Annotated in this window: 51 protein-coding genes (1 of these 51 only partly in view); 30 read left to right on the forward strand and 21 right to left on the reverse strand. The window is 72.8% G+C overall.

Going from position 1 to position 56,427, the window contains the following annotated elements; translation table 11 throughout:
- The 4 genes from ACZ7L0_RS40790 to ACZ7L0_RS40805 form a co-directional block, all read left to right on the forward strand.
- A partial coding sequence (locus ACZ7L0_RS40790; RefSeq protein WP_471247730.1) for an alpha-glucosidase C-terminal domain-containing protein occupies positions 1-131 on the forward strand: 131 nt, incomplete at its 5' end.
- A gap of 29 nt (positions 132-160) precedes the next feature.
- A complete protein-coding gene (locus ACZ7L0_RS40795) occupies positions 161-1,525 on the forward strand; it encodes a maltokinase N-terminal cap-like domain-containing protein (protein WP_471247649.1) in 1,365 nt (454 codons plus the stop codon).
- Between the two features lie 3 nt (positions 1,526-1,528).
- Positions 1,529-3,724: a 1,4-alpha-glucan branching enzyme gene (gene glgB / locus ACZ7L0_RS40800; protein WP_471247650.1), complete on the forward strand. Its 2,196-nt coding sequence runs from the start codon at positions 1,529-1,531 to the stop codon at positions 3,722-3,724.
- Positions 3,725-3,847: 123 nt separating this feature from the next.
- Positions 3,848-4,936: a glutamate--cysteine ligase 2 gene (locus ACZ7L0_RS40805; RefSeq protein ID WP_471247651.1), complete on the forward strand. Its 1,089-nt coding sequence runs from the start codon at positions 3,848-3,850 to the stop codon at positions 4,934-4,936.
- Between the two features lie 21 nt (positions 4,937-4,957).
- Here the strand turns inward: ACZ7L0_RS40805 and ACZ7L0_RS40810 are convergent, their stop codons facing one another.
- Positions 4,958-5,191 carry a DUF6480 family protein gene (locus tag ACZ7L0_RS40810; protein ID WP_471247652.1) on the reverse strand — a complete coding sequence of 78 codons (234 nt, stop codon included), beginning with the start codon at positions 5,189-5,191 and terminating at the stop codon, positions 4,958-4,960.
- Positions 5,192-5,342: 151 nt separating this feature from the next.
- On the opposite strand from ACZ7L0_RS40810, the gene ACZ7L0_RS40815 reads away from it, so the two are divergent.
- From ACZ7L0_RS40815 to ACZ7L0_RS40830, 4 genes are all read left to right on the forward strand, one after another.
- Positions 5,343-7,247, forward strand: coding sequence for an AMP-dependent synthetase/ligase (locus ACZ7L0_RS40815; protein WP_471247653.1), 1,905 nt, complete (start codon positions 5,343-5,345; stop codon positions 7,245-7,247).
- Positions 7,248-7,375: 128 nt separating this feature from the next.
- Positions 7,376-7,810, forward strand: a complete 435-nt coding sequence (locus ACZ7L0_RS40820) for an ATP-binding protein (protein WP_471247654.1) — start codon at positions 7,376-7,378, stop codon at positions 7,808-7,810.
- A gap of 231 nt (positions 7,811-8,041) precedes the next feature.
- Positions 8,042-9,427, forward strand: a complete 1,386-nt coding sequence (locus ACZ7L0_RS40825) for an NAD(P)/FAD-dependent oxidoreductase (RefSeq protein WP_471247731.1) — start codon at positions 8,042-8,044, stop codon at positions 9,425-9,427.
- 35 nt (positions 9,428-9,462) lie between these two features.
- Positions 9,463-11,757 (forward strand): FUSC family protein, encoded by a 2,295-nt coding sequence (locus tag ACZ7L0_RS40830; protein WP_471247655.1) that lies wholly within the window; start codon positions 9,463-9,465, stop codon positions 11,755-11,757.
- Between the two features lie 7 nt (positions 11,758-11,764).
- On the opposite strand, the gene ACZ7L0_RS40835 is transcribed toward ACZ7L0_RS40830, so the two are convergent.
- From ACZ7L0_RS40835 to ACZ7L0_RS40850, 4 genes are all read right to left on the reverse strand, one after another.
- Complete coding sequence (locus ACZ7L0_RS40835) at positions 11,765-12,598, reverse strand: DUF1206 domain-containing protein (RefSeq protein WP_471247656.1); 834 nt, start codon at positions 12,596-12,598, stop codon at positions 11,765-11,767.
- Positions 12,599-12,728: 130 nt separating this feature from the next.
- The gene (locus ACZ7L0_RS40840) at positions 12,729-13,028 is read right to left on the reverse strand and encodes a DUF5133 domain-containing protein (protein ID WP_471247657.1); all 300 of its coding nucleotides are present in this window, start codon (positions 13,026-13,028) and stop codon (positions 12,729-12,731) included.
- 70 nt (positions 13,029-13,098) lie between these two features.
- Positions 13,099-13,989, reverse strand: coding sequence for a SigB/SigF/SigG family RNA polymerase sigma factor (locus tag ACZ7L0_RS40845; RefSeq protein ID WP_471247658.1), 891 nt, complete (start codon positions 13,987-13,989; stop codon positions 13,099-13,101).
- Positions 13,990-14,203: 214 nt separating this feature from the next.
- Positions 14,204-14,638 carry an ATP-binding protein gene (locus ACZ7L0_RS40850; protein WP_471247659.1) on the reverse strand — a complete coding sequence of 145 codons (435 nt, stop codon included), beginning with the start codon at positions 14,636-14,638 and terminating at the stop codon, positions 14,204-14,206.
- 174 nt (positions 14,639-14,812) lie between these two features.
- Between ACZ7L0_RS40850 and ACZ7L0_RS40855 the strand changes: the two genes are divergently transcribed.
- The 3 genes from ACZ7L0_RS40855 to ACZ7L0_RS40865 all read left to right on the forward strand — a co-directional run bounded on the left by ACZ7L0_RS40855 (position 14,813) and on the right by ACZ7L0_RS40865 (position 17,306).
- Entirely contained in the window at positions 14,813-15,034 is a 222-nt protein-coding gene (locus tag ACZ7L0_RS40855) for a hypothetical protein (RefSeq protein ID WP_471247660.1), read from the forward strand.
- Positions 15,035-15,088: 54 nt separating this feature from the next.
- Positions 15,089-16,567: an aminotransferase class I/II-fold pyridoxal phosphate-dependent enzyme gene (locus ACZ7L0_RS40860; protein ID WP_471247661.1), complete on the forward strand. Its 1,479-nt coding sequence runs from the start codon at positions 15,089-15,091 to the stop codon at positions 16,565-16,567.
- A 283-nt stretch (positions 16,568-16,850) separates the two neighbouring features.
- A complete protein-coding gene (locus ACZ7L0_RS40865) occupies positions 16,851-17,306 on the forward strand; it encodes a cyclic nucleotide-binding domain-containing protein (protein ID WP_471247662.1) in 456 nt (151 codons plus the stop codon).
- Between the two features lie 7 nt (positions 17,307-17,313).
- Here the strand turns inward: ACZ7L0_RS40865 and ACZ7L0_RS40870 are convergent, their stop codons facing one another.
- Both ACZ7L0_RS40870 and ACZ7L0_RS40875 read right to left on the reverse strand, forming a co-directional pair.
- Positions 17,314-18,618 carry an MFS transporter gene (locus ACZ7L0_RS40870; RefSeq protein WP_471247663.1) on the reverse strand — a complete coding sequence of 435 codons (1,305 nt, stop codon included), beginning with the start codon at positions 18,616-18,618 and terminating at the stop codon, positions 17,314-17,316.
- A gap of 95 nt (positions 18,619-18,713) precedes the next feature.
- Entirely contained in the window at positions 18,714-19,328 is a 615-nt protein-coding gene (locus ACZ7L0_RS40875; RefSeq protein WP_471247664.1) for a LysE/ArgO family amino acid transporter, read from the reverse strand.
- A 105-nt stretch (positions 19,329-19,433) separates the two neighbouring features.
- On the opposite strand from ACZ7L0_RS40875, the gene ACZ7L0_RS40880 reads away from it, so the two are divergent.
- Positions 19,434-20,339, forward strand: coding sequence for a LysR family transcriptional regulator ArgP (locus tag ACZ7L0_RS40880; RefSeq protein ID WP_471247665.1), 906 nt, complete (start codon positions 19,434-19,436; stop codon positions 20,337-20,339).
- A gap of 28 nt (positions 20,340-20,367) precedes the next feature.
- Here ACZ7L0_RS40880 and ACZ7L0_RS40885 read toward each other — a convergent pair whose 3' ends face one another.
- Positions 20,368-21,306 carry an alpha/beta fold hydrolase domain-containing protein gene (locus ACZ7L0_RS40885; RefSeq protein WP_471247666.1) on the reverse strand — a complete coding sequence of 313 codons (939 nt, stop codon included), beginning with the start codon at positions 21,304-21,306 and terminating at the stop codon, positions 20,368-20,370.
- Positions 21,307-21,573: 267 nt separating this feature from the next.
- On the opposite strand from ACZ7L0_RS40885, the gene ACZ7L0_RS40890 reads away from it, so the two are divergent.
- Positions 21,574-21,825 carry a WhiB family transcriptional regulator gene (locus ACZ7L0_RS40890; RefSeq protein ID WP_471247667.1) on the forward strand — a complete coding sequence of 84 codons (252 nt, stop codon included), beginning with the start codon at positions 21,574-21,576 and terminating at the stop codon, positions 21,823-21,825.
- Positions 21,826-21,927: 102 nt separating this feature from the next.
- Here the strand turns inward: ACZ7L0_RS40890 and ACZ7L0_RS40895 are convergent, their stop codons facing one another.
- The 4 genes from ACZ7L0_RS40895 to ACZ7L0_RS40910 form a co-directional block, all read right to left on the reverse strand.
- A complete protein-coding gene (locus tag ACZ7L0_RS40895) occupies positions 21,928-23,748 on the reverse strand; it encodes a sensor histidine kinase (protein ID WP_471247668.1) in 1,821 nt (606 codons plus the stop codon).
- 50 nt (positions 23,749-23,798) lie between these two features.
- Positions 23,799-24,506 carry a response regulator transcription factor gene (locus ACZ7L0_RS40900; RefSeq protein WP_471247669.1) on the reverse strand — a complete coding sequence of 236 codons (708 nt, stop codon included), beginning with the start codon at positions 24,504-24,506 and terminating at the stop codon, positions 23,799-23,801.
- 19 nt (positions 24,507-24,525) lie between these two features.
- Complete coding sequence (locus tag ACZ7L0_RS40905) at positions 24,526-25,260, reverse strand: L,D-transpeptidase family protein (RefSeq protein ID WP_471247670.1); 735 nt, start codon at positions 25,258-25,260, stop codon at positions 24,526-24,528.
- 299 nt (positions 25,261-25,559) lie between these two features.
- On the reverse strand, positions 25,560-26,984 hold the full coding sequence (locus ACZ7L0_RS40910; protein ID WP_471247671.1) for a M1 family metallopeptidase: 1,425 nt from the start codon (positions 26,982-26,984) through the stop codon (positions 25,560-25,562).
- Positions 26,985-27,148: 164 nt separating this feature from the next.
- Between ACZ7L0_RS40910 and ACZ7L0_RS40915 the strand changes: the two genes are divergently transcribed.
- Entirely contained in the window at positions 27,149-27,499 is a 351-nt protein-coding gene (locus ACZ7L0_RS40915) for a DUF488 domain-containing protein (protein ID WP_471247672.1), read from the forward strand.
- Positions 27,500-27,553: 54 nt separating this feature from the next.
- Here ACZ7L0_RS40915 and ACZ7L0_RS40920 read toward each other — a convergent pair whose 3' ends face one another.
- Positions 27,554-29,227, reverse strand: coding sequence for an FAD-binding dehydrogenase (locus ACZ7L0_RS40920; protein WP_471247673.1), 1,674 nt, complete (start codon positions 29,225-29,227; stop codon positions 27,554-27,556).
- 16 nt (positions 29,228-29,243) lie between these two features.
- Positions 29,244-29,882 (reverse strand): TetR/AcrR family transcriptional regulator, encoded by a 639-nt coding sequence (locus tag ACZ7L0_RS40925; RefSeq protein WP_471247674.1) that lies wholly within the window; start codon positions 29,880-29,882, stop codon positions 29,244-29,246.
- 113 nt (positions 29,883-29,995) lie between these two features.
- On the opposite strand from ACZ7L0_RS40925, the gene ACZ7L0_RS40930 reads away from it, so the two are divergent.
- The 3 genes from ACZ7L0_RS40930 (at position 29,996) to ACZ7L0_RS40940 (ending at position 33,131) form a co-directional block, all read left to right on the forward strand.
- Positions 29,996-30,628, forward strand: coding sequence for an alpha-ketoglutarate-dependent dioxygenase AlkB (locus tag ACZ7L0_RS40930; RefSeq protein ID WP_471247675.1), 633 nt, complete (start codon positions 29,996-29,998; stop codon positions 30,626-30,628).
- A 70-nt stretch (positions 30,629-30,698) separates the two neighbouring features.
- Positions 30,699-31,877 carry an acyltransferase family protein gene (locus ACZ7L0_RS40935; protein ID WP_471247676.1) on the forward strand — a complete coding sequence of 393 codons (1,179 nt, stop codon included), beginning with the start codon at positions 30,699-30,701 and terminating at the stop codon, positions 31,875-31,877.
- A gap of 18 nt (positions 31,878-31,895) precedes the next feature.
- Entirely contained in the window at positions 31,896-33,131 is a 1,236-nt protein-coding gene (locus ACZ7L0_RS40940) for a DUF4032 domain-containing protein (RefSeq protein ID WP_471247677.1), read from the forward strand.
- Positions 33,132-33,135: 4 nt separating this feature from the next.
- Here the strand turns inward: ACZ7L0_RS40940 and ACZ7L0_RS40945 are convergent, their stop codons facing one another.
- Positions 33,136-33,999: a universal stress protein gene (locus ACZ7L0_RS40945; RefSeq protein ID WP_471247678.1), complete on the reverse strand. Its 864-nt coding sequence runs from the start codon at positions 33,997-33,999 to the stop codon at positions 33,136-33,138.
- A 58-nt stretch (positions 34,000-34,057) separates the two neighbouring features.
- Here ACZ7L0_RS40945 and ACZ7L0_RS40950 point away from each other — a divergent pair, with 58 nt between their 5' ends.
- The 4 genes from ACZ7L0_RS40950 (at position 34,058) to ACZ7L0_RS40965 (ending at position 38,007) form a co-directional block, all read left to right on the forward strand.
- Positions 34,058-34,414 (forward strand): VOC family protein, encoded by a 357-nt coding sequence (locus tag ACZ7L0_RS40950; protein WP_471247679.1) that lies wholly within the window; start codon positions 34,058-34,060, stop codon positions 34,412-34,414.
- A gap of 124 nt (positions 34,415-34,538) precedes the next feature.
- The gene (locus ACZ7L0_RS40955; RefSeq protein ID WP_471247680.1) at positions 34,539-36,215 is read left to right on the forward strand and encodes an NAD(P)/FAD-dependent oxidoreductase; all 1,677 of its coding nucleotides are present in this window, start codon (positions 34,539-34,541) and stop codon (positions 36,213-36,215) included.
- The gene (locus ACZ7L0_RS40960; protein ID WP_471247681.1) at positions 36,212-37,660 is read left to right on the forward strand and encodes an ATP-binding protein; all 1,449 of its coding nucleotides are present in this window, start codon (positions 36,212-36,214) and stop codon (positions 37,658-37,660) included. Before ACZ7L0_RS40955 ends, ACZ7L0_RS40960 begins: the two co-directional genes overlap by 4 nt.
- On the forward strand, positions 37,657-38,007 hold the full coding sequence (locus ACZ7L0_RS40965; protein ID WP_471247682.1) for a UBP-type zinc finger domain-containing protein: 351 nt from the start codon (positions 37,657-37,659) through the stop codon (positions 38,005-38,007). Before ACZ7L0_RS40960 ends, ACZ7L0_RS40965 begins: the two co-directional genes overlap by 4 nt.
- Here the strand turns inward: ACZ7L0_RS40965 and ACZ7L0_RS40970 are convergent.
- The 5 genes from ACZ7L0_RS40970 to ACZ7L0_RS40990 all read right to left on the reverse strand — a co-directional run bounded on the left by ACZ7L0_RS40970 (position 38,004) and on the right by ACZ7L0_RS40990 (position 46,526).
- Positions 38,004-39,215, reverse strand: coding sequence for an SGNH/GDSL hydrolase family protein (locus tag ACZ7L0_RS40970; RefSeq protein WP_471247683.1), 1,212 nt, complete (start codon positions 39,213-39,215; stop codon positions 38,004-38,006). The two genes, ACZ7L0_RS40965 and ACZ7L0_RS40970, sit on opposite strands and share 4 nt — an antisense overlap.
- Positions 39,212-41,569 (reverse strand): glycosyl hydrolase family 95 catalytic domain-containing protein, encoded by a 2,358-nt coding sequence (locus tag ACZ7L0_RS40975; RefSeq protein ID WP_471247684.1) that lies wholly within the window; start codon positions 41,567-41,569, stop codon positions 39,212-39,214. The genes ACZ7L0_RS40970 and ACZ7L0_RS40975 overlap by 4 nt, the downstream gene beginning before the upstream one ends.
- 17 nt (positions 41,570-41,586) lie before the next feature.
- Positions 41,587-43,389 carry an alpha-galactosidase D gene (locus ACZ7L0_RS40980; protein ID WP_471247685.1) on the reverse strand — a complete coding sequence of 601 codons (1,803 nt, stop codon included), beginning with the start codon at positions 43,387-43,389 and terminating at the stop codon, positions 41,587-41,589.
- Positions 43,390-43,415: 26 nt separating this feature from the next.
- Positions 43,416-44,603 (reverse strand): ROK family transcriptional regulator, encoded by a 1,188-nt coding sequence (locus tag ACZ7L0_RS40985; RefSeq protein WP_471247686.1) that lies wholly within the window; start codon positions 44,601-44,603, stop codon positions 43,416-43,418.
- Between the two features lie 138 nt (positions 44,604-44,741).
- Positions 44,742-46,526 (reverse strand): M4 family metallopeptidase, encoded by a 1,785-nt coding sequence (locus ACZ7L0_RS40990; RefSeq protein WP_471247687.1) that lies wholly within the window; start codon positions 46,524-46,526, stop codon positions 44,742-44,744.
- A 309-nt stretch (positions 46,527-46,835) separates the two neighbouring features.
- Here ACZ7L0_RS40990 and ACZ7L0_RS40995 point away from each other — a divergent pair, with 309 nt between their 5' ends.
- The 9 genes from ACZ7L0_RS40995 (at position 46,836) to ACZ7L0_RS41035 (ending at position 56,152) form a co-directional block, all read left to right on the forward strand.
- Positions 46,836-48,041 carry a serine hydrolase domain-containing protein gene (locus ACZ7L0_RS40995; RefSeq protein ID WP_471247688.1) on the forward strand — a complete coding sequence of 402 codons (1,206 nt, stop codon included), beginning with the start codon at positions 46,836-46,838 and terminating at the stop codon, positions 48,039-48,041.
- Positions 48,042-48,065: 24 nt separating this feature from the next.
- Positions 48,066-48,743, forward strand: coding sequence for an AIM24 family protein (locus tag ACZ7L0_RS41000; RefSeq protein WP_471247689.1), 678 nt, complete (start codon positions 48,066-48,068; stop codon positions 48,741-48,743).
- Positions 48,744-48,902: 159 nt separating this feature from the next.
- Positions 48,903-49,943, forward strand: a complete 1,041-nt coding sequence (locus tag ACZ7L0_RS41005; protein ID WP_471247690.1) for a tetratricopeptide repeat protein — start codon at positions 48,903-48,905, stop codon at positions 49,941-49,943.
- Positions 49,940-50,974 carry a polyprenyl synthetase family protein gene (locus tag ACZ7L0_RS41010; protein WP_471247691.1) on the forward strand — a complete coding sequence of 345 codons (1,035 nt, stop codon included), beginning with the start codon at positions 49,940-49,942 and terminating at the stop codon, positions 50,972-50,974. Before ACZ7L0_RS41005 ends, ACZ7L0_RS41010 begins: the two co-directional genes overlap by 4 nt.
- A gap of 84 nt (positions 50,975-51,058) precedes the next feature.
- Entirely contained in the window at positions 51,059-52,018 is a 960-nt protein-coding gene (locus ACZ7L0_RS41015) for a threonine/serine dehydratase (protein ID WP_471247692.1), read from the forward strand.
- A 198-nt stretch (positions 52,019-52,216) separates the two neighbouring features.
- Positions 52,217-53,851, forward strand: coding sequence for a serine/threonine protein kinase (locus ACZ7L0_RS41020; RefSeq protein ID WP_471247693.1), 1,635 nt, complete (start codon positions 52,217-52,219; stop codon positions 53,849-53,851).
- A 56-nt stretch (positions 53,852-53,907) separates the two neighbouring features.
- Positions 53,908-54,879: an LLM class F420-dependent oxidoreductase gene (locus ACZ7L0_RS41025; protein WP_471247694.1), complete on the forward strand. Its 972-nt coding sequence runs from the start codon at positions 53,908-53,910 to the stop codon at positions 54,877-54,879.
- A 93-nt stretch (positions 54,880-54,972) separates the two neighbouring features.
- A complete protein-coding gene (locus ACZ7L0_RS41030; protein WP_471247695.1) occupies positions 54,973-55,398 on the forward strand; it encodes an SsgA family sporulation/cell division regulator in 426 nt (141 codons plus the stop codon).
- Positions 55,399-55,489: 91 nt separating this feature from the next.
- A complete protein-coding gene (locus ACZ7L0_RS41035) occupies positions 55,490-56,152 on the forward strand; it encodes a DUF2238 domain-containing protein (RefSeq protein WP_471247696.1) in 663 nt (220 codons plus the stop codon).
- Here the strand turns inward: ACZ7L0_RS41035 and ACZ7L0_RS41040 are convergent.
- Positions 56,137-56,427 carry the 3' portion of a DUF6328 family protein gene (locus tag ACZ7L0_RS41040; RefSeq protein ID WP_471247732.1) on the reverse strand. It continues 135 nt past the right edge of the window, so 291 of the gene's 426 nt are visible here — the last part of the coding sequence; its start codon lies beyond the right edge, outside the window; its stop codon occupies positions 56,137-56,139. The genes ACZ7L0_RS41035 and ACZ7L0_RS41040 overlap by 16 nt on opposite strands.

A 56,427-nucleotide genomic window follows, 5' to 3' on the forward strand; every position in this document is an offset into this window, starting at 1 on the left:
CCGTCGAACTCATCGGCGGAGTCCGCTTCCCCGCCATCGGCGAACTGCCCTACCTCCTCACCCTCGCGGGCCACGGCTTCTACTGGTTCCGGCTCTCCCGAGTCGCATCCCGCATCGGCCGACGACGCTGAGCGCGCCGCCGAGGAAAGGACGCGTCACCATGGCGAAGACCGTAATCCTCCAGCCGAGAAGCACGGGCACCGAGCAGCCCCTGGCCTCGCTCTGCGAGCTGCTGCGCGAGTGGCTGCCGAGGCAGCGCTGGTTCGCGGGCAAGGACCGGCCCGTCACGGACCTGACCGTGCTGTCCGCGACGGAGCTGTTCCCGGACTGTCTGCACATGCTGGTCCACGCCGGGCACTTGCCGGTCCCGGCCCCCAGCGGGGGCGCTCCCCCGCCCGGCGACTGCTACCAGCTGCTGCTGGGCGTGCGCGAGCACCTCTCGCCGCGGCTCGGCCGGGCCCTCATCGGCCGGGTGCAGGACGGTCCGCTGGCCGGCCTCACCGTCTACGACGCGCTGCACGACCCACGCTCGGCCGCGCTGCTCCTGGAGCGGCTCAGACGGCCGGGCACGGCGGGCCCGCTGCGCTTCGAGGCCGACCCGTCCACGGAGGTCCCGGCCGGACTCGCGCCCCGTCTGCTGGACGCCGAGCAGTCCAACTCCTCGCTGGTGTACGGCGACGCGTTCATCCTCAAGGTCTTCCGGCGCATCCAGCCCGGCGTCAACCCGGACCTGGAGGTGCCGGGCGCGCTGGCCGCGCAGGGCTGCACCCGCGTCCCCGCCCCCGTGGCATGGCTGCGCACGACCGAACCGTGGGCGGCGACGCTCGGGGTGCTCCAGCCCTATCTGCGCGACGCCTCCGACGGCTGGACGCTGGCCCTGAGGGCGCTCGCCGCCGGTGAGCACTTCACCCAGGAGGCCTACGAACTGGGGCAGGCCACCGCCGACGTGCACCTCGCCCTGGCGTCCGCCTTCCCCTCCGGGGCCCACGGCGAGAACGGGCACACCGCGGCGGCGATGACCGCCCGGCTGGAGGCCGCCGCGACCTGCGTACCGGCGCTCAGGCCGTTCGTCCCCGGACTGCTCACCGCCTTCGGCGCGCTCACCGGCTGCGACGCCGGGCCGCCGGCCCAGCGCGTCCACGGCGACCTGCATCTGGGGCAGGTGCTGCGGGCGGGCCGCGAGTGGTTCGTCATCGACTTCGAGGGCGAGCCGTCCCGCCCGCTCGCCGAACGGCGTGGCGCCCAGTCCCCGGTGCGGGACGTCGCGGGCATGCTGCGCTCCTTCGACTACGCGGCCCGGCAGCGCCGCCCCTGGCGCCCGGAGTGGGCCCGCCGCTGCCGGGAGGCGTACTGCGCGGGCTACGCGGCCCGGGCCGGGTGGGACCCGCGCAAGAAGCACGCGCTGCTGCGCGCGTACGAGACCGACCGCGCGGTGTACGAAGTGCTCTACGAGGCCAGACACCGTCCGGCCTGGCTTCCCGTGCCCATGGCGGCGATCGAACGTCTGGCCGTCCGAGGAGGATGAACCGTGGCGCTGCGCGACACCCCCCTGCCCGAGCCGGCCGGCCCCCGGCCGGCCCCCGCCCTGGACCCGGCCGACCGGGAACGCCTGTTGGCGGGCGCCCACCACGATCCGCACGCGCTGCTCGGCGCCCACCCGGTGCCGGGCGGGATCGCCTTCCGGGCGCTGCGGCCGTTCGCCCGTGCGGTGAGCGTCGTGCTGGACGGCGAGCGCCACCGGCTCGTCTCCGAGGGGGACGGCCTGTTCTGCGCCGTACTGCCCCTGGCCGCGATCCCCGCGTACACGCTGCTGGTGGAGTACGCGGAGGGCACTCAGGAGACGCACGACCCCTACCGCTTCCTGCCCGCGCTCGGCGAGCTCGATCTGCACCTGATCGGCGAGGGCCGCCACGAGCAGCTGTGGAAGGCGCTGGGCGCCGAGCCGATGACCCACCAGGACGTGAAGGGCACCCGGTTCACCGTGTGGGCGCCGAACGCGCGCGGGGTCCGGGTCGCCGGGGACTTCACCTTCTGGGACGGGACGGCGTTCCCGATGCGGTCGCTGGGCTCCTGCGGCGTCTGGGAGCTGTTCCTGCCGGGCATAGGGGAAGGCGCACGGTACAAGTTCGAGATCACCTCCCAGTACGGGCACCGGTTCCTCAAGGCCGACCCGATGGCCCGCCGCACCGAGACGCCGCCCGCGACGGCCTCGGTGGTGACGGCCTCGCACCACGCGTGGGGCGACGAGGAGTGGCTCGCGCGTCGCGCCCAGACCCCGGTGCACGAGGCGCCGTTCTCGGTGTACGAGGTCCACCTGCCCTCCTGGCGCCCGGGCCGTACGTACCGCGAGCTCGCCGAGGAACTGCCCGCGTACGTCAAGGACCTGGGCTTCACCCACGTCGAGCTGATGCCGGTCGCCGAGCACCCCTTCGGCCCCTCCTGGGGCTACCAGGTCACCTCGTACTACGCGCCGACCGCGCGGCTCGGCTCGCCCGACGACTTCCGGTACTTCGTGGACGCCTGCCACCGGGCCGGCCTCGGCGTGATCATGGACTGGGTGCCCGCCCACTTCCCGAAGGACGACTGGGCGCTGGCCCGCTTCGACGGGGACCCGCTCTACGAACCCGGGGACGACCGGCGGGCGGAGCATCCGGACTGGGGGACGTACGAGTTCGACTACGCCCGCACCGAGGTGCGCAACTTCCTGGTCGCCAACGCCGTGTACTGGTGCGAGGAGTTCCACATCGACGGCCTGCGGGTGGACGCCGTCGCCTCGATGCTGTACCTCGACTACTCGCGGGACTCCGGGCAGTGGACGCCCAATGTGTACGGGGGCCGGGAGGACCTGGCCGCGATGGCGTTCCTGCAGGAGATGAACGCGACCCTCTACCGCCGGGTGCCCGGGGTGGTGACCATCGCGGAGGAGTCCACCGCGTGGGGCGGGGTGACCCGGCCCACCGACACCGGCGGGCTCGGTTTCGGCCTGAAGTGGAACATGGGCTGGATGCACGACTCACTGGAGTACGTCGCCCACGAGCCCGTGCACCGCAAGTACCACCACCACGAGATGACCTTCTCGATGGTGTACGCCTACAGCGAGAACTACGTCCTGCCCATCTCCCACGACGAGGTGGTGCACGGCAAGCAGGCGCTGGTGTCCAAGATGCCCGGCGACTGGTGGCAGCGGCGCGCCGACCTCCGCGCCTACCTGGGCTTCATGTGGGCCCACCCCGGCAAGCAACTGCTGTTCATGGGGCAGGAGTTCGCGCAGGGCGCCGAGTGGTCCGCGGAGCACGGACCGGAGTGGTGGCTGCTGGACCCCGGCTACTGCGCCGCCGCGGACCACCGGGGCGTGCAGGACCTGGTCCGGGACCTCAACACGGTCTATCGCGCCACCCCCGCCCTGTGGCAGCGCGACACCGAGCCCGGCGGTTTCCGCTGGGTCGCCGTGGACGCGGCCGACGACAACGTCTTCGCGTTCCTGCGCTTCGACGCGCAGGGCACCCCGCTGCTCGCGGTGTCGAACTTCTCCCCCGTGGTCCGCCACGACTACCGCCTCGACGTCGGCGACGAGGTCGCCGCCTGGCACGAGACCCTCAACACCGACGCCGCCCGCTACGGCGGCAGCGACGTCACCAGCCCCGACCCGGTCAAACCGGAGGACGGGACCGTCCGGCTCACGCTGCCCCCGCTCGCCACGGTCTGGCTGACGCCCGCCCTGTGACCGTGCGCCCGCGGACGTGACCGTTCGCGCCGTGCCGCCCAGGTGTCGACAGCCGTGCGCGGGGCAGTCGGGGTCTACTACTCGCGACGCCCCGTCGCGGTACGTGAGAAAGGCGGCTCCCACGTGCGCACTGTCGGTGTGGAGGAGGAACTCCTCCTGGTCGACCCGGAGAGCGGTGACCCGAAGGCACTGTCGGCCGCGGTGCTAGCCCGCGCCTCCCTGCTCGATCCCGGACAGGACGTGTTCGAGAAGGAGCTGTACGGACAGATGCTGGAGTTCGCCACCCATCCGCAGACGGACATGGCGGACCTCGGCGCGGAGATCGTCCGCTGCCGCAAGGAGGCGGCCCGGCACGCCGGGGAGATAGGCTGCGCGGTCGCCGCGCTGGCCGCCTCCCCGCTCCCGGTCAGCCCTTCCATCAGCGTCAACGACCGCTATCAGTGGATGGCGGAGCAGTACGGCATCGCCACCCGCGAGCAGCTCGTCTGCGGCTGCCATGTGCATGTGGCCGTCGAGTCCGACGAGGAGGGCGTCGCGGTCGTCGACCGCATCCGGCCCTGGCTGCCCGTGCTGGTGGCGATCAGCGCCAACTCCCCGTTCTGGCAGGGCCGCGACTCCGGCTACCACAGCTACCGCAGCCGGGTCTGGGGCCGCTGGCCGTCGGCCGGCCCGACGGAGCTGTTCGGGTCGGCGGAGCGCTACCACCGCCGGGTGGCGGACATGGTGGCCACCGGCGTCATCCTGGACGAGGCGATGGTCTACTTCGACGCGCGCCTGTCCGAGCGCTACCCGACGGTGGAGGTCCGGGTCTCGGACGTGTGCCTGCACGCGGACACCGCCGTCCTGATCGCCCTGCTCGTCCGGGGGCTGGTGGAGACCGCGGCGCGCGAGTGGCGGGCCGGGCGGGAGCCGGCCGACCACAGCGTGAGCCTGCTGCGGCTGGCCGCCTGGCAGGCCGCCCGGTCGGGCCTGGACGGGGAGCTGCTGCATCCCGCGACCATGCGGCCCCAGCCGGCCGAGGACGTGGTGCGGTCGCTGCTGGAGCACACTGGCGACGCCCTCGCCGACACCGGCGACCAGGCCCGGGCCGAGGAGGCCGTCACCGAACTGTTCCGGCGCGGCAACGGCGCCCGGGTGCAGCGCGAGCTGATGGAGCAGACCGGGAGCCTGCGGGACGTCGTCACCGAGTGCGTGCGCCGCACCCAGTCCTGAGGCGCCCCGCCGGCGCCGGTCTCACAGGATCATGACCAGGGCGTACACCAGGAAGAAGGCCGCGACCAGCACGACGAGGATCAGGATCAGGGTGAGCGGGGCCTTGGCCCAGCCCTTGGGCGGGTTGTGCGTCTCCCGGGGCCCGGCCTCGGGCATGCTGCTCTCCGCGGGCGGCGTCTCGCCGGGCGGCACGCCGCCCCCGGGCTCCAGGCCGGTGGTGCGCTCGGGCTCCGGATCGGGGTTCACGTGAGTCATGCTCCCCGAGTCCCCAGGAGTCGTCGAGATCATCAGTCGGCCACGACTTCTCGGTTCCCGGCACCAATCGCTCGCTCCTGGGCTACATTCGAGCACCGCCGACAACGGGACTCGTCGGCGGCGTCACTCTACGTAACCCCAGGAGCAGCGCATGCGCGACCTCGCTCTCGCTCCGCCAGACGCCCCGCCCCTGAGCGGCGGGCTCGCCGACGGCGTCTTCGAGACGGCGGCCCGGAACCCCACCCTGCCGGTGCTCGCCCGCCGCCCGGACGGCGCGTCGGCCGCCTGGGAGGAGGTGACGGCCGTCGAGCTGCGGGACGAAGTGGTCGACGTGGCAAAGGGGCTGGTCGCCTCCGGTATCTCGCCGGGTCACCGGGTGGCCGTCATGGCGCGCACCCGGTACGAGTGGACGGTGCTGTCGCACGCGCTGTGGGCGGTGGGCGCTGAGGTGGTCCCGATCCATCCGGCGTCCGCGCGCGACCAGGTCGAGTTCATCCTGCGGGACGCCGGCTGCGTGGCCGTGGTGGTGGAGGACGAGCAGGGCGTCATGACGGTCGGCACGGTGTGCGCGGTGCTGCCCCGGCTGAAGCACGTGTGGCAGCTGGACGCGGGGGCGCTGGCGCAGCTGGCGGAGCAGGGCGAGTTCGTCCCGCTGACCACGGTGGAGTCGCTGCGCCGGATCGTCATGCCGGACTCGACGGCGGTCGTCGCCTACACCTCCGGCACCACGGGCCGCCCGCAGGGCTGCGCGCTCAGCCACCGGAGTCTGGCCTACCCGTGCGACACGCTCCTGGCGGGCTGGGGGCACACGGCGGCGCCGCCGGGCGAGCAGGCCTCGGTGCTGGCCTTCCTGCCGTTCTCCCATGTGTACGGGCTCATGATCCAGGTGATGTGCGTGCGCGGCGGGATCCTCATGGGGCACGAACCGGAGATGACCGGGGAGGCGGTCGCGGCGGCGCTGCGCACGTTCCGGCCGACGTACCTCTACGGCGTACCGTCCGTCTTCGAGAAGCTCTACACGACGTTCCTGCGCACGGCCCAGCAGGCGGGCCGCGGGGCCCTGTTCGAGCGGGCGGCCCAGACCGCGCGGGACTTCGCCGCGGCCGAGGAGCGCCGGCGGCTGGGCACCGGCCAGGGCCCCGGCTTCGACCTGCGGCTGCAACACGCCCTGTACGGGCGGACGGTGTACCGCAGACTGCGGGCGGCGCTGGGCGGCCGGGTGGTGCGCGCCACCTCCGGCGGCTCGTCGCTCAGCCGCGAACTCTCCCTGTTCTACGAGGGCATCGGTATCTACGTGCACGACGGCTACGGGCTGACGGAGAGCAGCGGCGGGATCACCATGCAGCCGCTGGGCCGGGAGAAGTCCGGGACCGTGGGACGGCCCCTGCCCGGCACCGAGGTCCGGGTGGCCGACGACGGGGAGATCCTGGTGCGCGGTCCCTCGGTGTTCCAGGGGTACGTGGGCGACGAGGCCGCGACCCGGGCCGTGCTGCGCGGCGGCTGGCTGGCCACCGGGGACATCGGGCGGCTGGACTCCGAGGGGTATCTGACCATCACGGGCCGCAAGAAGGACGTCATCGTCACCAGCGGCGGCAAGACCGTGGCGCCGGCCCCGCTGGAGCAGCGGCTGCGGATGCATCCGCTCGTCCACCAGGCGGTGGTGGTCGGCGACGACCGGCCCTGCGTGGGGGCGCTGCTCACCCTGGACCCGGAGTACCTCGCGCACTGGCGGACGGCCCTGGCGCTGCAGGGGGAGACGCCGGGCCGGGACATGCGCGAGGACAACGCGCTGCGCGAGGAGCTGGGCCGCGCCGTCGCCGCCGCCAACAGCACGGTGTCGCGCGCGGAGTCCATCCGGGTCTACCGGGTGGTGGCCGAGCCGTTCTCCCCGGCCAACGGGCTGATGACGCCGTCGATGAAGCTGCGCAGGGACCTCATCACCCGGCACTACGCCGCCGAGATCGACGCGATGTACCAGGCACGCAGCCGCGCCTCGCCGCGGCCGGGGCCGGCCGAGCCGGCCGACTGGGAGGACTCCGACGACGTGTTCCGGTGAGGGGGAACGCCCGTGTGACATGTGCGACACCTGCTTGGACACGCGTACCCGGCTCGCCTGCGGGAACCCAAGACGTGGGAAAGCCGATCAGCGACGACAGCCGCGTTCACCGGGCTGAGGAAGATGTGATGGCTACGGAGCCGCGTTGGGACGACACACCGCACTCGGAGGAGACGCACGAGCGAACGGTCTCCTTCGCGGGCGAGCTGCGCAATGTGACAGGTGCGCGGCTCGCCGCGGAGGAGTTCCTGGGTGCCCTGGCCCGGGCGTCGCCGCCGGCGGCCCCCGAGTCCTGGGACGACATCCTGCTGGTCGTCACGGAACTGGCCGCCAACGTCGTCCAGTACGCGCCGGGCCCCTTCGAGCTGCGGATGCGGCGGACGTTCGACGGCGTGCACGTCACCATGCACGACACCAGCACCACGCGGCCGGAGCCGCGGCCGTTCCACCCGGACGCGGGCGGCGGCGGCATCGGCTGGCACCTCGTGCACACGCTGTGCGACCAGGTGAGCGTGGTGGTGACCGACACCGGCAAGGACATTCACGTCTTCCTGCCCTGGTGAGCGGTCCGTGACGCCGCGTACAGACACCGCGGACAGGAATACGCCGCATATTCGTGCGACACACGGGTTACTCAGGCACGAAGCCGGGGCATGCTGGTGCCCACGCGTTCGTCTGCCTGCCGCACCCCCGCTGGCGGAACGGCTCGGGGCACGGTGGGATCGATGTGCGAAGCAGCGATCCAGGGGCATGCGAACGGCGTCCAGTCGAACCGCCTGGAGCCGCAGAAAGGGATGGACACCGTGACACGACCCAGGATCCTGGTGGTTGGCGCAGGCTTCGCCGGAGTGGAGTGCGTTCGCCGCCTGGAACGCAAACTCGCCCCCGACGAGGCCGACGTCACCCTGGTGACGCCGTTCGCCTACCAGCTCTATCTGCCCCTGCTGCCCCAGGTCGCCTCCGGCGTGCTGACACCCCAGTCGATCGCCGTCTCCCTGCGCCGCAGCAAGAAGTACCGCACCCGGATCATCCCGGGCGGCGCGATCGGCGTGGACCTCAAGGCCAAGGTCTGCGTCATCCGCACCCTCACCGACAAGATCGTCAACGAACCCTACGACTACATAGTGCTGGCCCCGGGCAGCGTCACCCGGACCTTCGACATCCCCGGCCTGACCGAGCACGCCTTCGGCATGAAGACGCTCGCCGAGGCCGCCTACATCCGCGACCACGTCATCTCGCAGCTCGACCTCGCAGACGCCAGCGACGACCCGGCGGAGCGCGCCTCGCGACTGCAGTTCGTGGTGGTGGGCGGCGGATACGCGGGCACCGAGACAGCGGCCTGCCTGCAACGGCTGACGCACGCCGCCGTGAAGCGCTACCCGCGCATCGACCCGGGTCTGATCAAGTGGCACCTGATCGACATCGCGCCCAAGCTGATGCCGGAGCTGGGCGACAAGCTCGGCCGCAGCGCGCAGGAGATCCTGCGCCGGCGCGGGATCGACATCTCCCTGGGCGTGTCCATCGACAAGGCGGGCCCGGAGGAAGTGACCTTCACCGACGGCCGGGTGGTGCCCACCCGCACCCTGATCTGGACGGCCGGCGTGGTCGCCAGCCCGCTGATCGCCACGCTCGGCGCCGAGACGGTCCGGGGGCGGCTGGCGGTCACCGCCGACATGTGCCTGCCGGGCAACGACGGCGTGTTCGCGCTCGGCGACGCCGCCGCCGTCCCCGACAAGGCCAAGGGCCAGGAGGGCGCGGTCTGCCCGCCCACCGCGCAGCACGCGATGCGGCAGGGCAAGGTGGTCGCCGACAACGTCATCGCGACCCTGCGCAACCAGCCGATGAAGCCGTACGTGCACAAGGACATGGGACTGGTCGTCGACCTCGGCGGCACGGACGCCGTGTCCAAGCCGCTCGGTGTCGAACTGCGCGGCCTGCCCGCCCAGGCCGTGGCCCGCGGCTACCACTGGTCGGCGCTGCGCACCAATGTCGCCAAGACGCGGGTCATGACGAACTGGCTGCTCAACGCCGTCGCGGGCGACGATTTCGTGCGCACCGGCTTCCAGGCCCGCAAGCCCGCCAAGCTGAAGGACTTCGAGTACACCGACGCGTATCTGACGCCGGAGCAGGTACGGGCGCACGTCGAGGGCCCGGGTGACGCCCCTCCCCCGGCCCCCTGATCCGACCGGGAACACCACGGGCCGCCGGCCGGTACATGTCCGGCCGGCGGCCCTCCCTCGCACACGGGAGAGAGCACGGCGGCGTGAGCACAGCGGGACGGGCGGTGCGGGCCAAGGCGTGGGACCGTGTCGTGGCGTCCGATCCCGGGCTGCTGCGCCTCACCGCCGGGCTGCGCACCGTGTGCGCCATCGCGCTCACGCTCCTCGTCCTCGGTCTGCTGCGGGTGGATGTGACCCACCTGGTGGCCGGGGCCATGACGGCGATGGTCGCCACCTTCGCCATCCGGGAGCAGCAGCCGGCCCGGCAGGCCGTCACCCTCGCGCTGGGCCTGCCGGTGGCGCTGGCCTCCGTGTCGCTGGGCGCGCTCCTGAACACCCGGGTCGTGGCGGGCGACCTGTTCTTCGTCGCGCTCATCTTCTGCGCCGTGTACGGCCGCCGGTTCGGTGACCGCGGCACGGCGCTGGGTCTGATCGGCTTCCAGGTCTACTTCATCTCCCTGTTCGTACGCGCGAGCCCCGGCATGCTGCCGGGGCTGTACGCCACCCTCACCGTGGCCTTCGTGTGCGGCGCGACCGCCCGCTTCGTCCTCGTACGGCAGACGCCCACGGGCATCCTGGACCGGCTGCGCCGGGCTTTTCGGGCCCGGCTGGCCCAACTGGTGTCGACGCAGGCCGAGTTGCTCGACGCCGGTCCCGAGGACGTGGAGAAGGTGCTCGACCGGGTGCGCACCAGGACCGCCCGGCTGCACGAGGCGGCGCTGATGATCCAGGGCCGGCTGGAGGACGGGACCTCCGACGAGGCGGTGGCCCGTCTGGTGCAGCGCCGGATCGCCGACGCCGAGATCGCCGCCGAGCGGCTGGGGCTGCTGCTGCTCACCGCCCGCAGCGCACGGCGGGCGGACACCCTCACCCTGCACCTGCCGGGCGCGCCCGTGCCCTCCGGAGTACGGGAGCCGGTCCGGGACGAGGCGACCGACGCGCTGCGCCGGGACCTGGAGGCGCTGCGCCTGCTCGTGCTGCGGCCGGACACCGAGGACACCGGGACGGCGCTGGCGCGTGTGCGCAACCGGCTGCTCGGCTATCGCGAGGGGGAGAACCTGCCGCCCGCGTCGCCGGCCGTCCAGGACGTGTTCCGGGGCATCGGCGAGGCCGCCCGGGCGGTCCTCGGGCTGCGGATCGCCCTGGACGGGCCGCAGGACGAGTCCGACGACAGTCCGGCGACCGCCCGCTCCCGGGAGGAGCTGGACGCGGAGGACGCCGCCATCGCCGGCGACGACGAGGGGCACGAGGAAGAGCCGCCGACCGGGCTGCGGCGGCCCACCACGCGGGCGGCCGTCCAGGTGTCCGTCGGCTCGGCACTCGCCATCCTGGGCGGCGAGCTGCTCTCCACCCACCGCTGGTACTGGGCGGTGCTGACCTGCTGGGTCGTGTTCATCAACACCGCGTCCACCGGGGAGATCCTGGTCAAGGGCTACCGCCGGGTGCTGGGCACCGTCCTCGGCGTGGTGGCCGGCATCGGGCTGGCGGGGCTGGTGGGGCACCACACCTGGACGGCGTTCGGGCTGGTGCTGCTGTGCGTGTTCGCGATGTTCTACACGGCCCCGCTGTCGCACACCCTGATGTCCTTCTTCGTGACGGCGATGCTGGGCCTGCTGTACACGCTGCTCAGCACCTACAGTCCCGCCGTCCTGGTGCTGCGCGTGGAGGAGACGGCGCTGGGCGCGGTCTGCGGGGTCGTCGCGGCGGCGGTGGTCCTGCCGGTGCACACCGACCGCCGTACCAACGACCTCCTCGGCACCGCCCTGGACCGCCTCGCCGACGTCACCCGCGCCGCCGCCGACCAGCTCAGCGGCGGTCCGCCGGTCGACCTGCTGGAGAAGGCGCGGGATCTGGACCAGGCGCTGGCCGATCTGCGCGCGTCCACCCAGCCGCTGACCCATCCGATCACGCCGCTGCGGTCCCGGCGGGACACCGCCCGGTACGTCGTGGCACTGCTGGAGACCTGCGCGTACCACGCGCGCTCGCTGGCGGCCACGGCGGAACTGCTGCCCACCCACCCCTCGATCGCGGCGGATCCCCGGCTGCGCGGAGTCGGGCGGCGCATCGTCCACAACATCGAGGCGATCGCCGCGCACGTGGCGGACCGGCACTCCCGGGCCCGGGTCGAGACGGGCCCCAGCATCGCCTCCCTGCTGGAGCCCGGGTCCTTCCACACCCCGCGCTACGACCGGGTCACCGACCGGGTGCTGCGCCATCTGCAGCGCCTGGACGAAGCGGTGACGGGCCTGGCGCGTCCGCTCGACATCCCGGTGGAACAGCCGGGCGGTTGACCGCCCGTCAGGTCCGGATCCAGCGGGCCTCGGCGCAGGAGAACACGCCGAACAGCGCCAGTCCGGCCGCGAGGACGACCAGCAGCCAGGGCCCTGCCGGGGTGTCGGCGAAGGTGCGGAGCGTGTCGTCGAGGCCCTTGGCCTTGTCCGGCCGGGAGTCGATCGCCGCGCGCACCGCGAAGACGCCCGCCGTCGCGAACACCACCCCGCGTGCGAGGCCGCCGGCCACGCCGGTCACGTCCACCAGGCGCCGGGCCCCGGGCGACATCGCGCCGGTCGTGAGCCGGCGGCGGTACGAGCGCCGTACGGCCTGCACGGCGATCCACCCACCGGCCACGACGACCCCGGCGCCCACCGCGCCGACGAGCCACTGGCCGGCCGGCGCGGACAGGGCCCGCGCGGTCAGGTCCCGTGACTGCGAGTCGCTGGACTGCCCGCCGCCCGACCCGGCCGCGAAGGACAGCACGGACGAGGCGACGAACGCGTAGAACACGCATCGCACGAGGGCCAGCAGCCGCTTCCGTGCCGAGCGGCCGTCCTTGCCGACGGAACCGAAGACCGCCTCGGACAGCCGCCACAGGGCCATGCCGACCAGCCCCACGCCCAGCGCCCACAGCACCACGGCGCCGAACGGGCGGTGGGCGAGCTCGGCGAGGGCCCCGCTGCGGTCGGCCTGCTTGCTCCGGTCACCGAAGGCGACCTGCAGCGCCAGCAACCCCACCAGCAGATAGATCACGCCGCGCGCCACGAGACCCGCCCGCGCCGCCCACTCGGTCACCGTGCCCGTCGTCCCGGATCCCGCCCCGGACCGTACGTCCCGCACCATCGCACCCGCGTCCATCCAGACCTCCCCAGCTCCGACTGCCCGGCTGCCCCGGCCCACCGGGGACACACCTCGATCACTACCGAGCCGCCGGGGCGACCGCGAATCCGCGGTCGCCCCGGCGGCTCCCCGACGGCGGGCGGCGGGTTCAGTCCCGCCCGGCGTGCCCCGCCGTCACCGGCTCGGGCGCCGTCGCCGCGCGCAGCGCCTCGGCCGCGGCGGCCGCGGGCTCCGGCCGGAGCGCGGCCGTGGCCAGATGGCGGCGGGCCGTGTCGAGGGCGACTCTCACGTCCCGGGTGCCGGTCAGCACACACAGCGTGTACGCCAGGTCGATCGCCCTCGGGCTCGGCCCGGTGGCGCCCCTGTCCTGCCCGTGCTCGAGGAGTCCCTCGTACTCCTCGACGAGTTTTCGCAGGGTGGCGGGGTTCGGCCGCAGCGGAATCAGCATCGGTCTCGCTCCTCGGTCGCTCGGGGTCGGTCGATCGGGGGTTGCTCGTTCGTGGGTCGCTCGCTCGGGCTCAGACCGCTGTCCGCCCGCCGGGGCCCCGGCCGCCCGGCCGCCTGCCGAGCGCCTCGTCCCGGACGCGCTGGCAGCTGCGGCTGATGAGCCGGGAGACGTGCATCTGGGAGATGCCCAGCTTGTCGGCGATCCGGCTTTGTGTCATGTCCTCGAAGAAGCGCATGTAGAGGATGGCGCGCTCGCGCTCGGGCAGACGGCGCAGCCCCTCCTTGGCGGACTCGCGGTCGATGACCGTGTCGAAGGAGGAATCCGCCGCGCCGAGGGTGTCCGCGAGGCTGTATCCATCGTCACCCGTGGACAGTTCGGCGTCCAGCGAGAGCGTGCTGAAGCTCTCCAGGGCCTCCAGGCCCGCGTTGACCTCGTCCTCCGTCAGCCCGGTGTGCGCGGCGATGTCGGCGACCGAGGGCTCGGGGCTGCCGGGGTTCTGGGTGAGTTCGCGGCGGGCCACGCGCACCCGGTTGCGCAGTTCCTGCACCCGGCGGGGCACCCGCAGGGCCCACATCCGGTCCCGGAAGTGCCGCTTGACCTCGCCGGTGATGGTGGGCACGGCGTAGCTCTCGAAGGCGCCGCGCTCCGGGTCGAACCGGTCGATCGCCTTGACCAGCCCGAGGGCGGCCACCTGGCGCAGGTCCTCGACGGACTCGCCCCGGTCGCGGAACCGGCTGGCGATCCGGTGGGCCATGGGCAGCCACGCGGTCACCAGCCGGTCGCGCAGCGCGTCGCGCTCGGGGCCCTCGTCGAGCTCCGCGAGCCGGGCGAAGAGGGCCGCGGTGTCGGGAGCGTCGTCGTGGGACCGCTTGCTCGGTGCCGGGGCGGCCGAGGGAGCGGCTGAGGAGGTGGCGGTGGGGGCGGGCGTGCCAGGACGGCTGGTGGAGATATCGGTGAGCATGCGGAATCGCTCCTGAACATTAGGTTTCAGGGAAATGCCGCGGGAGCGCCGCCGAGACCGCCTTGAGGGCCCTGAGCAGCGATGATGCTCCCGCTGGGCGCGCCTCCGGTCCGAAGCACGAGATTCCGTCTGCCCTGGCGCCGGTGGACCAAACTCCGCTTTCGCCATCGCCGTGGAAAGAATTGCGTTAGGGATGCGGCCGGGGGCGGGTAATTCAGCCCAGTGTCACGAGGGCGGTGATGCGCTTGCCTCCGCGGGGCAGGCAGGACACATCGACGTCGTGCGCCAGCCGGCACACGATCGGCCAGCCCCGGCCGCCGGGCCGGAAGCGGCCCTGGTCGTCGACGGGCCCCAGGGCCACCGGGAGTTCGTCGCTGCGGTCGCTCACCGACACGCGCACGTCGTGCCCGACGACGTCGACGGAGAGGTCGGTGACCCCGCCGCCGTGCAGGATCGCGTTGGTGGTCAGTTCCGAGACGACGAGCAGGGCGTCCTCAAGGGCATGGGCATCACAGCGGAGGTGCTGGGACTCGCACCGTTCGGCCACCACGCACCGCACCCTTCTGCGTGCGTCGGCGGGCCGGCACGACGCGGGCCGACGCGCGTCCGACGATCCGGCGGCTGAATCGGTCCGGTGCGTCTCGCGCATCCTTTCGCTCCCTGAGTGGTGAGGACGGACAATCCGGTCCCTGCTCGAACCCGTGTGGATTGCACGGGTCTCTCCCTTTTCGGCTGACCTGTCGGGCCGCCGCCAAACACATTCAGGCCCCATCGAGGCCCGTCAGGCCCTATCGAGGCCCGATTTCGGGGGTACGCGAAGGCCATGACGGATGTCGTGGACTCGGACGAACTGTTGCGGCGCATGCAGCGGGCCAAGGCCTGCGCACAGGAGGAGGGACGAACGTGGCGGGAGCGTGGCGCCGCCCTGCGGGAGGACGATCCGGCGGGGGCGCGGGAGGCGGCCGTACGAGCGACGGCGTACGAGGTGGTGCAGCGGGTGCTGGACGAGATCCTCACCCCGGGCGCGCACCGGGGCGATGGCTGAGCCGGTGCCCGGGAACGGCTGATTGACGGGCACCGGTCCGGGCAGACGGGACCCATGCCCGTCGATCACACCCGAGCACCGGTCCTGGAAGCTCTCGCCGACTACCACCGCGAGGGGCGGCTGTCGTTCACCCCGCCGGGGCACAAACAGGCCCGCGGCGCCGATCCCGCCGTACGGGAGGTGCTGGGGGACGCCGTCTTCCTGGGCGACGTACTGGCCACCGGCGGGCTGGACGACCGGCTGGAGCGGGGGCGGGTGCTGGAGCGGGCCGAGGAGCTGATGGCGGACGCGGTGCACGCCGAGCACACGTTCTTCACCACATGCGGAAGCTCGCTGTCGGTCAAGGCGGCGATGCTGGCGGTGGCGGGCCCGCACGAGCGGCTGCTGATCGGGCGGGACGCCCACAAGTCGGTGGTGTCGGGCCTGGTCCTGGCCGGCATCGAGCCGGTCTGGGTCGAACCGCGGTGGGACGCCGAGCGGCACATCGCGCATCCGCCGTCCGCCGCGGAGTTCGAGGAGGCGTTCGCCGCCCATCCGGACGCCAAGGGCGCGCTGATCACCAGCCCGACGCCGTACGGCGCCTGCGCCGACCTGCGGGCCGTGGCGGAGGTCTGCCACCGGCGTTCGCGCCCGTTGATCGTGGACGAGGCGTGGGGCGCGCACCTGCCCTTCCACCCCGGGCTGCCGTCCTGGGCGATGGACGCGGGCGCCGACATCTGCGTGACGAGCATTCACAAGATGGGCAGCGGGCTGGAGCAGGGCTCGGTGTTCCATCTGCGGGGCGACCTGGTGCCGCCGGAGCTGCTGAAGATGCGTGCGGACCTGCTGGGCACCACCAGTCCGTCGGTGCTGATCTACGCGGGCCTGGACGGGTGGCGCCGGCAGATGGCCCTGCGCGGGCGGGAGCTGATGAGTGGCGCTCTGGAGCTGGCGGCTCGCTTCAGGGCCGCCGTCGATGAGCTCGACGGGCTGCGCGTCGACGGTCGCGACGACTACTGCGGGCCCGGCCTGGCCGACGACTTCGACCCGCTGCCGTGCGTCATCGACGTGACCGGCCTGGGGCTCACGGGTTACCGCGCCGCCGACTGGCTGCGCCGGCACCGGGCCATGGACGCGCATCTGACCGACCACCGGCGCATCGGCGCCCAGCTCACCCATGCCGACGACCCGGCGACCGCCGGGGAGCTGCTGGCCGCGCTGAAGGACCTGGTGCGTGCCGCGCCGGAGCTGCGTCCGGCGCCTGGGGTGGACGTGCCGCCGCCGTCCGAACTGCGGCTGGAGCAGGCCATGTTGCCCCGGGACGCGTTCTTCGGGCCCACCGAGGACGTACCGGTGGACCGGGTGCCCGGGCGGATCGCGGCCGAGATGATCACGCCGTATCCGCCGGGGATCCCGGCCGTGCTGCCGGGTGAGCGCCTGACGGAGCCGGTGCTGCGGTACCTGTGCACCGGCCGGGCCGCGGGCATGTACCTCCCCGATCCCACCGACCCCGAGCTCGGCACGGTCCGGGTGGTGGCGCGGGGCGCGGAGTGACGGCGAAGTGAAACCGGTCACTTGCCCCGCTTTCGGGTACCCCAACGCCCCTTAGATGGTTTATTGTTCATCCATACGTGGACGAGGAGTCGACCGAGACGTCCTCCCCGGACCACCGCATACGGCCCTGGCTGGTTTCCCCCGTCCAGCCAGGGCTTTTTTCTGCCCGGTGAACAGTTGTTCACGGCATCTTCCCTCCTTCGAGGTGCTCCGGGCCGCCACAGCGGCTGAAATGGGCGTAGGGAAAACACCGGAAACCGTCGCCGGCGAGGAGCCCCGCGCCATGACCAAAGCGATCAAACTGCTCACCGCCCTCCCCCAGAAACAGCGCGAGCGGCTGATGGAGCTGGCGCAGGAGGTCGCCTTCCCCGAGGACACCCGGATCTTCGAGGCCGGCGGCACCGCCGACCGCTTCTGGGTGATCCGCTCGGGCGCCGTCAACCTCGACCAGCAGGTGACGTCCACGCAGCGGGTGACCGTCGCCACCCTGGGCGCGGGCGACATGCTCGGCTGGTCATGGCTGTTCCCGCCGTACCAGTGGGACTTCGGGGCGGTGGCCTTCAGCCAGGTACGGGCCTACGAGTTCGACGGAGCGGCGGTGCTGGGGTTGTGCGTGGAGGATCCGCTGCTCGGCCTGTCCCTGGTGCGCACCGTCGCCGAAATCCTCGCCCACCGGCTGGAGATGACCCGCAGCAAGCTCATGGACCAGTACACGACGCGCCGGCGCGGCGGGCTGTAGCAGCCGTTCAGACGCGGTAGCGGCGCAGCGCCGGTACCGCCGCCGCGAGGGTGAGCATCACGGCGACCACCAGCAGGCCTCCGCCGGCCACGGCCGCCCGGGGGCCGAAGGCGGAGCCCGCCGTGCCGTGCAGGACGTCGGCCAGACGCGGGCCGCCCGCGACGACCACCGTGAACACGCCCTGCATACGGCCGCGCATCTCATCGGTCGCCGCGGACAGCAAGATCGCCCCGCGGAAGACCATGGAGACCATGTCGGCGACCCCGGCCGCCGCCAGGAACGCCGCCGCGACCCACAGATTCCGGCTCAGCCCGAACCCGGCGACGGCCACACCCCAGCCGACGACCGCGCCGATCACCATCCAGCCGTGCCGCCGCGCGCGCGAGAACGTACCGGAGAACAGGCCGCCGGCCACCGCGCCGATGGGGATCGCCGCGAACAGCAGGCCGAGCGCGAGCCCTTCGCCGTACGGGGCGTAGGTCTGCGCGGCGAGCTGCGGGAACAGGGCGCGCGGCATGCCGAGGACCATCGCGATGATGTCGGCGAGGAAGGACAGCAGCAGCACCTTGTGCCCGGCGATGTAGCGGAACCCGGCCACGATCTCCCGCCATCCTGCCCGGCGTGCGGCGGACCCGGCCAGCGGCGGCAGCGCGGGCAGCCGGTGGACCGCCCACACGGTGACGCACAGCGCCACCGCGTCGATCAGGTACAGCTCGGGCAGCCCGATCACGGGGATGAGGACGCCGGCGAGCAGCGGTCCGACCACCTGGCCGGTCTGCATGACGGTCGAGCCGAGGGCATTGGCGGCGGGCAGTTCGGCTTCCGGGACCAGACGCGCGATGGAGGCGTTGCGGGCCGGTGCGTTCAGGCCCCAGAACGCCTGCTGCAGGGCGAGCAGCACCATCAGCACGGCCACCGACTCCAGCCCGGAGGCGGCCTGGACCCAGAACAGCAGCGAGGTGACGGCTATGCCGCTGTTGGTGATCAGCAGCAGCTTGCGGCGGTCCATGGTGTCGGCGACCGCGCCGCCCCACAGGGCGAACACGATGAGCGGCAGCAGACCGGCCAGGCTCGCGGCGCCGACCCAGGCGGAGGACCCGGTGATGTCGTAGATCTGCTTGGGGACGGCGACGGCGGTGAGCTGGCTGCCGACGGCCGTGACGATGGTCGACGACCACAGCCGGCGATAGGCCGGGATGCGCAGCGGGCGGGTGTCCATCGCCCAGCGGCGCCAGCCGCCGCGGGGTGCGGGCGGCGCGGCGGCGGGGGTCTCGGGCCGGGATTCGGTGCTGCTGCTCTCGCTCGTGTCCACGGGCTTCCTGGTCGCTCGTCACATCTTTGCTTGTTACACCTTTCGGTGCGGGCCTCACTATCCCAGGACTGGCTGTGGACGCCGAACCGTTTTGTTCAGGCCCCGGCGACGAGCAGGCCGCCCAGCGCGATCATGGTCGCGGCGACCAGGCCGTCCAGCACCCGCCAGGCCGAGGGCCGGGCGAGGAACCGGCCGAGCAGCCGGGCGCCGAAGCCCAGGGCGGCGAACCAGCAGAGGCTGGCGCAGGCCGCGCCCAGCCCGAACGTCCAGCGCAGCGGGCCGCGGTCGGCGGCGAGCGAGCCGAGCAGGAACACGGTGTCGAGGTAGACGTGCGGGTTGAGCCAGGTCATCGCCAGGCAGGTGAGCACGGCCCGCCTGCGGGAGCCGACGCTCTCGCCCTCCGCCCGCAGACCGGCGCCCGGCCGCAGGACCCGGCGGGCGGCGAACGCGCCGTAGCCAAGCAGGAAGGCCCCGCCGACCAGCCCGACCGCGGTGAGCGCCCCCGGCCACGCCACCACGACCGCGCCCACCCCGCCGACCCCGAGGGCGATGAGCACCGCGTCGGACAGGGCGCAGATGCCGACCACGGCCAGGACCGCGTCCCGGCGTATCCCCTGGCGCAGGACGAAGGCGTTCTGGGCGCCTATGGCGACGATGAGCGAGAGGCCGGTGCCGAATCCGGCGGCAGCGGCGGTGAGTGTGCTGGACATGGCCTCGACGCTAGGCGCGCGATCACCGGGCGTACAGCTAAAGATTTTTACGTAGCCTTAGCTGAGCTAATGGTGATCCTCATGGCGACGGGACGGTGAGAAGCGGTGATGCCGGAACTCCCCCTCGACCAGGTGCGCACGCTGCTCGCCGTGGTGGACGAGGGCACGTTCGAAGCGGCGGCCGCCGCCCTGCATGTGACGCCGTCGGCGGTCAGCCAGCGGGTCAAGGCGCTGGAGCAGCGCACGGGCCGGGTCCTGCTGCTGCGCACCAAGCCGGTGCGGCCCACCGAGTCCGGCGCGGTGCTCGTACGGTTCGCCCGGCAGCTGACCCGACTGGAGCGGGACGCGCACCGCGAGCTCGGGCTGAGCGGCGCCGGGGAGCCCACGCGGGTGTCGGTGGCGGTGAACGCGGACTCGCTGGCGACCTGGTTCCTCGGGGCGCTCACCCGTGTCCCGCAGGAGCCGCGGATCTGCCTCGAACTGCGCCGGGAGGACGAGGACCACACGGCCGCGCTGCTGCGCGAGGGCCTGGTGATGGCCGCGGTGACCTCCTCGCCGGATCCGGTGCCGGGCTGCTCGGTGCGCGCGCTGGGCCGGATGCGCTATCTCGCCGTGGCCTGCCCGGGCTTCGCGGAGCGGCAGTTGCGCGGGCCGCTGCCGGACGCGCTCGCCGAGGCGGTGGTGGTGTGCTTCGACCGGCGGGACGACTTCCAGGACGGCTTCGTGAGGGATCTGCGCGGTGGGGGCGGCGGCGCGAGCGCGCTGCGGCACTATGTGCCGACCTCCGAGGGCTTCGCCGAGGCCGTCGCCGCGGGGCTCGGCTGGGGGATGGTGCCCGAGCCGCAGGCCGCTCCGCTGCTGCGCGCCGGACGGCTGGTGGAACTCGCCCCGGACCGGCCGGTGGACGTGCCGCTGTACTGGCAGCAGTGGAAGCTGGACTCGCCCGCTCTGGCGGCGGTGGCACGGGCGGTCGCGGAAGCGGCGGCCGGGGCGCTCGGCGCACCGGCGTGAACGCGCCTCTCGCCCGTCCGCGGTGCCGTCACGCGCTCTCGGTCTCTCCCGCCCGGCGGACCGCCTCCACGACCGGTCCCGCGACGCTCGCCCGGGCCAGGTACTTGGTGGCGGTGTGCGCCCACAGGCCGTCGGAGTCGATCCGGTCGGTCACCGGCCGGCAGCCGAGGGCGTTGGGGAGCACGTCGTCCTCGAGGCGGGGGCGCGGTACGACGATGTCGTCGCGGTCCCAGAAGTTGAGCCAGCGTTCCACGCAGCCGGGCACGGCCGGGGGCTGCGGCAGCAGCCGGGGGCGCACCACGGCGCGCATCCCGATCGGGGACCCGAGGGTCACGAACAGCGGGACCGGTCCCCGGTGGTCGTGCAGGGCCTCCATGGCGACGACGCTGCCCAGGGAGTGGGCGATCACGACGGCGGGGCGGTCGGGGTGCAGCCGGTCCAGGACGCGCTCGCGGATCCGCCGGTCGAGGCGCAGGCCGGCGGCGTCCCGCTCGCTCCTGGCCAGATAGCGGGTGACCTGGGCGAGATGGCCGGCCATGAGCCGTCCCCCGGCCCACTGACCGGCGCGGCGCAGTCCGGGTAACGCCAGCAGTGTCGTACAGACGTTCACGATCCGGCGGGCCGGTTCGCCGCCGCCCCGGGACGGGGACTTGGGGCGCAGTTCGGCCCGCGCGTGTTCCAGGATGCGGCGCTCGCGCGGGTCGGGGCCGAGTTCAAGCCGTACGTCGATCAACTCGTCGAGCAGGTATCGCAGTTCCTCGGCGTCGACGGGGTCGGTTCCGGCGAGGAGGTCACCGTAGTAGACGAAGGTGGGTTCGGCGAGGCCGTGCAGGAACGGTGGCGAGGCCTCCTGGGCATGCCCGGCCTTCGCCGCCCCCACGGCGAGCGCCGCGAGCCACGCCGCGCACTCGGCCTGGGGATCGCGCGCGCCGCCGATCCCGTGAACGAATACCAAGGCCGGTCTCACGCCCCGTGTCCTCCCCCTCGGACCCCCGCCCGCCCTCGCTCCCCCGGGCCAACGGCCGGGCAGGGAACCGGAGTTGCCGCGACCGCCGGGCGACCTGGGGAGGGTTGAGAGTAGCAAGAGCGGCCGTAATCGTGGACCCGTGTGCGCGAGGCCGTCCGGAACCATACGGCTCTGCTGTTTCACCCCGCTTTCACCGGTCACCCGGGCAGAGCAGACATACGACAACGCACGGACGACACGGACGACTTCGAACGCAGGTGAACTTCGATGGACAACTGGCGCGACCACGCCGCGTGCCGTCAGGAAGACCCCGACCTCTTCTTCCCGATCGGCACCACCGGGCCCGCCCTGCTGCAGACGCGGCAGGCCAAGACCGTCTGCGGACGCTGCCCGGTCAGCGAGCAGTGCCTGGACTGGGCACTGGACACGGGGCAGACCATCGGGATCTGGGGTGGTACCACCGAAGGCGAACGCCGCGCGCTGAAGCGGCGCGCGGCCTCCCGCCGCCGCTCCGGCTGACCGGGCCGGAACTTGAAGGGGCGGGGCCCGCGGGGCCCCGCCGCGCCCCTCACCCACAGGGGTGGGTGGGCGTAGTCGTACAGCCGGCGCGCCGCCCCCGGGTCACTGATCGTCCGGCGGCGGTGCCCCGGGCAACCGCAGTGTGAAGACGGCGCCCGCCCCCGGTTCGCTCGCCGCCTCGGCGGTGCCGCCGTGCGCCGCGACCAGGTGACGGACTATGGCCAGGCCCAGCCCACTGCCGCCGGTGCGCCGGCTGCGGGACTTCTCGGCCCGCCAGAACCGGTCGAAGACGTGCGGCAGATCCTGGGCCGCGATGCCGTTGCCGGTGTCGGTGACGGTGAACACGACCTCGTCGCCCGCACGCCGGGCGGCCAGCGTGACGGTGCCGTCGGCGGGCGTGTGCCGCAGGGCGTTGGAGACGAGGTTGCCCAGCGCCTGCCGCATCCGCACCGGGTCGGCGTCCAGCCACCGCGTGCCGTCCGCCACGGCCTCGGTCGCGGTGCGCAAGGCGACCCCGGCGGCGTCCGCGGCGACCCGGTGTGCTGCGGCGACCTGATCCAGCAGGTCGTCGGCGCGGACCGGCTCGCGGTGCAGGCGCAGGGTGCCCGCGTCGGCCGCAGCCAGGTCCTGAAGGTCGTCGATGATCCGCTGGAGCACCACGGCCTCCTCGTGCAGCGAGGCGAGCAGCGCGGGATCGGGGTCGACCACGCCGTCCCTGGTGACCTCCAGCCAGCCGCGGATGTTGGTCAGCGGGCTGCGCAGTTCGTGGGCGATGTCGCTGACCATGGCCTTGCGCTGGGCCTCCAGACGTTCCCGGCGCTCGGTCAGGTCGTTGAAGGCCTCCGCCAGGATGCCGGTCTCGTCCCGGGTGGTGACCGGGACCCGCACATGCATGTCGGGCGGCTGCTGGGCGGCCGCGGTCAGGGCGCGCAGGGGCCGCACCAGCCGGGTGGCGACCACCGCCGTGACGGCGACGGTGAAGGCGAGGACCAGGCCGGCCGCGCTCACGACCTTGGCCTTGTTGGCCGGGGACATGTCGAAGCGGGGCGCGGGCTGGTCGCCGATGCCGAGGAACAACTCGGCGACGGGGGCCACGTAGGGGTCGAGTTGCGCGCGCAGCGCGCTGTCGACGCAGGGCTGCGCGTCGTGTACGGCCTTGTTGCCGGCCCGCTTGCGGAACCCCGCCACGACGTACCGGTTCGGTTTGCCGGGGTCGTTCACGATGAACGACGGCGGGCCGTAGTCCAGCCCGAGCCGCTTCAGACAGGCGTCGGTGCCGTCGGTCAGTGCGCCGATGGCCTTCTTCTCGGTGGGGGTGGCGTCGAGGAGCTGGTAATAGGCGCACTGTTCCGCCAGGTATTCCGAGCCCGGGGCCGCGGTCCCTTCCGCGTCGCGGATGACGGGGCGTCCGCTGGGGATCCGCCGCACCGTCACCTCGGCGTCCTGCCGCTCGTAGCACTGCCGTACCTTCTCCGCCATGGCGTCCCACCGCGCGCGTTCCTTCGCCGTGAGCCGGTACGGCCCCACGGCACGGGGGTCGACCCCGCTGAGCTGCGCCCCGGGCTCGGTGTAGGTGTCGGTGTGCAGGGGGTCGACGGTGGCCGCGGCCCCGAGGGGCAGGGCGGTGCCGTGCGGGGCGGAGTCGGCGATCAGGACCCGGTCGGCGGTGGTCAGGGCGATACGCCGGCCCGTCTTCCTGGCCAGCGCGCGGACGTCGGCGTCGACGCCCTTCCAGTCGGGGTGGGCGGCGGCGTAGCCGCTGAGCTGGGCGAGGATTCTCATGTCGTTGGCGAGATCCTGCCCCTGTTCCTCCTTCAGGGCGCTGGTGGTGGCCGTGACCGCCAGCCAGGCCGTCGCCGCCACCGAGCACACGGCGATCAGCGCGGAGGCGATCAGCAGCCGCACCAGCAGCCGCTTGCGCACGGGTATCCGGCGCTCCGCGGACGGCCGCCGCGGCGCGCGTGCCCTCCCCTTCACGGACGGCCGCCGCTGAGCTTGTAGCCGACCCCGAAGACGGTCAGCAGCCGCACGGGGTGACGCGGGTCGGCCTCGATCTTCTTGCGGAGGTTCATGATGTGGACGTCGACGGCGCGTTCGGTCGAGGCCCGGTCGAAACCGCTGGTGCACTGCAGCAGTTGGCGCCGGGTGAAGACCCGCTCCGGCTCCCCGGCCATGGCCAGCAGGATCTGGAACTCGGCCGGGGTGCACTCCACCGGCAGCCCTTCGCAGCGCACCTCGTGCCGTGCCGGGTCGACGGCGATCTCCCCGGCGCGTACGACGGGGTCCTCCCGCACGCCGTCGGCGCGCCCGCTGCGCCGCAGGACGGTGCGGATGCGGGCCATCAGCTCGCGCGGGCTGTACGGCTTGGTCATGTAGTCGTCGGCGCCCAGCTCCAGGCCGAGCAGCACGTCGTCCTCCTCGGAGCGGGCGGTGAGCATCAGGACGGGGATGTCGCAGACCTCGGGGTCTTGCCCGCGCAGCACCCGGCACACGCCGAAGCCGTCGATCACCGGCAGCATCAGGTCCAGGACCACCAGGTCGGGCCTCAGCCTGCGGGCCGCGTCCAGCGCGGCGGCGCCGTCATGGACCACGGTCGCGCTGTGCCCCTCCGCCAGCAGGGAGCGGCGTATCAGTTCGGCCTGCATCTCGTCGTCTTCGGCGACCAGCACATGTGCGCACACCCGGCGGATCCTAAGCCGATCAGCGGGCGAGCCAGTCGGCGTACCCCATCAGGACGACCGGATGCCGGTCGGGGTCCAGGGTGCGCAGGAGGTCCTTCATATGGCCCTTGGCGATGCTGACGCAGCCGTGGGTGGGGCCTCCGTGGTCGACGTGGAACCAGATGCCGCCGCCCCGGGCCGGGCCGAGGGGGCGGGTCCAGTCGAGGGGCGAGGTGCCGGGCTTGCGGTTGTAGTTGATGGCGACGACGTAGTCGAAGGAGCCGGCCAGCGACTCGCCCTCGAAGCCGGTGCCGGGTGAGTCGAAGCCGAGGGAGCGGGTGTACGGCAGCCGGGTGCCGGGGTCGCGGAGCAGGCCTCCGGCGTCGGTGAGGGTGTAGACGCCGAGGGGCGAGCGCAGGTCCCCGGCCATGTGGTGGTCGCTCCAGCCCCGCAGGGCGTTGTGCGCGGGCCAGCTCGCGCCCGCCTCCCAGCCGAGGTCGGTGCGCCGGTACAGCACGACCGTGGACTTCGGCGAGTTCTTGCCGCGTCCGGTCACGACGACCGCCTGCCGTGACCGGCCGGGTATCGCCTCCGTCAGCTTCGGTCCGAGGCCGGGTATCCGCTGCGGCGCGGCCTCCACGGACGCCTCGGGCGCGGGGGTGGCCGGCGGCGGGGTGGCGTGCGTCCGGCGTGGGGTCGCCGCGGCGCCGCCGCCGCAGCCGGTGAGCAGAAGGGGGCTGGCGAGCAGCGCGACGACGGTCCTGCGATTGATCATGAATCGACCTTGGCTGACAGTTGTGAGGAACCGGTCAGCTTCTAGGGCCTGTCCGGCGGAACAGGTCGCAGGAAACGGGCGGTTCCTCATCGGCGCTGGTGAGCGGGGCGATGGGGGTCCCCCCGCGCGAGCGCATTCGAGCGTGGGGGAGCGTCCAGCTGCAAGGCGGAGGAGGGAGTCGATGCGATGGGGGTCCCCCGCGCGAGCGAAGCCGAGCGTGGGGGAGTCGGCGACTGACGACAACGCCGCAGATGGGCGTGCCAAGCCCCGCGTCTGCGGCATGATCCGCCGGACAGGCCCTAGCTGTGACTGGGCTTGCCGGCCTGGTAGAGCCAGGTGTGGAAGAGCGTGTCGAGGTTCTTGCCGGACTCGTGCTCGGCCAGCCGCACGAACTGGGCGGTCGTGCCGTGTCCGGCGTGGTGCTTGGTCGCCCAGGCGCGCAGGATCCGGAAGAACGCCGGGTCGCCGACGGCCCGCCGCAGCTCGTGCAGGGCCATCGCGCCGCGGGCGTAGACGGGGGCGCCGAAGATGTGGGCGCCGCTGCCGGGGTTGCCGGGCGGGAACGCCCAGAGGCCGTCGCTCGCCGGGCGGGCGTACAGCGCGTCGAAGGTCTTCTGGGCGCTGTCGCCGCCGTGCTGCTCGCTGTAGAGCCACTCGGCGTAGGTGGCGAAGCCCTCGTTGAGCCAGATGTCCTTCCACGTGGTGAGCGAGACGGAGTCGCCGAACCACTGGTGGGCGTTCTCGTGGACGAGGGTGCTCAGGTCGGGCGCCCGGTCGTACACGGGCCGGGACTGGGTCTCCAGGGCGAAGCCGACGTCGTGCGCGTGGTCGACGATCGAGCCCGCGGCGCGGAAGGGGTAGGGGCCGAAGAGCTTGCTCTCCCACTCCAGGACGGACGGCAGCTTCTTCAGGACGGGCGCCGCGGCGCTCGCCTCCCGGGCGTCGACGGCGTTGTAGACCTGGATGCCGTCCCGGGTGGTGTACCGCTCGGCCTTGAACTTGCCGACGGTCGCGGTGGCCAGGTAGGCGGCCATCGGTTCGGTCTGGCGCCAGCGGAAGGTGGTCTGCCCGTGGGCGGTGGACTGTCCGAGGAGGACTCCGTTGGCGACGGCGGTACGGCCCTTGGGGACGGTGACGGTGATGTCGTACGAGGACTTGTCCTTGGGGTGGTTGTTCGCCGGGAACCAGGTCATCGCGCCCTGCGGCTCCCCCGCGACGAACGCCCCGTCGTCGGTGGGTATCCATCCGTCCGGGGAGCCGTCCGGGTCGGTGACCGGCTTCGGGGTGCCCTGGTAGGTGACGGTGACCTTGAAGTCCTGGCCCTTGCGCAGGGCGTGGCGCGGGGTGACGACGAGTTCCTGGCCGCTTCTGCTGAAGGCCGCGGTGGTGCCGTCGACGGTGAGGCGGGTGACCTTCAGGCCCTTGAGGTCGAGGTCGAAGCGGGTCAGTCGCTGGGTGGCGCGGGCACTGAGGACCGCTTTGCCCTCCAGCTTCGGGGCGGTGGTCCGGTATCGGAGCGTCAGGCCGTAGTGGCGGACGTGGTAGCCGCCGTTGCCGGCCAGGGGGAAGTAGGGGTCGCCCACGCCGGAGGAGCCGGCCGTTGCGGCGGCGGGCCCGGCGGCGGCGAACAGCGCCGCGAGGGCGACGGGAACGGTGGCGAGAACCGCCTCGCGGCTCAGGACTGCCGTACGTCTTGCGGCGGGCTGCTGTCGGCGGGACGTCACATGCGCTCCTCGGGGGTGGCCAGTGATCGATCACTCCCAGCCTATGGGCCACCCCGCCCCCGTTTCCCCCACGTTCAGGTCAAGTCACGCCGCGTCGCCGACCGGTCGGCGGAAGTCGTCGCAGTACGCTCGCGGCACTTCCGCGACCCGAGAGGGGCCCGACCGTGAGCGTGCGCGTGCGCCGGATCTACGAACCGCCCGAGCCCGACGACGGCCTGCGCGTCCTGGTCGACCGGCTGTGGCCGCGGGGCGTGTCCAAGGACGCGGCGCACATCGACGAGTGGCCCAAGGGCCTCACTCCGTCGGACGAGCTGCGCCGCTGGTACCACGGCGGCGAGGGCTCGTACGAGGAGTTCCGGCGGCGCTACGAGGCGGAACTCGCCGCCCCCGAGGCCGCCGAACTCCTCGGCGGCCTCGGGAAGTCGGCCCGCAAGGGCCCGGTCACCCTGGTCACCTCGGCCAAGGACCCGGAGCGGAGTCACGCCTCGGTGCTGGCGCGGCTTCTGCAGAAGTGACGGCGGGCGGCACCGGGCCGAAGTGCGCTCGGACCGGGCCCTGGTGACGGCGACTCAGGCCGTCTGCTGGGCCGCCGCCCGTCCCGCGGCCCGGCCCGAGAACAGGCAGCCGCCGAGGAAGGTGCCCTCCAGCGCGTTGTACCCGTGGACGCCGCCGCCGCCGAAGCCGGCCACCTCGCCCGCCGCGTACAGCCCGGCGATCGGCTGCCCGTCGGTGCCCAGGGCGCGGGAGTCCAGGTCGGTCTGGATGCCGCCGAGGGTCTTGCGGGTGAGGATGTGCAGCTTGACGCCGATCAGCGGCCCGGCCTCGGGGTCGAGGACGCGGTGCGGGGTGGCGACCCGGCCGAGGCGGTCGCCGATGTAGCGGCGGGCGTTGCGGATGCCCTGGACCTGGGAGTCCTTGCTGTAGGGGTTGGTGATCTGCAGGTCGCGGGCCTCGATCTGGCGCCGTACCTCGGCCGCGTCCAGCAGCGGCTTGTCGGTCAGCCCGTTCATCTTCTCGACGAGCTTTTCGAGGGTGTCGGCCGTCACGAAGTCGGTGCCGTGGCGCACGAAGTCCCGCACCGGGCCGGGGGCGCCCTTGCCGAGCAGCCGGTCGCGCAGCACGGCCCCCCGGTCCTTGGCGGTGATGTCGGGGTTCTGCTCGGAGCCCGACAGCGCGAACTCCTTCTCGATGATCTTCCGGGTGAGGATGAACCAGGAGTGGTCGTGGCCGGCGATGTCCTCGGTGGTGCGCAGGTGCTTCAGGGTGCTGAGCGTGTCGTAGCCGGGCAGGCAGGGGTCCGGCAGACGGCGGCCGAGGGCGTCCAGCCACATCGAGGAGGGGCCGGGCAGGATGCGGATGCCGTGGCCGGGCCAGATCGGGTTCCAGTTCTGCACGCCCTCGGTGTAGTGCCACATGCGGTCACGGTTGACCAGCCGCACGCCGGCGTCGGCACTGATGTCGAGCATGCGCCCGTCGACGTACTCGGGGACGCCCGTGACCATCTCGGCGGGGGGTGTGCCCAGCCGCTCGGGCCAGTAGCGGCGGACGATGTCGTGGTTGGCGCCGATGCCGCCGCTGGTGACGATCACGGCCTGGGCGGTCAGCTCGAAGTCGCCGATACGGTCGCGGTTGGAGGCGACGCCGCGCGGGGAGTCGTCGTCGGCGAGGACGGTGCCGCGCACTCCGCGTGCCGTTTTGTCCTCGATGACCAGCTCGTCCACCCGGTGCCGGTGGTGGAAGGTGAGCAGCCCGTCCCGGGCGGCCTGCTCGGCGTACCGCGCGAACGGCTCGACGACACCGGTGCCGGTGCCCCAGGCGATGTGGAAGCGGGGTACGGAGTTGCCGTGCCCGTCGGCGCGCAGGTCGCCGCGCTCCGCCCAGCCGACGGTGGGCAGCAGTGTGATGCCGTGTCCTTCGAGCCAGGACCGCTTCTCCCCCGCCGCGAACTCGACGTAGGCGCGCGCCCAGCGCACCGCCCAGGAGTCCTCGTCGTCGGTCCGGTCGAAGCGGGCGCTGCCCTGCCAGTCGTTCCAGGCGAGGCCGAAGGAGTCCTTGATGCCGAGTCGGCGCTGCTCCGGGGAGTCGACGAGGAAGAGCCCGCCGAAGGACCAGAACGCCTGGCCGCCGAGGTTGGCGGCGTTCTCCTGGTCGACCAGGGCGACCCGCCGGCCCCGGCTGGTGAGTTCGTGCGCCGCGACCAGGCCCGCGAGGCCCGCCCCGACGACTATGACGTCCGCGTCCATGGCGACTGTGTCCTTCCTACGGAACTCGTACGGTGGTGCCGCTGCCGTCGGTCAGCAGCGCGGTGAGCAGTTGCTTGAGCCAGGCGCGAGCGGTCTCGACGTCCCGGTCCAGCAGCAGTTGGGTGGTCACGCCGTCGTAGGCGGCGACCACGGCGTGGGCGGCGCCGTCGACGTCGCCGAGGACGGCGGGGAGCGCGGTGTGGCCCCTGGCCCGGGAGAGCCGGTCGGCGATGGCCCGGCGCAGCCGGGCGCGGTGGTCGAGGAGGGCGTGGGCGACGTCCGGGTCGCGGGCGGCGTGCACCAGTAAGTCGGTCTTCACCAGCAGCCAGTCCACGTCCAGCAGGAGCACCTCGGTGACCCGGTCCACGGAGGCGGGCACGTCGAGGTCCGGGCCGTCCACGGCGAGCGCGTCGGCCACCTGTCCGGCGATGAGCTCGGCCCGTTCCCGGTAGAGGGCGAAGAACAGCTCGTCCAGGGTGGCGAAGTTGGAGTAGAAGGCGCCCCTGCTGAAGCCGGCGGCCTCGCAGACCTCCTCGATGGAGACCCTGCCGAAACCCTTGGCGGCGAACACGGTGAACGCGGCGTCGAGCAGCCGGGCCCGGGTGCGCACCCGGCGCCTGGTGACACGCCTGGCCGCCGTCTCCTCCGCCGCCATCCCCACCTCCGTTCGATACGCGAATGTATCCGATACACCGATGTATCGAAAGCCCTCACCGTTCCACGCCAGTCACGGGAACACATTTTCGATTCAGAGGTAGCCTGGGTCTCATGGCCACGCACCACCTCCAGGGCTCCCTCTTCGACCAGACCGACGAGCCCCGGCTCGGCCCCCTCGACGGCCTGCGCCGCACCGAGCTGGGCGCCGGCGCCTGGATCGACGTGCTGCCCGGCTGGCTGAGCGGCGCCGACCCGCTGTTCGAGCAGCTGGCGGCCGAGGTGCCCTGGCGCGCGGAGCACCGCAGGATGTACGACAACGTCGTGGCCGTCCCGCGCCTGCTCGCCTTCTACGGCGCGGACGACCCGCTGCCGCACCCCGTGCTCACCGAGGCCCGCGAGGCGCTCTCCCGGCACTACGCCGACGAGCTGGGCGAGCCGTTCACCACCGCCGGGCTGTGCTACTACCGCGACGGCCGGGACAGCGTGGCCTGGCACGGCGACCGGATCGGACGCGGCGCCCACGAGGACACGATGGTCGCCATCCTCTCCGTGGGCGAGCCCCGCGACCTGCTGCTGCGTCCGGCGCACGGCGGCGGCGGGACGGTCCGGCGACCGCTGGGCCACGGCGACCTGATCGTCATGGGCGGCTCCTGCCAGCGGACCTGGGAGCACTGCGTACCGAAGACCACCCGGGTCACGGGACCCCGCGTCAGCGTCCAGTTCCGCCCGCACGGCGTGCACTGAGGCGGACGGAACCCTGTCGTCCCCCGGGACCGCTCCCCCACACTGAGCCCGACGGGGGGGGAGGCCGGGGATGCGGGAGCGCGAGCGGCGCGGCGAACTCGACACCCTCCGCGCACTCGTCGTGCTCGGCCTGGTCTTCTTCCACGCCGCCCTGGTCTTCTCCCCCGACGACGACTACTACGTCAAGAACGCGGACACCACCGGCGCCGTCACCGTCCTCGCGGGCTTCGGCGTCGTCTGGGCGATGCCCATGCTGTTCCTGGTCGCCGGGCTCGGGGCCCGCCACTCCCTGCGCCGCCGCGGCCGGGGCGGCTTCGCCCGCGAACGCCTGCTGCGCCTCGGCGTGCCCCTGGTCGCCGTCACGCTCGCCCTCAACCCGCTCCCCCAGTGGCTGCGGCTGCGCGCGGCCGATCCCGGGTACCACGAGTCGTACTGGCATTTCTGGCCCCGCTTCCTGACCGTGCGCCCCGACCCCGCCGACTTCCCCTTCGTCGTCGACGGCCGGTACTTCGAGACGGGCCATCTGTGGTTCGTGGTCCTGCTGCTCACCTTCTGCCTGCTGCTCGCCCCGGTCGCGGCACCGCTGGCAGCCGCGGCCGAGCGCCTCGTCCCCGCCCTGGCCGGCCACCCGGTCCTGCTCCTGCTGCCCGCCCTGCCGCTGGCCGCGATCAACGCGCTGCTCGGCATGGAGGAGGGCTTCGCCGGCTGGAACCGCTGGGCGTACCTGCTGTTCTTCCTCCACGGCCACGCCCTCGCCGACGACGAGCGGATCCGCGCGGCCACCCGCCGCCTCGCCCCGCCGGCCGGGGTGCTGGGCCTGGCACTGTTCGCGGCGACCGCGCCCGGGTTCGTCACCCAGGACGACCCGTTCACGGCGTGGACGCCGTTCGCCCTGGTCACGCGTGCGCTCTTCGGCGCGGCGGGCTGGTGCTGGGTGGTGGCGATCCTCGGGTGGCTGGACCGGCCGCGCCCCGAGCGCGGGGAGGCACCGGCCCGCGGTGGCCGGCTCAAGGCCTACCTGGCCGTCGCCGCCCTCCCGCTGTACGTGCTCCACCAGCCGGTCCTGGTCGCCTTCGCGTACGGCGTCGTGGGCTGGAGCGCGCCGATGGCGGTCAAGTACGCGCTGATCGTGGCCGGTTCGCTGGCGGTGATCCTCGTCCTGTACGAGTACGGGGTGCGCCGGACGCGGGTGACGAGGCTGCTGTTCGGCATGCGGGCCGACCCGTCGGCCGCGGGCCCCGCCCGGTAGCCCCTTAGGGTTCGTCCCATGGCATTGCAGATCAGCGCCACCAACCCGGAGCACCCCGCGCTCCTGCTCGAACTTCCCTGGGGTGTGCCCCTGGAGGAGTGGCCCGAGGAGTACCTCGTCCCGCTGCCCCGCGGTATCTCCCGGCACGTGGTGCGCTACGCCCGGGCCGGCGACGAGGTCATCGCCGTCAAGGAACTCGCGGAGCGGCCCGCGCTGCGCGAGTACGAGCTGCTGCGCGACCTCGACCGGCTCGGCATCCCCGCGGTGGACCCCCTCGCCGTGGTCACCGGGCGCACCGACCGCACGGGCTACCCGCTGGAGCCGGTGCTGATCACCCGGCACCTGGGCGGCTCGATGCCGTACCGCTCGATGTTCGAGACGACCATGCGCCCGGCCACCATGCACCGTCTGATGGACGCCCTGGCGGTGCTGCTGGTGCGGCTGCACCTGGCCGGGTTCGCCTGGGGCGACTGCTCGCTGTCCAACACGCTGTTCCGGCGGGACGCGGGCGCCTACGCCGCCTACCTGGTGGACGCCGAGACCGGCGACCTGCACCCGCAGCTCAGCCCCGGGCAGCGGGAGTACGACCTCGACCTCGCCCGCGTCAACATCAGCGGCGAGCTGCTGGACCTGGAGGCGTCGGGGGCGCTGCACCCGTCCGTCGACCCGATCGAGTTCGGTCACGAGATCTGCACCCGCTACGACAGCCTGTGGCGGGAGCTGACCCGCACCTCCGTGTACCCGGCGGGCAAGTACCACTACATAGAGCGCCGGATACGCCGCCTCAACGACCTCGGTTTCGACGTGGCCGAGATGCAGATCGAGCACTCCTCCAACGGCGACACGGTCACCTTCGTGCCGAAGGTCGTGGACGCCGGCCACCACCAGCGCCAGCTGCTGCGCCTGACCGGCCTGGACACCGAGGAGAACCAGGCCCGGCGGCTGCTGAACGACCTGGAGAGCTGGATGGCGACCCAGGACGACTACGCGCCGGGCGACCCCCTCGCGGCGCGCCCCGAGGTGCTGGCGCACCGCTGGGTGCGGGACGTGTTCCGGCCCACCGTCCGGGCGGTGCCGCGCGAGCTGCGCGGCGCCATGGACCCGGCGGAGATCTACCACGAGCTGCTGGAGCACCGCTGGTACCTGTCCGAGCAGGCGCAGCACGACATAGGCCTGGACACGGCGGTCGAGGACTACATCGGCAACGTCCTGCCCAAGGCCCGCGAGACGCTGGAGCCGACCACGCCGGAGTGACCGGTCAGTCGTGCGGGACCACGGCCACCGGGCACTCCGCGTGGTGCAGCACCCCGTGCGCCACCGAGCCGATCCGGGCGCCGACCGCGGTCAGGTGCGCACGGCGCCCGACGACCATCAGCTGCGCCCGCCCGGCCACCGACAGCAGCACCTGCCCCGCGCTGCCCAGCTCCACATGCTCCGCCACGGGCACCTCCGGGAACCGCTCCCGCCACGGCTTCAGCGCCTCGGCCAGCGCCTTCTTCTCGTACGGCTCCAGGCCCCCGGCGTCGTCGAGGAGCTTGAGCGAGCCGGGGCTGTAGGCGAAGACGGGCGGCAGGTTCCAGGCCCGTACGGCCCGGACGGTCGCGCCGCGGGCCGCCGCCGTCTCGAAGGCGAACCGCAGGGCGGCGGCGCTGTCCTCCGGGCCGCCGTCCTGGCCCACGACGACCTCCCGGCCGGCCGCCTCGCCGGTCGGCCGGTCCTCGGCGCGCACCAGCACCACGGGCCGCGTGGCCTCGGCGATCACCTGCTGTCCGACCGAGCCCAGCAGGAACCCGACGACGGCGCCGTGCCCGCGCGAGCCGAGCACCAGCAGCTCCGCGTCGGCCGCGGCGGCGACCAGCGACTCCACCGTGCCGCCCTCGACGACGTCGGTGGTCACCGTCAGCTCCGGATGCCGCCCGGCGACTTCGCGCACCGCCTGAGTCACCGCCTCGGTCACCCACCCGTGCTGCGTCTCCCGGTCGGCCCCCTCCACCGTCTCGTACCGCCAGGCGTGCACCACTCGCAGCGGCAGACCCCGGCGTACGGCCTCCCGTCCGGCCCAGGCCAGTGCGGCGGCGCTCTCCTCCGTACCGTCGAACCCTGCCGTGATCGGGCGTGTCATGTCCGGGCCTCCTCGTAAATCGCTCTTTGTGCGGGCCAGTCTTCACTACCCTGCCCGCATGGCTTTGGAGTGGGAGCAGTTGATCGTGGACGCGGCCGATCCGGTGGCCCTGGGGCGCTGGTGGGCCGAGGCGCTGGGCTGGGTGGTGGTGACCGACACCCCCGAGGAGTACGAGATCCGGCCCGCCCCGGACCGGCTCCCGGGTCTGCTGTTCGGGGTGGTGCCCGAGCGCAAGACCCTCAAGAACCGGCTGCACCTCGACTTCCGCCCCGACGACCAGCAGGCCGAGGTCGCCCGCCTCCTCGCGCTGGGGGCGCGGCACGCGGACGTGGGGCAGAGCGGCGAGGAGCCGTGGGTGGTGCTGGCGGATCCGGAGGGCAACGAGTTCTGTGTGCTGGGCCCTCGCCACGGCTGAGCGTTGCCCCTGGGTGCCCCGCCCTGTACCGGGAGCGCACCGCGTCCTGCGTCCCGGAGCGCGGCGGCGGGATCGAACATACGATGGGCGGGAACCAGTGCGGTGACAACGGGGTGGGAGACGTATGGCACAGGCCGCCGACGCAGCGCGGACCGTCATCCTGACCGTGGACGACGACCCGGGGGTCTCCCGCGCCGTCGCCCGGGACCTCAGGCGGCGCTACGGCGAGTCGTACCGGATCGTGCGCGCGGAGTCCGGTGAGTCGGCGCTGGAGGCGCTGCGCGAGCTGAAGCTGCGCGGCGACCTGGTGGCGGTGATCCTGGCCGACTACCGGATGCCGCAGATGAACGGCATCGAGTTCCTGGAACAGGCACTGGACGTGTATCCGGGGGCGCGGCGGGTGCTGCTGACCGCGTACGCGGACACCAACGCGGCGATCGACGCGATCAACGTCGTCGACCTCGACCACTACCTCCTCAAGCCGTGGGACCCGCCGGAGGAGAAGCTCTACCCGGTGCTGGACGACCTGCTGGAGGCGTGGCGGACCAGCGACCACCGGCCGGTGCCGAGCACCAAGGTCGTCGGGCACCGGTGGTCGGCGCGGTCTTCGGAGGTGCGGGAGTTCCTGGCCCGCAACCAGGTGCCCTACCGGTGGTACTCCGTCGACGAGCCCGAGGGCGGGCGGCTGCTGGCGGCGGCCGGGCAGGACGGACAGCGGCTGCCGCTGGTGATCACGCCGGACGGCACGCCCCTGATCGAGCCCGAGGTACCGGAGCTGGCCGCTCGGGTGGGCCTGGCGACGACGCCGACGGCCGACTTCTACGACCTGGTGGTCATCGGCGGCGGCCCGGCGGGGCTGGGCGCGGCCGTGTACGGGGCCTCGGAGGGGCTCAGGACCGTGCTGGTGGAGCGGTCGGCGACCGGCGGGCAGGCCGGGCAGAGCTCACGGATCGAGAACTACCTGGGCTTCCCCGACGGCGTCTCCGGCTCCCAGCTCACCGGCCGGGCCCGGCGGCAGGCCGCCAGGTTCGGCGCGGAGATCCTCACCGCGCGCGAGGTGACGGGCCTGGAGGTCAACGGGGCCGCGCGCGTCGTACGGTTCACCGACGGCTCCGCGGTCGCCGCGCACAGCGTGATCCTGGCGACCGGCGTGCAGTACCGGCAGCTGACGGCCGAGGGCTGCGACGACCTGAACGGCTGCGGGGTGTACTACGGGTCGGCGCTGACGGAGGCGGCCTCCTGCCTGGGGCAGGACGTGTACATCGTCGGCGGCGCCAACTCGGCGGGCCAGGCGGCCATGTACCTGTCCCGGCACGCCAAGTCGGTGACACTGCTGGTACGCGGACCCGACCTGACGGCGTCGATGTCCTACTACCTGATCCAGCAGATCATCGAGGCACCCAACATCTCGGTGCGCTGCCACACGGTGGTCGACGCCGCCCACGGCACCGAGCACCTGGAGCGGCTGACGCTGCGGCACTCCGAGACCGGGGAGACCGAACAGGTCGACGCGCAGTGGATGTTCGTGTTCATCGGCGCGGCCCCGCTCACCGACTGGCTGGACGGCACCGTGCTGCGCGACGAGCGCGGGTTCATCCTCGCCGGGCCCGACCTGACGCCCGACGGGCGTCCGCCGGCGGGCTGGGAGCTGGACCGGCCGCCGTACCACCTGGAGACCAGCGTGCCCGGCGTGTTCGTGGCGGGTGACGCCCGCGCCGAGTCCGCCAAGCGGGTCGCGTCCGCCGTCGGAGAGGGAGCCATGGCCGTGATGCTCGTACACCGGTACCTGGAGCAGTCGTGAGCGGGCAGCCGATGCCGTGCAGCCCGCGCGAGATCGCCTCGCTGTTCCTGTTCGAGAAACTCACCCCCGAACAGCTCGGGCGGCTGTGCGAGGCGGGACGGGTCGAGCTGTTCCAGCCCGGCCCGGTGTACACCGAGGGCGACCCGGCCACCTGCTTCTACGTGATGATCGAGGGCACGGTGGTGCTCTCCCGCCGGGTCGGCGGCGACGACGTGGAGGTCATCCGGACCTCGCAGCGCGGGGTGTACTCGGGCGCCATGCAGTCCTATCTCGGGGACCGGGTGCGGCAGGTGTACAACAACTCGATGCGGGTGACGCAGCCGACGCGGTTCTTCGTGCTGCCCGCCGACACCTTCGCCGACATCATGAGCGAATGGTTCCCGATGGCCGTGCACCTGCTGGAGGGGCTGTTCTTCGGCACCAAGAGCACGCAGGCCGCGATAGGCCAGCGCGAACGGCTGCTGGCGCTCGGCTCGTTGTCCGCCGGACTCACCCATGAGCTCAACAACCCCGCGGCGGCGGCCGTCCGGGCCACGGCGACGCTGCGCGAGCGCGTGGCCAAGATGCGGCACAAGCTCGCCGTCATCGCCGAAGGCCCCTTCTCCCGGGAGGCGTTGGCGGACCTCATCGAGATCCAGGAGCGCACCGCGGAACGTGTCGCCAAGGCACCCGTGCTGAGTCCGCTGGAGGCCTCGGACCGGGAGGACGCGCTCTCCGACTGGCTGGAGGACCACGGCATCGACTACGGCTGGCAGCTCGCGCCCACCTTCGTGCAGGCCGGGCTCGACATCGACTGGCTGGAGCAGGTCGCGGCGGCCGTGGGCGAGGAGATCCTGCCCGGGGCCGTCGGCTGGCTCAACTACACGGTCGAGACCGAGCTGTTGATGAACGAGATCGACGACTCCACCAACCGTATCTCGCACCTGGTCGACGCCGCCAAGCAGTACTCGCAGCTGGACCGCGCGCCCTACCGGGTCGTGGACGTCCACGAACTCCTCGACAGCACCCTGCTGATGCTCTCGGGCAAGATCGGCCCGCGCATCGGCGTCGTCAAGGAGTACGACCGTACGCTCCCCGAGATCCCCGCCTACCCGGCGGAGCTCAACCAGGTGTGGACCAACCTGATCGACAACGCGGTCTCCGCCATCCGGAGCGCGGGCGGCGACGGCACGCTGACCGTGCGGACCGCGCTGGACCACGAGCGGGTGCTGGTCGAGTTCCGGGACACCGGCCCCGGGGTCGCGCCGGAGATCCGCGACCGCATCTTCGATCCGTTCTTCACCACCAAGCCGGTGGGCGAGGGCACCGGTCTGGGCCTGGACATCTCCTGGCGGATCGTCGTCAACAAGCACCACGGCACCCTCCGGGTGGAGTCGGTGCCGGGCGACACCCGCTTCCAGGTCCTGCTCCCCCTGACCGCCGAGACACCCGAGGAGACCCCATGAGCGGCGAGACCGCGATCGACCCGAGCGTCCCGCCGAGCGGCACCGGCTGCGTGGAGTGCGACGCGGCCGGCGGGTGGTGGTTCCACCTGCGGCGCTGCGCGAGTTGCGGGCACATCGGCTGCTGCGACGACTCCCCCTCCCAGCACGCCACCGCCCACTACCGGGAGACCGGCCACCCGGTGATCCGCAGCTTCGAGCCGGGCGAGGGCTGGTTCTGGAACTACGACACCGAGGAGGTGTACGAGTCCGGCCCCGAGCTCGCCCCGCCGGTCAGCCACCCGGCGGACCAGCCCGCACCGGGGCCCGCGGGGCGGGTCCCGGCCGATTGGGCGCAGACGTTGCGCTAGCCGCGGCAGTCGAGGGTGCTCAGGTCGACGGCGTCGGCCATCGCCTGCATGCCCTTGTCGTTAGGGTGCAGATGGTCGCCGCCGTCGAGGAACGGCAGCAGGCGCTCGGGGTCGTAGGGGCTGCGCAGCACGCGGTCGAAGTCGGTGACCGCGTCGAACTCCCCGCTGCCCCTGAGGTACGTGTTCACCTCCCGCCGTACGGCCTCCGCCGCCGCATCCCATTCGGACCAGCCCTTGAACGGGCCGACGGTCGCCCCGACGACGCACTTGCCCGCGGCGTGCGCCCGGTCGGCGATCTCGCGGTAGCCCGCGATCAGGTCCTGGGCGGTGACGCCGCTGTGCGCCTTGATGTCGTTGACGCCCTCGAAGAGGAACACGGTGCGCACGCCCGGCAGGGACAGCACATCACGCTCCAGCCGGTTGCGGGCGCTCTGCCCGGCACCGTCCGCCAGCACCCTGTTGCCGGAGATCCCCTCGTTGGCCACGCCCCGGAGCGCGCCACCGGCCGTGTGCAGCCGCCGGGCGAGGTAGTCGGGCCAGCGGCGGTCGAGGTCGCTGGTGGACTGCCAGCCGTCGGTGATGGAGTCGCCGAGGGCTACGACGGCGCCGGTGGCCGCGGCGGCGGGCCGGACGGAGACGGCGTCGAGGTAGAACCAGGAGCCGGTGGTGCCGGTCCAGTGGGCGGCGCTCTCCTCACCGGTCGCGTCGCCCTGGGTGACGTACGACGTCCGCATGGCCATCCCGTGTCCGGTGGCCGGGCCCGCCGCGTCCGGGCTGTGCAGGCTCACCACCAGGTCGGTCGCGGCGGGCACGGCGGCGGTCAGCGGGTCGCTCCAGACGGTCTCACCGGCCGGCACGGTGACCGTGCGGGCGCCGCCGAAGGTGAGGCGCCGGTTGCTGCCCCGCCGGAGCGCGGCGCCCTGGTCCCGGACGCCCGCGTACACGCTGTCCAGGGTCAGCGGGCGGTCGCCGAAGGCGTTGGAGAGCCGGACGCTCAGGCCGCTCCCGGCGGCGCTGGTGTGCACGACCAGCCGGTACGAACGGTCGGCGGCGCCCTCACCGAGGCGGTCGGCGCTCGCCGCCCAGGTGACCACGCCGGGCCGGGTGCCGGCTGCCTGGGCGGGAGCCTGGGCGGGCGCCGACTGGCAGGCGAAGGCGGTCAGCAGGACGACGGCGAGGCGGCGGGCCCGTGCGAGGCGGCCGGTCACCGGGCGAAGTCCTTCAGCGTGACGGACTCTCCGGGCCGCAGGGTCACGGTCCGGGACGTACGGCCGTGGGCCACCTTCGTCCGACTGCCGCCCACGCTGCGGATCCGTGCCTCGGTCGGCTTCCCGTCCTTCCATCGCAGGTCGACGACGAAGCCGCCGCGCGCCCCCGCCCCGGTGAGCGAGCCGGAGGCGGCCCAGGCGTCCGGCAGGGCGGGCAGGAGTTCCAGGTGGCCGGGGCGGGAGTAGAGCAGCATCTCGGTCATCGCGGCGGGTGTACCGAGGTTGGCGTCGATCTGGAAGATGCCCCGGCCCTGTTCGACCTGGTAGATGTCGAAAAGGTTGGGGGCCGTACCGTTGCCGCCGTCGACCGACGGGCGGAGGTTGTTGACGACCAGCTGGTAGGCCTTCTCGGAGTTCTTCAGCCGGGCCCAGCACAGGGCGCGCCAGGCGTTGGCCCAGCCGAAGCTCTCCATGCCGCGGGCGGTGAGCAGGGCGGTGGCACCGGCGACGAGGCCGGCGGGGGTGGAGCCGTCGGGGCGGATGCGGTCGCCGGGGAAGAGGCCGACGAGCGGGGACAGGTGCCGGTGGGTGGTCTCGCCGAGGTTGTCGGGGGACATCCACTCCTCCAGCCAGCCCGTCTTCGGACTCACCTGGGGCAGGTAGAGGCGTTCGCGCAGCCCGCCGATGGTGTCGGCGTATCCGGCATCCTTGCGCAACTCGGCCGCCGCGGTGCGGTAGTTGCCGAACAGCGCCCACACCAGCTCCTGGGCGTAGGTGATGCCCTTGGCGTCGAGGGGCCCGTGTTCGGGCGACCAGTCGCTGTCGGCGACGAGGACCCGCCGTGTCGTGCCGGGCTCGGTGGCGGGGATCAGCCGCGCCTCCCAGAACTCGCAGGCGCCCTTCAGAAGCGGGTAGATCCGCTCCAGGTGGGTGCGTGAGCGGGTGAACTCGTAGTGCTCCCACAGGGTGTTGCACAGCCAGGCGTTGCCCGCCGGGTGCCACCACCAGCCGAGGCCGCCGTGGATGTTGGTGGAGACGGCGACGGTCCAGCCGGCGTTCTTGCCGCTGGAGTTGCGGTAGCGGTTGCGCCGGTCGTCGAAGTGGTCCCGGGTGAGCGCCGTCCAGGACGGGAGCTGGGCGAGACAGTAGTCGGTCAGCGCGTCGAAGCAGTCGGACAGGCCCGCCCGGTCGGCCATCCAGTAGTTCATCTGGACGTTGATGTCGGTGTGGTAGTCGCCCATCCAGTCCGGGTCGTTGCCGTCGAGCCACAGCCCCTGCAAGCCCAGCGGGAGACTGCCCCGGGAGCCGGAGATCATCAGGTAGCGGCCGAACTGCAGGTAGGCCGCCTCCAGTTCGGGGTCGGGCTCGCCGTCCCGGGCGCGGGCCCGGATCCGCTCCCAGGTGTCCAGGGAGCGCTGGGTCGCGGAGGAGGTGCCGAGGGAGACGTCGAAGCTCCCGAACAGCTCCCGGTGGTCGGCGACATGGGTGCGCAACAGCGTGTCCGTCGGGTGGCGGGCGGCGGTGCGGACCTTGGTGCGGGCCAGGGCCCGCGGGTCGAGGTCCGGGTTGCGGTAGTGCGTGGCCGCGTCGGGCGCGTAGTCGGTGCCGCCGCTCACCACCACGGTCAGCTCCGTGCACCCGGAGAAGGCGATGTGCGTGCCGCTCACCCGGACGCTGCCGCCCTTGCCGTGGACGGTGACGGCGGCCCCGTACCGCAGGCCGTTCGGGAAGGATCCTGCGAACGACTCGGCACTCGTGGGCTCTTCGCCGTGTGTCCCCTCCAGGGTCACGGTGCCGGTGTGGTGTCCGCCGCCGCTCTGGGTGAGGTGCAGGACGATCACGTCGTCGGGTCGGCTGGCGAACAGCTGCCGCCGGTAGGTCACCGAGGAGCGGACGTACGTCGTGGTCACGAGGCCCTGGTCGAGGTCGAGGGTGCGGCGGTAGCCGGAGACGGCGGACAGGTCGTGGTCGGGGAGGTCGAGGGTGAGGCGGGCGAGCAGGGTGAAGGAGCCGAAGTCGTCGCGGCCGTAGCGGAACTGGCCGTCGGCGTCGAGGGTGTCGTCGAGGCCGCCGGTCCACATCGTGGCGTCGGTGATCAGGAGGAGTTCGCGGCCGGGGTCGTTGCTCGCGAGGGCGCCGAGGCGGCCGTTGCCGACGGGCAGGCCCTGGCGGATCATCGAGTGCTCGTCGGCGGGTGCCTGCCACCACAGCCGGTGGCGGGGACGTCCTTCCGCCGCCGGGGCTTCGGCGGGCCGCCGGGGTGCGGCCGTGGCGGTGAAGGCGGGCAGCCCGGTGAGGGCTCCGGTCGCGGCGGCGAGGGCGAGGAAGCCGCGTCTGCTGGGGCGGTTGTCCATGGCGGGCTCCGAATCCTTCAGCGCGGTGACTTGGGGACGTCGATGCGGTCGATGTCGGGCGCGTAGCCGGGGCCGGTGCTGTCGAAGGTGAGCGTATTGGCGCCCGCCTTCAGCGTCACCGGCACGCTCACCGTCTCCACGGTCCCCCAGTCGCCGGTGGACGGGAACCTGTGGCGGGTGGCTGCCGAGGAGTTGGCGGAGACGTCGACGGACCGGGCGTCGCCGCTGACGTAGGCGACCCGCACCAGGTAGGTGCCGGACTTGCCGACCACGATGTCGTTGACGCGGAGCTTGCCGCCCGCGTAGAGGTTGCCGACCTTCTTGCCGCCGGAGCAGGCCGAGCAGTCGGCGACGGAGGCGTTGCCGCCGAGGGTGCCCGCGGCGGACTCGGCCTCGTAGGCGGTCGCGGTGAGGGCGCCGCCGTGCGGGGTCACGGTGAACAGGCGGGAGCCGTGCGCGGGCAGGGCCTCGGTGATCCTGCCCCGACGGGTGCCGAGGTTCTCGTGGTTCCACAGGTCCCGTACGGCCGCCTTGCCGGTGAAGCCGAGGGCGGAGAAGTCGGCGGTGACGGCGGCGGGGGCGTCGGCGAGGTTGAACAGGGCGACGGTGTAGGTGCCGTCGGGGTTCTTCGCCGCCCACACCTGCTGGGGGTCGGCGGGGGTGACCGGTCGGGCGGGTGGCGCGTCGGCCTGGTCGACGGCGATGACCTCGCGGTTGGTCAGGAGCTTCAGGCCGTGGTCGTCGAGGCGGGTGAGGTCGTCGCCGGTGTAGAGCGGGGACTTGGCGATGGCCCACAGGGTGGCGTAGCTCTGCCGTTCGGCCTGGGTCAGGCCGTCCATCCGGCCGTTGCCGACGTCGAGGGAGTCGAGGTCGTTCCAGCCTCCGGGCCCGGCGTGCCGGGTCCAGCCGGGGGCGTCGTCGAAGCGGTCGTCGACGGAGTTCTCCCAGCTGACGAGGGTGTTGCAGTAGCACTCGACGTCGGTGTCGATACGCCAGCCCTGCGCGTACTTCTTCCAGTCGGCGGCGTGCCCGATGTCCAGGGACCAGGACAGTTCGAGGTGGATCGGGCGGCCGGTGGCGGCGATGGCCTTGTTCCAGGCGGCGACGTCGGCAACGTTGTCGTACTGGTCGCCGCTCTTGCCGGATCCGGGTCCGACACCGTCGAGCTTGAGGAAGTCGTACCCCCAGCCCGCGATCAACCGCGCCTGCGAATCTATGTACTTCTGTGTGCAGGGACGCGAGAAGTCGAGCTTGTACGAGCTGTCCCAGCCGTTGGTGGTGCGCAGGTCGCCGTAGACGATGTCGGCGGTGGTGCAGCCCTCGGCGTTCCAGATCGGCGTCCTGCCGTCGCCGTACGCCTCCTTCTCCAGGCCGGCGGGCAGGTAGATGCCGGCCTTGAGGCCCTTGGCGTGGATGCGGCCGGCGACGGCCTTCATACCGCTGGGGAAGCGGGCCGGGTCGGCCTTCTGGCGTCCGTACTGGTCGTATGCGGGCTGCCAGGCGGTGTCGCGCCACCAGCCGGCGTCGATGTTGACGTACTCGTAGCCGTACTTCTTCAGCTTGGCGGCCAGGGCGTCGGTCTGCTTGAGGACGTTCGCCTCGGTCAGATAGCTGTAGTCGCCGTCCGGATTGAGGCCGGGGTACTTGGACGACTGCATGCTCCAACTCGACCAGCCCATGTAGGGCTTGGCGGCGGGGGCGACCGCGGTGGTCTCGGCGTGGGCCGCGGGGGCCGCGGTGACGGCTCCGGCGGCGAGGGCCAGGACCACCGCGGCTCTCAGGGTGCGTGCGGGCATGACGGAGTACGAGGATGACCGCATGGGTCGTACCTCCAGGGGATGTCGGTTCAGCGGCTCGGTCGTGGGTTGTCGGAGGTGATGAAGGACTGGATCGCGGCGGCGGCGGCCCCGCGCGCCCACTCCTCGAAGGGGAGCGGGCGGGTCTGTACGTCGCACTGCGCGGCGGAGCCGAAGGCCGCCGCGGTGAACGCGTCACGGATGTGCTCGGCGAACAGGTCGTGGGCGGCCAGCCCCTCACCGGAGATGATCACGCGCTCGGGGCCGAGCAGGTTGGCCACGGTCGCGATCCCGCGGCCGATGGCCTCCCCCGCCCTCGCGTACACCTCGCGCACACCGGCGACGTCCCTGTGGGCGAGGGACACCGCCTCGGCCGCATCAGCCACATGACGGCCCGTCACCTCGCGGACGCGGGCCACGATCGCCGCCTCGCCCGCGATCGCCTCCACGCACCCGCGGTTGCCGCAGTGGCAGGGCGGGCCGGCCGGGTCGATGGCCACATGCCCGATCTCGCCCGCCACTCCGTGGGCGCCGGCGACCACCTGCCCGTGCACCACGAGACCGCAGCCGATGCCCGCGCCCACGGTCACCACGGCGAAGTCCGACAGCCCCGCGCCGGCCCCGAACCACTGCTCGGCGACGGTCAGGGCGCGCACGTCGTTGTCGACGGTGACGGGCAACCCGCAGGTCATGGCGGCGAGTTCGGCCAGTGGTACGTCCCGCCACTCCAGGAAGGGCGAGTAGCGCACCACTCCCTCGGCGCGGTCGACGTCCCCGGAGACGGCGATGCCGACGCCCAGCACGGGGACGGCGAAGTCGTCGGCCTCGGCGCGCAGTCGGTGCGTCAGCTCCGCGACCGAGGCCAGCACGGCCCCGGTCGCCCGGTCCGGCAGCGGGACGCGCCGGGCGAGGCGGATCCGGCAGCACAGGTCGGTCAGCACGCCGATGGCCTCGTCGCCGGTCACCTTGACGCCGATGAACAGCGCCCGTCCCCCGTCGACCCGGACCAGGTTCGCGGGCCGCCCGAGGGCGGGGCGGGCCTCCTCGTCGGCGTCCTCCACCAGGTATCCGGCCTCCAGCAGGGGGCGGACCGCCTTGGTGACGGCGGCCGGTGACAGACCGGCCCGCCGGGCCGCCTCCAGCCGGGTGAGGGGACCGTGGGACAGCAGCGTGGTGAAGACCTGCGAGGCGGCCGGGGTGTGCGCGGGGAACGTCTCGGTGCGGGAGGTCGAGCGCATGGCCGGGAACCTAGGGCCATTATTTTCTGCTGTCAATAAAAGAAACAGAGGTGCGGGAAAGGCCGTTGGGAGGGGCGGACACGCGAGTGCCCCGCGCCGGGGCGCGGGGCACTCGGATCTACCGTGTTCCGTCCGCCGTCAGTGACCGGCGGCCGGGGTGTTGGCGGCGGTGACGTTGACCGCGGCCCACGCCTTGTCCACCGTCTTGTACTCGGTGCTGCTCGCGCCGTACAGGTCCTTGGCCGCCTTCAGCGTCGCGACGCGCGCGTCGTGGAAGTCGGTCGTGGAGACCATGTAGCGGGTCAGCGCACGGTAGAAGATGGCGGTGGCCTTGGTGCGGCCGATGCCCTTGACCGTGGCGCCGTTGAAGGTCGGCGAGTCGTACTTGACGCCGCCGATCGTCTTCTTGCCGCTGCCCTCCGCGAGGAGGTAGTAGGCGTGCGAGGAGACACCGGAACCGGCGTGCACCTCGGTGTAGTAGGTGTCCGTCGACCAGTAGTCGATCGTGCCCTCGAGCTTGTCGAGCGACGGCTTGTCCAGGCGGCGCAGGAACTTCTGCTGCAGGCCCAGCTTCTCGCCGATCAGGTAGTCCGGCGTGTCCTTCGTGTTCTTGGTGAAGAACTCGACGTTGGAGCCGAAGATGTCGGCCAGCGACTCGTTCAGCGAACCGGGCTCGCCGTACTGGTTGCCGTCCGCGTCCACGAAGGTCGGTTCGAGCTTCGCGGTCGCGTCCACCACGCCGTGCGTGAGCTCGTGGCCGGTGACGTCGAGCACGACGAGCGGCTTCTTGAACATCTGGCCGTCGCCGTCGCCGTACAGCATGCAGCCGCAGGTCGGGTCCCAGAAGGCGTTGGCGACCTTGCTGCCCCAGTGGACCATGGCCTTGGCGGCCTTGCTGTTGTTCGCGATGCCCTTGCGACCGAAGGTCTTCTTGTAGAAGTCCAGGGTCTTGGTGACGCCGTACTGCGCGTCGGCGGCGGCGCTGGAGCGGCTGGTGGTCTTGCCGTTGCCCCAGACGTTGGTGGTGTTGGTGAACTTCGTGCCCGCCCCGAAGTTCTCCGTGTACTTGCCCTTGGCGTCCCGCGTCTCGGTGCCGTACCGGCTGGGGTCCTTCAGCTGGTAGTGGCCGCGCGAGGTCGCCGTCGTGGTCAGGCCGACATTGCCCAGGAAGAGGGTCTTGCCGGTGCCGTGGGCGGTCGCCGGGTAGCGCGTGGCGCCGGACACGCCGGAGCCGAGGAGGCCGGCGGAGTCCGAGCCGACGCCGGTCGCCGGGTCGAGCGTCTCGCCCCGCTCGCGCAGGGTGTCGAGCAGCTTCGGCGACAGGAACTCGTCGCTGTCGGGCGTGTTGCTGCGCACCTTGCCGGTGACGGCGTCGACGACGACCGTCCGCGAGGCGCCGCTGTCGGTGACCGTCACCTGGTAGGCCAGGGCCGAGGCACCGTCCCGGGCGTCCACCACGAGTTCGGCGGTGCCCGCCTCGCCCTTGGCGGCCGCGGCGGCCTTCTGCTCCGCCTGCTGGGCGGTCAGCTTGGCCTTCGAGGCGGCGGCCGGCTTCACCGAGTGGTCGGCCGCCCGGGTGACACCGGTGTAGGCCAGCTGCCGGGAGAGGTGGACGACGAGGTCGCCACCCAGGACCGGCATTCCATTGTGGGTCCGGACGAACCGGACGTGCCGCGCCCCCTCGGGGTCGATCAGCACGTCCTGGGCGTGGAGTTCGTCGCCCTGCGAGACGCCCGTCGCCGAAGTGTGGGCGAAGGCGGCGGTCCGTGCCGCCGCCACGACCGAGGCGGCGGTCGTGGCGGACGACGACACACCCTGCTCCGCCCCCGTGGACGGGCTCGCGAAGGCCGTTCCGGCCAGACCCGTGGCAGCCGTAGCCACCGCGACGGCGACGGCCACGCTGCGTATGTGCGGTCTACGCACTATGTGGGGTTCCTTCGTTCGAAGGCAGTCGGGGTCACCAACCGCCTTGAGGCATGGCGGGGTTGGCCCCGCGCCACAGGGGCTGGTCGGGCCCCGAGCGGAACCCTTACGGATGAGTCATGTCCGCGTAAAGCCGGAATGATCCATTTCGCAGTTTTCTATGACAATCCTTTACGAATGCCCACCGCAGGGTGATCAGCGCATGACCAACTGTGTGTCACCTGTGGTGATGTGACGAGCCGCAGGTAGGTTCCGTCGCCGAGATGTGATTGATATCGCACCGCGAGGTGCGGAGGGGAGTCCGCCCGGATGGTCTTCGCAACGGTGGGCAAAGGTCTGGTCCTCGGGGCGGCCACGCTGTCGCTCCTCGCGGTCCCGGCGCAGGCCGCGCCCCACACGGCGGCTACGCGCACGCCGGCCCCGCTCCCGGCACCCGACGCCGCGGGGCTGCGCGCGGTGCTGCGCTCGGCGGTCGCCCACGGCGCGCCCGGCGCCATGGCCCTGATCGACGACCACGGCACCGCGTACCGGGCGGTGCGGGGCATCGCCGACCGGAACACCCGGCGAGCCGTCGACACCGTCGACCGCTTCCGCGTCGGCAGCGTCACCAAGACCTTCTCGGCCGTCGTCCTGCTGCAACTGGCCGACGAGCACAAACTGACCCTGGACGCACCCGTCAACCGCTACCTCCCCGGTCTGCTGCCGGACGACCGGATCACGGTGCGGCACCTGCTGAGCCATCGCAGCGGCCTCCACGACTACTCCGAGGACATGTTCGCCCAAAGCGTGTCCGGCTTCGAGGCGGTGCGCGACAAGGTCTTCACCTACCGCCAACTGGTCGAGCTCTCGCTCGAAAAGCCGCGCACCAACGCGCCCGGCGCCGCCTACGCGTACTCCAACACCAACTTCGTGGTCGCCGGGCTGCTCATCGAGAAGCTGACCGGGCACTCCGTACGGACGGAGTACGAGGACAGGATCTTCAAGCCGCTGGATCTGCGCGACACCCTCTACGTCCATCCAGGCACGAGGATCCCGGGCCGGTACACCCGGGGCTACCTCACCCCCGACACGGCGGGCGCCGCGCTGGTCGACGCCACCGAGCAGACGGTGTCGTGGGCGCAGAGCGCGGGCGCCATCATCTCCAGCCTGCACGACCTGAACACCTTCTACTCGGCGCTGCTGGGCGGGAAGCTGACCTCGGCCGCGGGGCTGGCGGAGATGGAGCGGTGGACGCCGGTCACCAGCACGACGGCGTACGGGCTCGGGCTGCGCCGCCGCACCCTGGCCTGCGGGGTGTCGGTGTACGGCCACACGGGCGCCGTACAGGGCTACTACACCTACGCCTTCGCCTCCGAGGACGGCCGGCGCACCCTCGCCGCGGTCGCCAACGCCTCCAACAACTCCGAAGTGCTCAGCACGCTGGCGGGCGCCCTGGATTCGGCGTTCTGCGGCAAGCCGGCCGAGGCCGAGCAGGAAGCGACGGAAGGAACCCGCCCCGCGATCTTGGCGGAATGACCGCGTCCGGGCCACCATGCGCGCATGAAGGGTGATCTCTTTTCCAGTCAGCACGTGGTGCAGCCGGCCGTGGAGCCGGGAATGTCCGTCGAGAACGCCAAGTGCCTCAGGTACACGGTGAGCGGCGAGATGTACGCCCGCCAGGGCGCGATGGTCGCCTACCGCGGCAACCTGCAGTTCGAGCGCAAGGGGCAGGGCGTGGGCGGCATGCTCAAGCGCGCGTTCACGGGCGAGGGCCTGCCCCTCATGGCGGTGCGCGGGCAGGGCGAGGCGTGGTTCGCGCACGAGGCGCAGAACTGTTTCATCGTCGACGTCGAGCACGGCGACCAGTTCACGGTCAACGGCCGCAACGTGCTGTGTTTCGACGCCTCGCTGGCGTACGAGATCAAGACGGTCAAGGGCTCGGGCATCGCCGGGGGCGGCCTGTTCAACAGCGTCTTCACCGGACAGGGCCGGCTCGGGCTGATGTGCGAGGGCAACCCGCTGGTCATACCGGTCTCGGCGCAGCAGCCGGTGTACGTCGACACGGACGCGGTGGTGGGCTGGACCGCCCATCTGCAGACCTCGCTGCACCGCTCGCAGTCCATCGGCTCGATGCTGCGCGGCGGTTCCGGGGAGGCCGTGCAGCTGATGCTCCAGGGCGAGGGGTACGTCGTGGTGCGCCCGAGCGAGGTGACGCCGCAGAAGGCGGAGCAGCACTGACGCCTGGCGGACGTGACCTGCGCCGCACAGGCAACCCCGTCGGCCGTACCGACGTCTTGATCGACAACAGACCGAGAGCAGCCCTGGCCCCTCGGGCCAGGGCGGATTTTCGACGCACTATACACAACATGTATACACTTCGTGTATAGAAAGGCAGTCATGTACGGCAAGGCATTCGCCCCGGAATACCAGGGCGCCCTCACCACCCTGTCCGTGAACTCCTCGCTGGTGGACGTGCTGGCCGAGGGCACCGAGCAGCTGCGTGCGGCCGAGCGCGCCGGACGGCGGGACGAGGCGGCCCGCTGCGGGCTCGCGGTCGCCGAGGCGCACCGCCGGCTCGGTCAGGTGCGGGACGCCGACCGGGCGTGGAAGGCGAGTTACCGCGCCGCCCGGGACGCCGGCGACACGGGGGCGATGGCCTGGGCGCTGTGGAGCGGCGGCACCCTCGCCCGGCAGCGCGGCGCGTTCCCGCTGGCCTGGCGGCTGCTGGGGCTCGCGGCCGAACTCGGCGAGCGGGGCGGCGACATCGTCGTACGGGGCTACTCGCTGGCCGGGCTGGCGGAGACGGGCCGTATCCAGGGCGACTACGAGGCCGTCGGCCGGCTGCACGAGCAGCTGCTCGCCGAGGCCCGTAAGCGCGGCGAGGCCCGGCACACGGTGTGGGCGCTGGAGGGCATCGCGCAGATGCACCGCAACACCGGCTCCTACGACACGGCGTACGCGATGTTCGAGGAGGCTGCGGAGATAGCCGCCGGGGCGGGCGACCGGCGCGGGCACGCCTGGGCGCTGCGCGGCCTCGCCGACATCGTCTCGGTGCGCGACGGGGACACCGGTCGGGCGCTGGAGCTGCTCACGGAGGCGGAGACGGCGTGCCGCGCGATGAACCTCTCCAGCGCGCTCGCCTACAACCACAAGATGCGCGGCAACGTCCTTTACCGCTCAGGGCAGTACGCCGAGGCGCGGGAGATGTACGGGACGGCGCTCGAGGAGTTCCGGGCGATGAGCGAACCGCGTGGCGAGGCGCTGGCGCGCCTGGGCCTGGCCAAGTCGCTGGCCCGGCTCGGCCGCGACCGGGCCGACACGGCGGCCGAACTGGCGGACCTGGCCCACACGGTGCGGCGCGCCGGGCTGCGGCACGTCGGGCGGATGGTGGCCCGCGCCCAGGAGGAGTTCGGCGCCGAGGCGGAGGTCGTACGGTGAGCGCGCTCCACGCCGCGGTGCAGGCACCGCCGTCCGCCCCGGAAGTACTCGGCCGCTGCCGGGAGTTGGTGCGGCCCGCCCTCACGGATGCGGTGGGGCGGCTGCATCCGTGGGTGGGCGAGATGGCGGCGTACTCCTTCGGCTGGTGCGAGGTCGGCGGGGCGCCCGCGGTCGCCACCGGCGGCAAGGGCGTACGGCAGGCACTGGCCGTGCTCGGCGCGGAGGCGGCCGGCGCGCCCGCGCGGGCCGGGGTCGCCGGGGCGGTCGCGGTGGAACTGGTGCACGCCTTCTCCCTGCTGCACGACGACATCATGGACGGCGACCCCACCCGGCGCCGCCGCCCCACCGTCTGGAAGGCGTACGGCACCGGGCCCGCGGTGCTCGCGGGCGACGCCCTGTTCGCGCTGGCCGTCGAGACCCTGGCCCTCGCGCCCGGCGGCGCGGGCGCCGTACGGCTGCTGTCGGCGGCGCTGGCCGACCTGGTGCGCGGACAGGCGGACGACCTGCTGTTCGCCGCCCGGCCGTGGACCGGGCCGGAGCGGGTGTCGCCCGAGGAGTACCGGGCGATGGCCGAGCACAAGACCGGCTCGCTGCTCGGCTGCGCCGCCGCGCTGGGGGCCGCGCTCGGTGGCGCGCCCGGGCCGACGGTCACGGCGCTCGACCGGGCCGGGCGCGCGCTCGGAGTCGCCTTCCAGCTGGTCGACGACGTGCTGGGCATCTGGGGAGACCCGGCCGTCACCGGCAAGCCCGTGCACGGTGATCTGCGGGAGCGGAAGAAGACGTTTCCGGTACTGGCCGCGCTCGCCTCCCCCGGGCCCGGCGCCCGGCGCCTCGCCGCGCTCCTGGAATCCGAGGAGCCCCACGCGGCGGCCGGGCTGATCGAGGAGCTCGGCGGCCGTGCCGCGGCGCTGGCCGAGGCCCGGCGGCACACGGCCGCGGCCGAGGCCGCGCTCACCGGTGTGCCGCTGGCCGCCGGGGCCGCCGAGGAGCTGCGGTGCCTGCTGGAGCACCTGGTGGGCCGCGACCTGTGAAACCGGGTTGCCCCTGACCGGGTCACCGGGTGAGGGTACGAAGCGGTGCGGTCCGTCGCTTCCCGCGCCGGAGAGGTGACCGCCTTGATCGGGATCTCGGAGATCGAAGCCGCGGCGCGGGCCGTCGCCGGGCATGTCGTGCGCACCCCGACCGTGCCGAGCCCGGGCCTGTCCGAGCTGCTCGGCGCCCCGGTCACCGCCAAGCTGGAACTGCTGCAGCGCACCGGCTCGTTCAAGGCGCGCGGCGCGACGGCGAAGCTGCTGTCGCTGAGCGAGGCCGAGCGGGCGGCCGGCGTGGTGGCGGTCAGCGGCGGCAACCACGGGGTCGCCCTCGCGGTGATGGCCGCGGCGCTGGATGTGAAGGCGACGGTGGTGATGCCGCGTACGGCGCCCGCGCGCTCCCTTCGGGCGGCGGAGGCGGCGGGCGCGTCGGTTCGCCTGACCGACGGTATGGACAGCGCGTTCCAGCTGGTGACCCGGCTGCGGGACGAAGGGCTCACGCTCGTCCATCCCTTCGACGACCCCGTGGTGATCGCCGGACAGGGCACCGTGGGGCTGGAGTTCGCCGAGGACGCCGACGAGCTCACGGACGTGATCGTCAGCATCGGCGGCGGAGGCCTGATCTCCGGTGTCGCGGTGGCGCTGCGGGCCCGCCGCCCGGGCGTCCGCGTCTGGGGCGTGGAGACGGAGGGTGCCGAGGCCATGTCCGAGGCGCTGGCGGCGGGCGGGCCGGTGCCGGTCGCGCTGTCGTCGATCGTGACCACGCTCAGCGCCCCGTCCGTGTGCCGGCTGACGTACGACCATGTCTCGGCCCTGGTGGAGGAGGTCCTCGTGGTCCCGGACCGGGAGGCCGTACAGGGCTGCCTCGACCTCGCCGACCACGCCAAGGTGTGGGCGGAACCCGCCGCGGGCTGTCTGCTTCCCGCCGCCCGGCGGGTGCTGGAGCGGGTCGGCGACGGCGCCCGGCTCGGGCTGGTGGTGTGCGGCGGCAACGCCACGCCCCAGGACGTCTTGGGGTGGGCGGATCGGTTCGGGCTGGGCTGACGACGTGCCGGCGACGGTGGTTTACCGTCGGTTACCCCCAGGTCGACGCCCGTACATCCACCGTTTTCCGCAAGTCCCGGACGCCGTCCCTCGCTTGAATAAAAGGCAAGAAGCGCCTCGGAGTTGCGGATCCTTTGAACGCACCCCGCCGACCGCCGCGTACCTCTGGGAAAGACGAGGCAGGGGTTGCAGCGAGGGATGACCATGGTCAAGGCGCACGTCTCCGCACACGAGCCGGTCGCGGGCAGGTACCGGCTCCTCGAGGTCGTCGGCCGCGAGACGAATCGCGTCTGCTGGTATGCCGAGGACCTGGAGGCGGAGCGCCCACGGCTGGTCAGCCAGATCGCGCTGCCGGCCGGCCCGGCCGAGGAAACCGCGCGCCGCACCTGCGCCCGCGTCCTGCGCACCTCGGAGGTCATGAGCGTGCTCCGCCCCGGCCGGGTGCCGACGGTGATCGACGCGGTCGAGGAGTCCGGCACGCTGTGGACGGTCACCGACGTGATCGGCGGGACGCCCTTGAGCGAACTGCTCGCCCAGGAGGGGACGTTCTCCTATGTGCGGGCGGCCCGGATCGGGCTGGAGGTGCTCGACGTGCTGGAGGCCGCGCACGACGAGGGCTTCACGCACGGCGAGCTCAGCCCCGGCCAGGTGTTCGTGCGCGACCGGGGGCCGGTCGTCGTCGCGGGCTTCGGGCTGGCCGGCGCGACCCTCGTACCCCGGGTGACCGCACCGTCGTACGCCTCCCCCGAACAGGCCCGCGACGAGCGCATCGGCCCGGCGGCGGACCTGTGGGCGCTGGGCGCGATCCTCTACACGATGGTGGAGGGCCGGCCGCCGTTCCGGGACCGCGGCCGGTTCGAGGCCACCCTGAAGGGCGTGGACCGGCTGCCCCTGCGCACCCCGCTGCGTGCCGGTCCGCTGGCCCAGGTCGTGCAGGGACTGCTGCGCAAGGACTGCCGGGAACGGCTGACCCGGCCGGTGGCGCGCGAGGCCCTCACCCGGATCCTGAACGAGGACCCGGACGCGGAGCTGCGGATCGCCTCCGTCCCCCGGCTGCGGGGCGCCTACGCCGTCCTGCGCTCCGGCGGGGCGTGGAGCAGGCGGACCATGGTCGCCGGGACCGCGCTGGCCGTGGTCACCGTCGCGGTCGCCGTGCTCGCCGCGACCAACCATCTGCCCGGTACCGACACCGACGCCGACAAGGCCGCCTCCGCCACCACCCCCCGGCCGTCCGCCACGGCCGCCCCGAGCGACCGCACCGACGGCAGCGAGCCCCCCACCCCCTCCCCCACGCCCACCCCGACCGCCAAGCCGAGCTCCACCCCCTCGGCCCGTCCCTCGCCGTCGGCCACCGCCGGCGCCCTGCCGGACGGCTACCACCGGTACACCGCGCCGGAGGGCTTCTCCGTCGCGCTGCCCGACGGCTGGAAGCGGCTGCGCACCTCGCGCGTGTCCGACGCCTACCGCGTCACCTTCGGCACGGGGGACGACTCCTCCACCCTGGCGGTCACCTACAGCGAAGGCGAACGCGTCGGGCCGGACCCGGTCGCCATCTGGCGCGACGACGTGGAACCGGACCTGGAGAAGCAGGCGGGCTACCGGCGGATCGGCGCGATCCGGGCGACCACCTACCAGGGCTACAAGGCGGCCGACATGGAGTGGGTCTCCGGGACCGGCGGCGACGCCGAGCGCACCTTCGGCCGCGGCTTCCTCATCGGCGACCGGCGCGCCTTCTCCCTGCGCTTCACCACCCCGGCCGCCGACTGGGAGGACGCCGTGAACCGCGAGGCGCAGAGCACCTTCCTGCGGACCTTCCGGCCGTCGGCGGACTGACGCCGTACCGTACGAACGGGCCGTTTTCGGTCGGGCAGGCCGGGGACCCGATGCCTATGGTGCAAATCGGATACACGATGATGACCGAGCAGGCCGGCCCGCGTGACCTCGTCGACCACCTGGTGCGCGCCGAGGAGGCCGGCTTCGACTTCTCGGTGACCTCGGACCACTACTTCCCATGGCTGCGCGCGCAGGGCCACTCCCCCTACGCGTGGAGCGTCCTGGGCGCCGCCGCCCAGGCCACGTCGCGCATTCCGCTGATGACGTACGTGACGTGTCCGAGCTTCCGCTACCACCCGGCGATCGTGGCGCAGAAGGCGGCGACGCTGCAGCTGCTGTCCGAGGGCCGGTTCCGGCTGGGGCTCGGCTCCGGGGAGAACCTGAACGAACACGTGGTGGGCGGTGGCTGGCCGCCGGTCGACGTACGGCACGAGATGCTGGAGGAGGCCGTGGAGATCATCCGCGCGCTCTTCGACGGCGGTCACGTCACCCACCACGGCCGGCACTTCGACGTGGAGTCGGCCCGGCTGTGGGACCTGCCGGAGGAGCCGCCGCAGATCGGCATCGCCGTCTCCGGCGAGCAGTCCTGCAAGCTCGCGGGCCATCACGCGGACCTGGTGATCGCCACGGAGCCGAAGGCGGGACTCCTGGAGGCCTTCGACCGGCACGGCGGCACCGGCAAGCCGCGGGTGGGCCAGCTGCCGGTCTGCTACGACCCCGACCGGGACACCGCGATCAAGCGCGCCCACGCCCAGTTCCGCTGGTTCGGCAGCGGCTGGAAGGTCAACTCCGAACTGCCGCACCCGGACTCCTTCGAGGCGGCGACCCAGTTCGTGACGCCCGACGACGTGGCCGCGTCGATCCCGTGCGGCGACGACCCGGACGACTTCGTGGAAGCCGTACGGCCGTACGCCGAGGCCGGGTTCACCGAGATCGCCCTGGTGCAGATCGGCGGCGACTCCCAGCCCGCGTACCTGGACTGGTCGGCGAAGACACTGCTGCCGGCACTGCGTGACGCGCTCGACTGAGGTCAAGTAACGGCAATCACCCGAACGACTGAGCATCTTGTGCCCCGGAGGGGTACTAGAGGGTCCTACGTCGATCGTCCCGGAGGCCCTCGCGTGACTCCCTTCGTGCACAAGACCCTCGTCGTACAGCTCCAGGCGGGCGGTACGGAACGCTGTCCCGTGCTCGCCCACCTGACGTACGACGCGGACGACCCGTTCGCCGTCACGGCGGTGTTCGCCCACGACGGGCGGGTGCTCGCCCGGTGGCGGCTGGACCGGGAGATGATCGCCGACGGGCTGGAGAAGCCGGTGGGCGTCGGGGACGTGCGGTTCCGGCCGGCGGCCACCGGGCCGTGGCAGGAGCTGCGGATGGACTTCCTCGGCGACGCGCGCGCCGACGGGGGCCGCCACCACGCGGTGGTGTACGCGTGGGCGCCCGCCGTCACCGCCTTCCTGCGGGAGACCTGGAAGGCCGTCGCACCGGGGCACGAGGAGGTCCGGGTGGACGACTTCCTGGCGCAGATCCTCGCCACGGGCTGAGCGACCGCACGATGACGGCTGAGTAGCCGTACTCATGCCCTCCGCCGGCCGGTCCCGTCACGATGAGGGCTCCCGCGACAAGGAGCCCGCCATGACCGCAGTGCACCCCGTCCCGCGCCGCGCCGCGCGCCCGACCCTGCCCGTGCTGGCGGCGGGGGTGGTGGTCGCCGGGATGATCCTCTCGGCGTGGGGAGCGCGCGACCGCACCACGTGGTTCCTGGAGACGGTGTGGGTGCTGATCGGGCTACCGCTGGTGGTGCTGACCTGGCGGCGGTTCCCGCTGACCGGCCTGCTGTGCGGGCTGCTGGCCGCACACGCGCTGGTACTTGCCCTGGGCGGCCACTACACCTACGCGCAGGTGCCGCTGGGCGACTGGGCGCGCGACACGTTCGGCCTCGACCGCAATCCGTACGACCGGTTCGGCCACCTGATGCAGGGCTTCGTCCCGGCGGTGCTGGTACGGGAACTGCTCAGCCGCACCTCACCGCTGCGCGGCAGCCGGTGGCTGGCGCCGCTGACCGTGTCCGCCTGCCTCGCCTTCAGCGCGGTGTTCGAGCTGCTGGAGTGGCTGGCCGCCGAGATCGGCGGACACGGCGCCGACGCCTTCCTCGCCACCCAGGGCGACGTGTGGGACACACAGTGGGACATGTTCTGCGCCCTCGTCGGCGCCACGCTGTCGCTGCTGCTGCTCAGCCGGGTGCACGACCGCGGGCTGGCGGCGCTGGAGTCCGGACGGGCTCAGCGCGAGGTGTGACGCCTGCGCGCCCACAGGGGCACCGCGTACCAGCACACCAGGTACCAGACGACCACCGCGGCCACCAGGTACGGCACATATCCGTCGTGGGTGGCGACGCGCAGAATCAGCAGCAGGGACGCCGTCATGGTGGCCAGCAGCAGCACCAGGCCGATGAAGGTCAGCCGGGACGCCAGCCGCACCGCGTGCGGCTTCACCCGCCGCCCGGCGACGATGCGGTGCAGGGACACCGGGCCGATGAGGGCACCGGTGGCGCACGAGCCCAGGCACACCGT

The organism is Streptomyces sp. NPDC039424 (assembly GCF_055639495.1).

Excerpts from the sequence above, each read along its gene's own strand:
- ACZ7L0_RS40795 (WP_471247649.1), top strand. The coding sequence starts at position 161 with ATGGCGAAGACCGTAATCCTCCAGCCGAGAAGCACGGGCACCGAGCAG.
- ACZ7L0_RS40810 (WP_471247652.1), bottom strand. The coding sequence starts at position 5,191 with ATGACTCACGTGAACCCCGATCCGGAGCCCGAGCGCACCACCGGCCTG.
- ACZ7L0_RS40815 (WP_471247653.1), top strand. The coding sequence starts at position 5,343 with ATGCGCGACCTCGCTCTCGCTCCGCCAGACGCCCCGCCCCTGAGCGGC.
- ACZ7L0_RS40820 (WP_471247654.1), top strand. The coding sequence starts at position 7,376 with ATGGCTACGGAGCCGCGTTGGGACGACACACCGCACTCGGAGGAGACG.
- ACZ7L0_RS40825 (WP_471247731.1), top strand. The coding sequence starts at position 8,042 with ATGGACACCGTGACACGACCCAGGATCCTGGTGGTTGGCGCAGGCTTC.
- ACZ7L0_RS40830 (WP_471247655.1), top strand. The coding sequence starts at position 9,463 with ATGTCCGGCCGGCGGCCCTCCCTCGCACACGGGAGAGAGCACGGCGGC.
- ACZ7L0_RS40835 (WP_471247656.1), bottom strand. The coding sequence starts at position 12,598 with ATGGACGCGGGTGCGATGGTGCGGGACGTACGGTCCGGGGCGGGATCC.
- ACZ7L0_RS40840 (WP_471247657.1), bottom strand. The coding sequence starts at position 13,028 with ATGCTGATTCCGCTGCGGCCGAACCCCGCCACCCTGCGAAAACTCGTC.
- ACZ7L0_RS40845 (WP_471247658.1), bottom strand. The coding sequence starts at position 13,989 with ATGCTCACCGATATCTCCACCAGCCGTCCTGGCACGCCCGCCCCCACC.
- ACZ7L0_RS40850 (WP_471247659.1), bottom strand. The coding sequence starts at position 14,638 with ATGCGCGAGACGCACCGGACCGATTCAGCCGCCGGATCGTCGGACGCG.
- ACZ7L0_RS40855 (WP_471247660.1), top strand. The coding sequence starts at position 14,813 with ATGACGGATGTCGTGGACTCGGACGAACTGTTGCGGCGCATGCAGCGG.
- ACZ7L0_RS40860 (WP_471247661.1), top strand. The coding sequence starts at position 15,089 with ATGCCCGTCGATCACACCCGAGCACCGGTCCTGGAAGCTCTCGCCGAC.
- ACZ7L0_RS40865 (WP_471247662.1), top strand. The coding sequence starts at position 16,851 with ATGACCAAAGCGATCAAACTGCTCACCGCCCTCCCCCAGAAACAGCGC.
- ACZ7L0_RS40875 (WP_471247664.1), bottom strand. The coding sequence starts at position 19,328 with ATGTCCAGCACACTCACCGCCGCTGCCGCCGGATTCGGCACCGGCCTC.
- ACZ7L0_RS40890 (WP_471247667.1), top strand. The coding sequence starts at position 21,574 with ATGGACAACTGGCGCGACCACGCCGCGTGCCGTCAGGAAGACCCCGAC.
- ACZ7L0_RS40905 (WP_471247670.1), bottom strand. The coding sequence starts at position 25,260 with ATGATCAATCGCAGGACCGTCGTCGCGCTGCTCGCCAGCCCCCTTCTG.
- ACZ7L0_RS40920 (WP_471247673.1), bottom strand. The coding sequence starts at position 29,227 with ATGGACGCGGACGTCATAGTCGTCGGGGCGGGCCTCGCGGGCCTGGTC.
- ACZ7L0_RS40925 (WP_471247674.1), bottom strand. The coding sequence starts at position 29,882 with ATGGCGGCGGAGGAGACGGCGGCCAGGCGTGTCACCAGGCGCCGGGTG.
- ACZ7L0_RS40930 (WP_471247675.1), top strand. The coding sequence starts at position 29,996 with ATGGCCACGCACCACCTCCAGGGCTCCCTCTTCGACCAGACCGACGAG.
- ACZ7L0_RS40935 (WP_471247676.1), top strand. The coding sequence starts at position 30,699 with ATGCGGGAGCGCGAGCGGCGCGGCGAACTCGACACCCTCCGCGCACTC.
- ACZ7L0_RS40940 (WP_471247677.1), top strand. The coding sequence starts at position 31,896 with ATGGCATTGCAGATCAGCGCCACCAACCCGGAGCACCCCGCGCTCCTG.
- ACZ7L0_RS40945 (WP_471247678.1), bottom strand. The coding sequence starts at position 33,999 with ATGACACGCCCGATCACGGCAGGGTTCGACGGTACGGAGGAGAGCGCC.
- ACZ7L0_RS40950 (WP_471247679.1), top strand. The coding sequence starts at position 34,058 with ATGGCTTTGGAGTGGGAGCAGTTGATCGTGGACGCGGCCGATCCGGTG.
- ACZ7L0_RS40955 (WP_471247680.1), top strand. The coding sequence starts at position 34,539 with ATGGCACAGGCCGCCGACGCAGCGCGGACCGTCATCCTGACCGTGGAC.
- ACZ7L0_RS40965 (WP_471247682.1), top strand. The coding sequence starts at position 37,657 with ATGAGCGGCGAGACCGCGATCGACCCGAGCGTCCCGCCGAGCGGCACC.
- ACZ7L0_RS40975 (WP_471247684.1), bottom strand. The coding sequence starts at position 41,569 with ATGGACAACCGCCCCAGCAGACGCGGCTTCCTCGCCCTCGCCGCCGCG.
- ACZ7L0_RS40980 (WP_471247685.1), bottom strand. The coding sequence starts at position 43,389 with ATGCGGTCATCCTCGTACTCCGTCATGCCCGCACGCACCCTGAGAGCC.
- ACZ7L0_RS40985 (WP_471247686.1), bottom strand. The coding sequence starts at position 44,603 with ATGCGCTCGACCTCCCGCACCGAGACGTTCCCCGCGCACACCCCGGCC.
- ACZ7L0_RS40995 (WP_471247688.1), top strand. The coding sequence starts at position 46,836 with ATGGTCTTCGCAACGGTGGGCAAAGGTCTGGTCCTCGGGGCGGCCACG.
- ACZ7L0_RS41000 (WP_471247689.1), top strand. The coding sequence starts at position 48,066 with ATGAAGGGTGATCTCTTTTCCAGTCAGCACGTGGTGCAGCCGGCCGTG.
- ACZ7L0_RS41005 (WP_471247690.1), top strand. The coding sequence starts at position 48,903 with ATGTACGGCAAGGCATTCGCCCCGGAATACCAGGGCGCCCTCACCACC.
- ACZ7L0_RS41020 (WP_471247693.1), top strand. The coding sequence starts at position 52,217 with ATGACCATGGTCAAGGCGCACGTCTCCGCACACGAGCCGGTCGCGGGC.
- ACZ7L0_RS41025 (WP_471247694.1), top strand. The coding sequence starts at position 53,908 with ATGGTGCAAATCGGATACACGATGATGACCGAGCAGGCCGGCCCGCGT.
- ACZ7L0_RS41035 (WP_471247696.1), top strand. The coding sequence starts at position 55,490 with ATGACCGCAGTGCACCCCGTCCCGCGCCGCGCCGCGCGCCCGACCCTG.